This window comes from Vibrio syngnathi, from assembly GCF_002119525.1.
Classification (GTDB): Bacteria; Pseudomonadota; Gammaproteobacteria; order Enterobacterales; family Vibrionaceae; genus Vibrio; species Vibrio syngnathi.
On record NZ_CP017917.1, the window covers coordinates 692,060 to 749,730 of the forward strand.

At 43.5% G+C, this 57,671-nt stretch carries 43 protein-coding genes and 15 pseudogenes (2 of these 58 running past the window's edge); 47 read left to right on the top strand and 11 right to left on the bottom strand.

The annotated features are described in order from the left end of the window. Both K08M4_RS18010 and K08M4_RS18015 read left to right on the top strand, forming a co-directional pair. Positions 1-1,846 carry the 3' portion of a molybdopterin-dependent oxidoreductase gene (locus tag K08M4_RS18010; protein WP_198299350.1) on the top strand. Its footprint begins 917 nt before the window's first position, so the window shows 1,846 of its 2,763 coding nt (coding positions 918-2,763); its start codon lies off the left edge, out of view; the stop codon is at positions 1,844-1,846. 9 nt (positions 1,847-1,855) lie between these two features. Next, positions 1,856-2,299 carry a CopD family protein gene (locus tag K08M4_RS18015; RefSeq protein ID WP_086050884.1) on the top strand — a complete coding sequence of 148 codons (444 nt, stop codon included), beginning with the start codon at positions 1,856-1,858 and terminating at the stop codon, positions 2,297-2,299. 166 nt (positions 2,300-2,465) lie between these two features. Here K08M4_RS18015 and K08M4_RS18020 read toward each other — a convergent pair whose 3' ends face one another. Further along, positions 2,466-2,921, bottom strand: coding sequence for a plastocyanin/azurin family copper-binding protein (locus tag K08M4_RS18020; protein WP_086050885.1), 456 nt, complete (start codon positions 2,919-2,921; stop codon positions 2,466-2,468). 567 nt (positions 2,922-3,488) lie between these two features. Between K08M4_RS18020 and nirB (K08M4_RS18025) the strand changes: the two genes are divergently transcribed. The 4 genes from nirB (K08M4_RS18025) (at position 3,489) to cobA (K08M4_RS18040) (ending at position 8,435) form a co-directional block, all read left to right on the top strand. After that, positions 3,489-6,047, top strand: a complete 2,559-nt coding sequence (gene nirB / locus K08M4_RS18025; protein ID WP_017098594.1) for a nitrite reductase large subunit NirB — start codon at positions 3,489-3,491, stop codon at positions 6,045-6,047. Positions 6,048-6,062: 15 nt separating this feature from the next. After that, entirely contained in the window at positions 6,063-6,386 is a 324-nt protein-coding gene (gene nirD / locus K08M4_RS18030) for a nitrite reductase small subunit NirD (RefSeq protein WP_009845418.1), read from the top strand. 123 nt (positions 6,387-6,509) lie between these two features. Beyond that, positions 6,510-7,325: a formate/nitrite transporter family protein gene (locus K08M4_RS18035; RefSeq protein ID WP_086050886.1), complete on the top strand. Its 816-nt coding sequence runs from the start codon at positions 6,510-6,512 to the stop codon at positions 7,323-7,325. 333 nt (positions 7,326-7,658) lie between these two features. Beyond that, complete coding sequence (cobA, locus tag K08M4_RS18040) at positions 7,659-8,435, top strand: uroporphyrinogen-III C-methyltransferase (RefSeq protein ID WP_086050887.1); 777 nt, start codon at positions 7,659-7,661, stop codon at positions 8,433-8,435. An 89-nt stretch (positions 8,436-8,524) separates the two neighbouring features. Here the strand turns inward: cobA (K08M4_RS18040) and K08M4_RS18045 are convergent, their stop codons facing one another. Then, positions 8,525-9,121, bottom strand: coding sequence for a DUF4174 domain-containing protein (locus K08M4_RS18045; RefSeq protein ID WP_086050888.1), 597 nt, complete (start codon positions 9,119-9,121; stop codon positions 8,525-8,527). 231 nt (positions 9,122-9,352) lie between these two features. On the opposite strand from K08M4_RS18045, the gene K08M4_RS18050 reads away from it, so the two are divergent. The 3 genes from K08M4_RS18050 (at position 9,353) to K08M4_RS18060 (ending at position 11,954) form a co-directional block, all read left to right on the top strand. Continuing rightward, positions 9,353-9,826, top strand: coding sequence for a LabA-like NYN domain-containing protein (locus tag K08M4_RS18050; RefSeq protein ID WP_009845414.1), 474 nt, complete (start codon positions 9,353-9,355; stop codon positions 9,824-9,826). 80 nt (positions 9,827-9,906) lie between these two features. After that, positions 9,907-10,572: a response regulator transcription factor gene (locus K08M4_RS18055; RefSeq protein WP_086050889.1), complete on the top strand. Its 666-nt coding sequence runs from the start codon at positions 9,907-9,909 to the stop codon at positions 10,570-10,572. After that, complete coding sequence (locus K08M4_RS18060) at positions 10,569-11,954, top strand: sensor histidine kinase (protein ID WP_086050890.1); 1,386 nt, start codon at positions 10,569-10,571, stop codon at positions 11,952-11,954. The genes K08M4_RS18055 and K08M4_RS18060 overlap by 4 nt, the downstream gene beginning before the upstream one ends. A gap of 224 nt (positions 11,955-12,178) precedes the next feature. Here the strand turns inward: K08M4_RS18060 and K08M4_RS18065 are convergent, their stop codons facing one another. Then, positions 12,179-13,483, bottom strand: coding sequence for a dicarboxylate/amino acid:cation symporter (locus K08M4_RS18065; protein ID WP_010429854.1), 1,305 nt, complete (start codon positions 13,481-13,483; stop codon positions 12,179-12,181). 559 nt (positions 13,484-14,042) lie between these two features. On the opposite strand from K08M4_RS18065, the gene K08M4_RS18070 reads away from it, so the two are divergent. The 7 genes from K08M4_RS18070 (at position 14,043) to K08M4_RS18100 (ending at position 21,270) form a co-directional block, all read left to right on the top strand. Beyond that, positions 14,043-16,172: a TonB-dependent siderophore receptor gene (locus tag K08M4_RS18070; RefSeq protein ID WP_086050891.1), complete on the top strand. Its 2,130-nt coding sequence runs from the start codon at positions 14,043-14,045 to the stop codon at positions 16,170-16,172. Between the two features lie 178 nt (positions 16,173-16,350). Next, on the top strand, positions 16,351-17,118 hold the full coding sequence (locus K08M4_RS18075; protein WP_086050892.1) for a DUF3450 domain-containing protein: 768 nt from the start codon (positions 16,351-16,353) through the stop codon (positions 17,116-17,118). Continuing rightward, positions 17,118-18,494 carry a MotA/TolQ/ExbB proton channel family protein gene (locus K08M4_RS18080; RefSeq protein ID WP_086050893.1) on the top strand — a complete coding sequence of 459 codons (1,377 nt, stop codon included), beginning with the start codon at positions 17,118-17,120 and terminating at the stop codon, positions 18,492-18,494. Before K08M4_RS18075 ends, K08M4_RS18080 begins: the two co-directional genes overlap by 1 nt. Further along, positions 18,494-19,054, top strand: a complete 561-nt coding sequence (locus K08M4_RS18085) for a MotA/TolQ/ExbB proton channel family protein (protein WP_086050894.1) — start codon at positions 18,494-18,496, stop codon at positions 19,052-19,054. Before K08M4_RS18080 ends, K08M4_RS18085 begins: the two co-directional genes overlap by 1 nt. Next, positions 19,051-19,455, top strand: coding sequence for an ExbD/TolR family protein (locus tag K08M4_RS18090; protein ID WP_004731145.1), 405 nt, complete (start codon positions 19,051-19,053; stop codon positions 19,453-19,455). The genes K08M4_RS18085 and K08M4_RS18090 overlap by 4 nt, the downstream gene beginning before the upstream one ends. A gap of 19 nt (positions 19,456-19,474) precedes the next feature. Further along, complete coding sequence (locus K08M4_RS18095; protein WP_086050895.1) at positions 19,475-20,095, top strand: energy transducer TonB; 621 nt, start codon at positions 19,475-19,477, stop codon at positions 20,093-20,095. Continuing rightward, positions 20,092-21,270, top strand: a complete 1,179-nt coding sequence (locus K08M4_RS18100) for a tetratricopeptide repeat protein (RefSeq protein WP_086050896.1) — start codon at positions 20,092-20,094, stop codon at positions 21,268-21,270. The genes K08M4_RS18095 and K08M4_RS18100 overlap by 4 nt, the downstream gene beginning before the upstream one ends. Positions 21,271-21,437: 167 nt before the next feature. Here K08M4_RS18100 and K08M4_RS18105 read toward each other — a convergent pair. Then, positions 21,438-21,759, bottom strand: a pseudogene (locus K08M4_RS18105) (hypothetical protein). A gap of 336 nt (positions 21,760-22,095) precedes the next feature. Beyond that, positions 22,096-23,019 (bottom strand): hypothetical protein, encoded by a 924-nt coding sequence (locus tag K08M4_RS18110; RefSeq protein ID WP_086050897.1) that lies wholly within the window; start codon positions 23,017-23,019, stop codon positions 22,096-22,098. Between the two features lie 177 nt (positions 23,020-23,196). Between K08M4_RS18110 and K08M4_RS18115 the strand changes: the two are divergent. The 9 genes and pseudogenes from K08M4_RS18115 (at position 23,197) to K08M4_RS18155 (ending at position 30,021) form a co-directional block, all read left to right on the top strand. Continuing rightward, a pseudogene (locus K08M4_RS18115) lies at positions 23,197-23,825 on the top strand (PepSY-associated TM helix domain-containing protein). A gap of 84 nt (positions 23,826-23,909) precedes the next feature. After that, positions 23,910-24,423, top strand: a pseudogene (locus K08M4_RS18120) (DUF2271 domain-containing protein); the annotation flags it as partial. 119 nt (positions 24,424-24,542) lie between these two features. Continuing rightward, a pseudogene (locus K08M4_RS18125) lies at positions 24,543-25,377 on the top strand (DUF4198 domain-containing protein). 115 nt (positions 25,378-25,492) lie between these two features. Further along, positions 25,493-25,828: a hypothetical protein gene (locus tag K08M4_RS18130; RefSeq protein WP_086050898.1), complete on the top strand. Its 336-nt coding sequence runs from the start codon at positions 25,493-25,495 to the stop codon at positions 25,826-25,828. Then, a complete protein-coding gene (locus tag K08M4_RS18135; protein WP_086050899.1) occupies positions 25,825-26,439 on the top strand; it encodes a DUF6162 family protein in 615 nt (204 codons plus the stop codon). Before K08M4_RS18130 ends, K08M4_RS18135 begins: the two co-directional genes overlap by 4 nt. A 124-nt stretch (positions 26,440-26,563) precedes the next feature. After that, positions 26,564-27,494, top strand: a pseudogene (locus K08M4_RS18140) (metal ABC transporter solute-binding protein, Zn/Mn family). Continuing rightward, positions 27,494-28,226 (top strand): annotated as a pseudogene (locus tag K08M4_RS18145) (metal ABC transporter ATP-binding protein). Before K08M4_RS18140 ends, K08M4_RS18145 begins: the two co-directional pseudogenes overlap by 1 nt. A 74-nt stretch (positions 28,227-28,300) precedes the next feature. Beyond that, positions 28,301-29,100 (top strand): annotated as a pseudogene (locus K08M4_RS18150) (metal ABC transporter permease). 2 nt (positions 29,101-29,102) lie between these two features. Continuing rightward, positions 29,103-30,021: pseudogene (locus K08M4_RS18155) on the top strand (ABC transporter substrate-binding protein). A gap of 126 nt (positions 30,022-30,147) precedes the next feature. On the opposite strand, the gene K08M4_RS18160 reads toward K08M4_RS18155, so the two are convergent. Then, positions 30,148-30,378 carry a DUF2986 domain-containing protein gene (locus K08M4_RS18160; RefSeq protein ID WP_086050900.1) on the bottom strand — a complete coding sequence of 77 codons (231 nt, stop codon included), beginning with the start codon at positions 30,376-30,378 and terminating at the stop codon, positions 30,148-30,150. Between the two features lie 104 nt (positions 30,379-30,482). On the opposite strand from K08M4_RS18160, the pseudogene K08M4_RS18165 reads away from it, so the two are divergent. Both K08M4_RS18165 and K08M4_RS18170 read left to right on the top strand, forming a co-directional pair. Next, positions 30,483-32,160 (top strand): annotated as a pseudogene (locus K08M4_RS18165) (molybdopterin oxidoreductase family protein); the annotation flags it as partial. 9 nt (positions 32,161-32,169) lie between these two features. Continuing rightward, entirely contained in the window at positions 32,170-32,613 is a 444-nt protein-coding gene (locus K08M4_RS18170; protein ID WP_086050884.1) for a CopD family protein, read from the top strand. Between the two features lie 166 nt (positions 32,614-32,779). Here K08M4_RS18170 and K08M4_RS18175 read toward each other — a convergent pair. Continuing rightward, positions 32,780-33,234 (bottom strand): annotated as a pseudogene (locus K08M4_RS18175) (plastocyanin/azurin family copper-binding protein). Positions 33,235-33,799: 565 nt separating this feature from the next. Here K08M4_RS18175 and nirB (K08M4_RS18180) point away from each other — a divergent pair. The 4 pseudogenes from nirB (K08M4_RS18180) to cobA (K08M4_RS18195) all read left to right on the top strand — a co-directional run bounded on the left by nirB (K08M4_RS18180) (position 33,800) and on the right by cobA (K08M4_RS18195) (position 38,737). Continuing rightward, positions 33,800-36,352, top strand: a pseudogene (nirB, locus tag K08M4_RS18180) (nitrite reductase large subunit NirB). 15 nt (positions 36,353-36,367) lie between these two features. Continuing rightward, a pseudogene (gene nirD / locus K08M4_RS18185) lies at positions 36,368-36,690 on the top strand (nitrite reductase small subunit NirD). 123 nt (positions 36,691-36,813) lie between these two features. Next, positions 36,814-37,628 (top strand): annotated as a pseudogene (locus K08M4_RS18190) (formate/nitrite transporter family protein). A gap of 332 nt (positions 37,629-37,960) precedes the next feature. Further along, positions 37,961-38,737, top strand: a pseudogene (cobA, locus tag K08M4_RS18195) (uroporphyrinogen-III C-methyltransferase). Between the two features lie 89 nt (positions 38,738-38,826). On the opposite strand, the gene K08M4_RS18200 reads toward cobA (K08M4_RS18195), so the two are convergent. Continuing rightward, positions 38,827-39,423 (bottom strand): DUF4174 domain-containing protein, encoded by a 597-nt coding sequence (locus K08M4_RS18200; RefSeq protein ID WP_086050901.1) that lies wholly within the window; start codon positions 39,421-39,423, stop codon positions 38,827-38,829. Positions 39,424-39,654: 231 nt separating this feature from the next. Between K08M4_RS18200 and K08M4_RS18205 the strand changes: the two are divergent. The 3 genes and pseudogenes from K08M4_RS18205 to K08M4_RS18215 all read left to right on the top strand — a co-directional run bounded on the left by K08M4_RS18205 (position 39,655) and on the right by K08M4_RS18215 (position 42,257). Beyond that, positions 39,655-40,129: pseudogene (locus tag K08M4_RS18205) on the top strand (LabA-like NYN domain-containing protein). An 80-nt stretch (positions 40,130-40,209) separates the two neighbouring features. Next, complete coding sequence (locus K08M4_RS18210; RefSeq protein WP_086050889.1) at positions 40,210-40,875, top strand: response regulator transcription factor; 666 nt, start codon at positions 40,210-40,212, stop codon at positions 40,873-40,875. Next, on the top strand, positions 40,872-42,257 hold the full coding sequence (locus K08M4_RS18215; protein ID WP_086050890.1) for a sensor histidine kinase: 1,386 nt from the start codon (positions 40,872-40,874) through the stop codon (positions 42,255-42,257). Before K08M4_RS18210 ends, K08M4_RS18215 begins: the two co-directional genes overlap by 4 nt. A 224-nt stretch (positions 42,258-42,481) precedes the next feature. Here the strand turns inward: K08M4_RS18215 and K08M4_RS18220 are convergent, their stop codons facing one another. Continuing rightward, the gene (locus K08M4_RS18220) at positions 42,482-43,786 is read right to left on the bottom strand and encodes a dicarboxylate/amino acid:cation symporter (RefSeq protein WP_010429854.1); all 1,305 of its coding nucleotides are present in this window, start codon (positions 43,784-43,786) and stop codon (positions 42,482-42,484) included. Between the two features lie 559 nt (positions 43,787-44,345). Here K08M4_RS18220 and K08M4_RS18225 point away from each other — a divergent pair. The 7 genes from K08M4_RS18225 (at position 44,346) to K08M4_RS18255 (ending at position 51,573) form a co-directional block, all read left to right on the top strand. Further along, positions 44,346-46,475 (top strand): TonB-dependent siderophore receptor, encoded by a 2,130-nt coding sequence (locus K08M4_RS18225; RefSeq protein WP_086050891.1) that lies wholly within the window; start codon positions 44,346-44,348, stop codon positions 46,473-46,475. A 178-nt stretch (positions 46,476-46,653) separates the two neighbouring features. After that, positions 46,654-47,421 (top strand): DUF3450 domain-containing protein, encoded by a 768-nt coding sequence (locus K08M4_RS18230; RefSeq protein WP_086050892.1) that lies wholly within the window; start codon positions 46,654-46,656, stop codon positions 47,419-47,421. Then, positions 47,421-48,797 carry a MotA/TolQ/ExbB proton channel family protein gene (locus tag K08M4_RS18235; protein WP_086050893.1) on the top strand — a complete coding sequence of 459 codons (1,377 nt, stop codon included), beginning with the start codon at positions 47,421-47,423 and terminating at the stop codon, positions 48,795-48,797. Before K08M4_RS18230 ends, K08M4_RS18235 begins: the two co-directional genes overlap by 1 nt. Next, entirely contained in the window at positions 48,797-49,357 is a 561-nt protein-coding gene (locus K08M4_RS18240; RefSeq protein ID WP_086050894.1) for a MotA/TolQ/ExbB proton channel family protein, read from the top strand. Before K08M4_RS18235 ends, K08M4_RS18240 begins: the two co-directional genes overlap by 1 nt. Beyond that, positions 49,354-49,758 (top strand): ExbD/TolR family protein, encoded by a 405-nt coding sequence (locus K08M4_RS18245; RefSeq protein ID WP_004731145.1) that lies wholly within the window; start codon positions 49,354-49,356, stop codon positions 49,756-49,758. The genes K08M4_RS18240 and K08M4_RS18245 overlap by 4 nt, the downstream gene beginning before the upstream one ends. A 19-nt stretch (positions 49,759-49,777) precedes the next feature. Then, positions 49,778-50,398, top strand: coding sequence for an energy transducer TonB (locus K08M4_RS18250; protein WP_086050895.1), 621 nt, complete (start codon positions 49,778-49,780; stop codon positions 50,396-50,398). Next, on the top strand, positions 50,395-51,573 hold the full coding sequence (locus K08M4_RS18255; protein WP_086050896.1) for a tetratricopeptide repeat protein: 1,179 nt from the start codon (positions 50,395-50,397) through the stop codon (positions 51,571-51,573). Before K08M4_RS18250 ends, K08M4_RS18255 begins: the two co-directional genes overlap by 4 nt. Positions 51,574-51,740: 167 nt before the next feature. Here the strand turns inward: K08M4_RS18255 and K08M4_RS18260 are convergent, their stop codons facing one another. Further along, a complete protein-coding gene (locus K08M4_RS18260; RefSeq protein WP_086050902.1) occupies positions 51,741-52,061 on the bottom strand; it encodes a hypothetical protein in 321 nt (106 codons plus the stop codon). 167 nt (positions 52,062-52,228) lie between these two features. Then, a complete protein-coding gene (locus K08M4_RS18265; RefSeq protein ID WP_086050903.1) occupies positions 52,229-53,323 on the bottom strand; it encodes a hypothetical protein in 1,095 nt (364 codons plus the stop codon). 178 nt (positions 53,324-53,501) lie between these two features. On the opposite strand from K08M4_RS18265, the gene K08M4_RS18270 reads away from it, so the two are divergent. The 6 genes from K08M4_RS18270 to K08M4_RS18295 all read left to right on the top strand — a co-directional run. Beyond that, a complete protein-coding gene (locus K08M4_RS18270; protein ID WP_086050904.1) occupies positions 53,502-54,131 on the top strand; it encodes a PepSY-associated TM helix domain-containing protein in 630 nt (209 codons plus the stop codon). An 84-nt stretch (positions 54,132-54,215) separates the two neighbouring features. Further along, positions 54,216-54,734 carry a DUF2271 domain-containing protein gene (locus tag K08M4_RS18275; RefSeq protein WP_065680035.1) on the top strand — a complete coding sequence of 173 codons (519 nt, stop codon included), beginning with the start codon at positions 54,216-54,218 and terminating at the stop codon, positions 54,732-54,734. Between the two features lie 113 nt (positions 54,735-54,847). Next, positions 54,848-55,684 carry a DUF4198 domain-containing protein gene (locus tag K08M4_RS18280; protein WP_086050905.1) on the top strand — a complete coding sequence of 279 codons (837 nt, stop codon included), beginning with the start codon at positions 54,848-54,850 and terminating at the stop codon, positions 55,682-55,684. A gap of 116 nt (positions 55,685-55,800) precedes the next feature. After that, the gene (locus K08M4_RS18285) at positions 55,801-56,136 is read left to right on the top strand and encodes a hypothetical protein (protein ID WP_086050898.1); all 336 of its coding nucleotides are present in this window, start codon (positions 55,801-55,803) and stop codon (positions 56,134-56,136) included. Further along, a complete protein-coding gene (locus K08M4_RS18290) occupies positions 56,133-56,747 on the top strand; it encodes a DUF6162 family protein (protein ID WP_086050899.1) in 615 nt (204 codons plus the stop codon). The genes K08M4_RS18285 and K08M4_RS18290 overlap by 4 nt, the downstream gene beginning before the upstream one ends. Positions 56,748-56,871: 124 nt before the next feature. Further along, positions 56,872-57,671, top strand: the 5' portion of a protein-coding gene (locus K08M4_RS18295; RefSeq protein WP_086050906.1) for a metal ABC transporter solute-binding protein, Zn/Mn family. The gene runs 136 nt beyond the window's last position; the window shows 800 of its 936 coding nt (coding positions 1-800); its start codon is at positions 56,872-56,874; its stop codon lies beyond the right edge, outside the window.

Here is a 57,671-nt window from a genome sequence, read left to right on the forward strand (position 1 = left end):
CGGCAGCGATAATCTTGTGATTGGCGCAATTACGCGGGTGATCTTAGAGCAAGGCTGGCAAGACAATGAGTGGATTGAAAACTGGGTCAATAATAAATGGGAATCGAGCTCAGGTTTTGGTCAGGGTACTCGTAATACGCCATGGCAATGGAGAACCACTTGGGGCAAATTCCAAACGAATGGCTTTGATGATTATAAGCAATGGAATTTGGAGCAGAAAGAGTACGCACCTGAGTATGCCGCATCGATCGCGGGTATTGATGTGGAGAAGATCCACAAAGCCGCTGAGATGTTGGCAATGCCAGTCAACGGTCAACGAGTTAAAGCCTCAATTGGTATCGAGAAGGGCTTTTATTGGTCGAATAATACCGGCAATACCAACGCCATTGCCTCTCTTGCAACGATAATCGGTACTGGTGGCCGAGAAGGGCGTGTGATTGGTCGATTTGGTGGGCATCAACGTGGTGGACTAGCCGGTGGCAAACTACCAAGGAATAAGTCACCTGAAAAAGTAGCAGGTAGGCGCAGGCGCTCAATAGACACCGATAGATATCTCTATTCCGGGCATACCCGTATGGCCCATGTCATTGGTACAACATGGATTCAAGCTATGTGTAGCAGCTATGGGTTGAAAGAGAAATTTACTGACTTAACGACACGTAATCCTCACCAAGCTACGCGACGTGATAAACAGCACATTATAGATACACTCAAAAAGCGTGCAGATTCCGGTGGAATGGTTGTCATCAATCAAGATATTTATTTACGCGATCCTATTGGTAAACAATTCGCTGATATCATCTTTCCGGCCGCGACTTGGGGGGAAGAGGATTTCATGCGCGCTAATGGTGAGCGTCGTCTACGTCTTTACCAAAAGTTCGCTGATGCGCCGGGTCAGGCTAAGCCGGACTGGTGGATTGTTGCTCAAATGGCTTCGCGAATGGGGTACGACGGGTTTGATTGGCAAAACTCAAATGACGTAGCTGAAGAGTCATCACGATTTAGCCGTGGTAGCCGTAAAGATTTCAATATGATTAAAGTCGCAGCACATGCTGAAGGTAAAACGCTTCATCAAAAGCTCGCTGAATTTGGTACTGAAGGGATCCAAGGGCCTGTTTTTTATAACTATGATACCAAAAAGCTGATTGGCACTAAGCGCCTACATGACACTGAAATGAGTTGGGATGATCTGGTCGATAAAGGGCTGCAAGATGGCCCTCAAGGCGCCAATATTATGCGCAAACAGCTCACTCAATTTAATAGTCAGACGGGGAAGGTCAATCTTCAAAAACATCCTTGGGATCTGTTTAGTGATTTTCATCGTTGGCTTACCCCAAAAAAGGACGAGTTATGGTTTTCGAATGGTCGTATTAACGAAATTTGGCAGTCAGGGTTTGATGATACCGAGCGCAGGCCTTACATCACTCATCGCTGGCCTGAAAACTGGATTGAAGTTCACCCAGAAGATGCGGAAAAGCGGGGCATAGAAGCCGGAGATGAAGTGCTTGTGTACTCGGAGCGGGTGGCCAATTTTAAAGATACGATTCTGGGTGTCGAGTCGGACGATTTTCAGTTTAGTAACCTAATGAAAAATGGTCACATTCAACTGGATTACGCGGAGATTAAAGCCGTTGCGATTGTCACCTCAGCCACGAAAAAAGGTGTGTTGTATTGCAATATGATGGACATGAAGAACCCAGCGAATGCTTTAACAACAAGGGTAGTTGACCAAATCAGTGGTAACTACAACTACAAAATGGGCGTCGCCAAAATAAAGAAAATTGGTGAATCAAAATATAAGCGTGAGTTTGAAGGGTTCTCCTTTGCACCACGTAACATTGTGTAAGGGAAGTTTATGTTTGGCGTATTATTGGTTTTGCATGTATTGGCTGCCACCATTTGGACGGGAGGGCACATTATTCTCAGCGTCGTTATCCTTCCTAAAGTCTTGAAACACCGTTCTCCAGAAATGTTATTGGAATTCGAGCAAGGGTACGAAAAAGTGGGAATGCCTGCTTTGGTGATTCAAGTGGTGACCGGGTTGATGCTCGCTTATCATATGTTGCCGGACGTTAGCTTATGGTTTGATATGTCGATTCCATTGGCTCATGGCATTGCTGCTAAGTTGACGTTGCTGTCTCTGACGGTATTGCTAGCCCTAGACGCACGCTTTCGTGTGATTCCAAATCTATCGAAGGACAACTTGGTTGATATGGCACTGCACATTGTTCCTGTGACTATTATTTCAATTTTGTTTGTGGTTGTCGGAGTTTCATTCAGAACGGGGTGGCTAGTTTGATATGTTTGTACGTTTAGTGCGGAACATTTGACCATGTCTAAGTAGATAACAATAAACAGCGCTAATTCGGCGCTGTTTATTGTTACTGACTCCCGAAAACCGTTTTCAGACAGGCATTCCTATCACACATCAACAGAGAGCTGATGCTTCAAGACAGGGACAAAGGTTATTGAATTTTTTGCTCTGCTTGATCGAGCAAGCCTTGCATCTTTTTCTGAGCTCTGCGACTTACACGTTTTTTGGCCGCATTGCGAGCTTCCTCTAAGTTAACACTGGGATCACCGACAACCACAAGTGCCACCATTCCGTGTCGGTGGTGCACTTTACATTTGATTCCGTACACACCTGGCTTATCAAAAGTGACTTCCTGAGCGTTTGAACCGGATATCATAAGAGGCTTTGCGCCATCAGGAAGCATCCCTTGAATGCTATGGGCAGTATGAGAGCCAACAGTCCCTTTAAAAAGCACCTTATCCCCAGGTTCGATTTCTACGTAATCAGGAATGAATTGATACATCTTGTCGATGTTTTCAGAATTCATGTCCATCACTTGTTTGATGACTTTTGTTTCGGCAAACGCAGGAGCTGCAATAATAGATAGGATTAGTAAAAGTACGCGCATCGTATTCACTCTCTTAAATAAGAATTATTTTCAATGATGCTAATTTATTCAGAGTTTGGTTGGAAGTTGATTTTTACATCACGCATATCAATCAAAAGGGTTCTTGTGTTAGATCAAGCAAACTAACCGATGACCAAAGCTATAAACGGAGTTGATCTCGGCATTAAAAGGGCGAAAAGCTTTGTTTACATTCCGAATAGGTAGGAGTGGTTTTCACAATTACACATAGTTTTTCACGCAAACGGTGTTCTACATGTATTTATAGGCATCTATATATATTTATAAGAACCCAAATGAAAATGATTGTCATTTACTTACGTTATTGGTAACCTATTGTGAAACTTTACAACATCCCGCTAAATGCACTAAAGTGTATATAAAACCCCGCTAGACCCTATCTAAACTGTGGTTATTCGTTTGCTTTGCTCGATAATTAAGCATATCTACCTCTTTTGTTCTACCCCTTTAGGGTAGTTTGTTTTCGTAATTGATTTACATCATATTTTCATTTTCTTTCATAATTCATTATTCGCTCAGTTAAGAAATATATAACCTTCAGGAATTCTTATGAGCAAGATGAAGCTAGTCGTAATCGGTAACGGGATGGTCGGTCATCGCTATATCGAAGATTTAGTCGAGAAGACAGATGTTGCAAACATGGACATCACGGTGTTCTGTGAAGAACCACGTGTTGCGTATGACCGTGTGCACCTTTCTTCTTACTTTTCACACCACACTGCAGATGAACTTTCTTTAGTAAAAGAAGGCTTCTACGAGAAACACGGCATCAACATGCTGATCGGTGAACGTGCTATCAACGTTAACCGTGAAAAGAAAACAGTTTACTCAAGCACGGGTCGCGAAATTCAATACGACAAACTTGTTCTTGCTACTGGTTCTTTCCCGTTTGTTCCGCCAATCAAAGGCCACGAAGGTAAAGACTGTTTTGTTTACCGCACAATCGAAGATTTGAAAGCGATTGAAGCAACTGCTAAGAATTCTAAATCTGGTGTTGTAGTCGGTGGTGGTTTACTTGGTCTTGAAGCGGCTGGTGCATTGAAAGCATTAGGTGTGACGACTCACGTTGTAGAGTTTGCTCCCAAGCTTATGGCAGAGCAGCTTGATCTTGCTGGTGGTAATCAACTTCGTCAAAAAATCGAACGTATGGGCGTAAACGTTCATACAAGTAAGAACACGCTTGAAATTGCTCCTGAAGGCACTGAAGCTCGTAACGTAATGCGTTTTGCAGACGGTACAGAGCTAGAAACTGATTTCATCGTATTCTCTGCTGGTATTCGCCCACAAGACAAACTTGCTCGTCAAATGGGCCTAGGTATTGCGCCTCGCGGTGGTATCGAGATTAACGATCACTGTCAAACGACAGACAAAGATATCTACGCTATCGGTGAGTGTGCATCTTGGAACCAAACGTTCTATGGTCTAGTGGCTCCTGGTTACAAAATGGCGACCGTTGCGGTTGACCACGTTGTTGGTAACGAAAGCACATTTGAAGGTGCAGACATGTCTGCGAAGCTTAAGCTTCTTGGCGTGAAAGTAGGTTCTATCGGTGATGCTAACGGCCGCACTCCAGGTTGTAAGAGCTACGTTTACCAAAACGAAGAACAAGAAATTTACAAGCGACTAATCGTTTCTGAAGACAACAAGAAGCTGCTTGGCGCGGTAATGGTCGGTGATACGTCTGACTATGGTGATCTTCTTCAGTTAATGCTGAATGAAATCGACCTGCCAGAGCATCCAGATGCATTGATTCTTCCTGCTCACGCGGGTGCTGAAAAGCCAACACTTGGCGCTGACTCATTACCGGAAACTGCCGTTATCTGTTCTTGTTTCGACGTAACCAAAGGCAAGATCGCTCAAGCGGTCGCTGAAGGTCACCATACCATTGGTGATATCAAAGCAGTCACTGGCGCAGGTACAGGTTGTGGTGGTTGTATTCCACTTGTAACTTCTGTGCTAAACGCTGAACTTGCAAAAGCGGGTGTAGAAGTGAAGAACGACGTATGTGAGCACTTTGCTTACTCTCGCCAAGAGCTTTTCCACTTGATTCGTATCGAAGAAATCAAAACATTCGATGAGTTACTAGAGAAATACGGTAAAGGCTACGGCTGTGAAGTATGTAAGCCTCTAGCGGGTTCTATTCTTGCTTCTTGCTGGGGTGAGCACATCCTTAAGCCTGAGCTAGTGAAACTGCATGATACCAACGATAACTTCCTAGGTAACATCCAAAAAGACGGTACTTACTCTGTTATCCCTCGTATGGCAGGTGGTGAAGTAACGCCTCAAGCACTAAGCGTTCTGGCGGATGTAGCGGCTGAATACAACCTGTACACCAAGATCACAGGTGCACAGCGTATCGGTCTATTCGGTGCTCAAAAAGATGACTTACCAGCAATCTGGAAGAAGTTAGTTGCTGCGGGCTACGAAACAGGTCAAGCGTACGCGAAGGCGCTACGTATGGCTAAGACATGTGTCGGTTCAACTTGGTGTCGTTACGGCGTTCAAGATTCAGTTGGCCTAGGTGTGATGATCGAGAACCGTTACAAAGGCATCCGTACTCCTCATAAGATGAAGTTTGGTGTGTCTGGCTGTACTCGTGAGTGTGCTGAAGCTCAAGGTAAAGATTTAGGTATTATCGCGACTGACGCAGGTTGGAACATGTACGTATGTGGTAACGGTGGTATGAAACCTCGTCACGCAGACTTACTGGCAAGCGACCTAGACCAAGAAACGCTGATCAAATACATCGACCGTTTCATGATGTTCTACATCCGCACGGCTGCGCCACTACAACGTACTTCGGTATGGATGGACAACCTAGAAGGCGGTGTCGATTACCTACGTGAAGTGATTGTAGACAACAAGCTTGGCATCAATGACCAACTTGAAGCGGACGTAGCTGGCCTTGTGGGTAACTTTGCTTGTGAGTGGACTGACACTATCAACGACGAAGCTCAACTTAAGCGCTTCTCACACTTCATCAATGCTGATGACCGTGATGAAAACGTTGTGTTTGTTGACGATGGCCGTGAACAACACCGCCCAGCAACATTCACAGAAAAACACCCAGAAGCGAAGGGCGACATCCTTCACGTTGAACTGGTTTAATTGGGAGACGACATCATGGCATTTACCAAAGTTTGTAAGATCGAAGACATTATTCCAGGTACCGGTGTTTGTGCGTTGGTTGGTGGTGAGCAAGTTGCTATTTTCCGCCCAACTAAAGCCGAAGAAGTGTTCGCTATTAGTAACACTGACCCGTTTTTTCAATCAAACGTTTTATCTCGCGGTTTAACGGTTGAGCACAAAGGTGAGCTTTGGGTGGCAAGCCCACTTAAGAAGCAACGCTTTAACCTAGCAACAGGTGTGTGCATGGAAGACGAGAGCTTCAGTGTAAAAGCGTATAAAGCTCGCGTTACTAAAGGTGCTGTAGAAGTTTCAGCTTAACGGTTTGCTTAAAAAGATCTGATAGATCAAGGGTTCTAGTTATCGACATTGCCTTAATTCGGCAACTAGAACCTTTTCCTATCCGATTTCAACTTTTAATTTTAACTTTTTAAGGACAATCTTATGTCTACTGATTTTAAACCAGCAGAATTCGTTCAAACGATGATCGATGTAGGTGAAGCGAAAACCAAAACGGGTACTCGTGATCTTCTGATTCGAAGCACTATGGCTGGTATCATCCTTTCTCTTGCTGTTGTTGTGGCTATCACTACTATTGTGCAAACAGGTATCGGTATTGTTGGTGCACTTGTGTTCCCTGTGGGCTTCGTCATTTTGAGTGTGATGGGTTACGACCTAGTAACGGGTGTATTTGGTCTTGCTCCGCTTGCGAAATTCGATAACCGCCCAGGCATTACTTGGGGTCGTATCCTACGTTGTTGGGGTCTTGTTGGTCTTGGTAACCTTATCGGTTCTTTAATTGTTGCAGTGTTAGTCGCAATTTCACTTACAGGTAACTTCTCTTTAGAACCAAACGCTGTTGCTCAAAAGTTCATTGCTGTTTCTACAGGTCGTAGCCTAGGGTTTGAAAACATGGGCATGGACGGCTGGATCACATGTTTCGTGCGCGGCATCTTCTGTAACCTAATGGTTTGTCTAGGTGTGATTGGTAACATGACAGCACGTACAGTCTCTGGCCGTGTCGCAATGATGTGGTTCCCAATCTTCATCTTCTTCGCACTTGTATTTGAGCACACAGTGGTAAACATGTTCCTATTCCCACTGGGTATGATTCTTGGCGCTGACTTCGGTATCGCGACATGGTTGAACTTCAACCTTATCCCAACAATCTTAGGTAACATCGTTGGTGGCCTACTGTTAACGTGTGTTCCTCTATACCTGACTCATGCTAAAACAGCTCCTTCTCTAGGCGCGAAGTAATACGGTAAACGTAAGTTAGTATGAGATTGAAAGCCCCAACAACGTGTTTGGGGCTTTTTTAGTTTGAAAGCTGTCAGTGTATTCTCGGGCAGACAAACTCTTAGCTATCACAAACTCTTAGTTATCATAGATGGGTTGTTTGTTATTGAGCAAAGCATCCGCAATAGATTGTTTTGTTATAATTATTTCTATCTTCGTTAGTATTTAGACTGAATATTTATTTCAACACCTGATAGTCTAAGAGGTAAGGATTTTGATAAGTCATTATGAATACAGTGACTTATCACATAGATTGAAGCTTGAGATAAAACAAGCAAACCTTCGGAGCGCAGAATGTCAGAAGTATCGTCATCGAATGTTAAAGAAGTAAGCAATGGATTTGTTTCATTGGTAGGTGCAGGTCCGGGCGACCCAGACCTACTTACACTAAAAGCCGCACGAGTGATTCAACAAGCAGACGTGTTGGTTTATGACCGCTTGGTATCAAAAGATATTTTGGCGATGGCTAACCCAGAAGCAGAAATGCTGTATGTGGGTAAAAAGCTTGATCATCATTGCGTACCACAAGATCAGATCAACCAACTGTTGGTGATCAAAGCACAAGAAAACAAGCACGTTGTGCGTCTAAAAGGTGGTGACTCGTTTATCTTTGGCCGTGGTGGCGAAGAGTGCGAAACGTTGGCCGAGAATGACGTGAGATTTGAAGTGATTCCAGGCATCACAGCAGCTGCAGGCGCAACTGCTTATGCGGGCATTCCGTTGACGCACCGTGATCACGCGCAAAGCGTGCAGTTTATTACAGGTCACTTGAAGAAAGATGGCGAAGATATTGACTGGCGTTCTCTTGCTCAACACAATCACACGATCGTGTTTTACATGGGCTTGAAAGAGAGTCCGAATATTCAAAAGAATTTACTCGATAACGGTATGCGAGAAGACATGCCTGTTGCGATTATCGAAAACGGCACTCGCCAAGATCAGAAAGTGTTTCGAGGTGGGTTGCGTGACCTAGCTGACCTTGCTAGCGCTGCCAAAAGCCCGGCATTGATTGTGGTTGGAAGTGTTGCTCAGCTTCATGAAAAACTGGCTTGGTTTAACAAGCAAGCATAATCGATTGATGATCAAGCTTAGCTTGTTAGCTTGGTTGATCGTTGATCGTTGATGCTTGATGGTTAACCAAAGGCTTAGCTGACTAAGAATCAAATACTGCAGCGGCTACTCTGTCGCTGCATTTCTTGTTGGCGCATGGGCATTTCGTCAATAATATTGGTGATTAAACGCCAATCGGTTTTACCACTCCACCTGTGTTTCTCTTTCCCGTCTTTACCAATCAACACGGCAGTGTGTGAACCTTTGGGTATTCCATAACTGTTAGTCACTGCATCCAAATTAAACTCTTCAACTAACCATGCAGGCACGGTGTAGCCGCTTTCGGCGATGACCATGATAACAACGTCTCGTTCGTCCAATTGACAATTGTTAATCAAGACTTCATTGAGAAACTCTTTTACGATCGAATCTTCTGTTGGTGCGAAATAAATGACACTGCGGTGAGGCAGCGCTTTCGAATGAGAGTAGGCTGGGTAGGCGTGTAACGGGTTGACTGACAGAATCATAAACATAACCGTGCTTGTTATTAGAGCGTTCAGTGGTTTGGAAATTGCGTTTTTTATCGTTGACTTAATTATCGCTGACTTAGTTATGGCAGCGTTAGTTATCGCCGCGCAGCAACGTGTCAATACTGAGTCAAAGGTGTCGCTGCCAAGGCATGATCTGATAATTTGTTGGTACTGCATGTTCCACCTTCCTTGATAAACTCAGACAAGATCATAAGTTAATGACAACTACTTTAAGTTAACAATAGCTACGTTCAGCCAATAATAACTACGTTCAGCCAATAATAACTACGCTAAGCCAATAACAACTACGTTAAGCATAGCTAATGAGTTCATTTTTATTAAAGAAAGCGACTCGCATTTTAGAAGTGAATAGAATAGGGTATACGGAAAATCTAAAGGTATGAATTTATGGAAAACATAGCAATTTTGGTCGACGTTCAGAACGTTTACTATACAACACGCGATAAATACCGTTCTAACTTCGACTATAACCAGTTTTGGTATGTTGCCACGGAAGGACGTAACGTTGTCGAAGCCAATGCTTACGCAATCTCAAGCCAAGATCCTAAACAGCGCCAATTCCACCATATCCTTCGTGGTGTTGGTTTTAATGTGAAGCTAAAACCGTTTATTCAGCGTCGTGATGGTAGCGCCAAAGGGGATTGGGATGTCGGTATCGCGTTAGATGCGATAGAGCTTGCTGAGACGGTTGATACGATTGTTTTGGTATCAGGAGACGGTGATTTTGAAATCTTGGTAGAGCGAATCAAAGAGCGCTTTGGAAAACCTGTTGAAGTGTATGGCGTTCCTGGGTTAACAGCTCAAAATCTTATCGATTCTGCCTCAAAATTTGTACCGATTGAAAAAGATTTCCTTCTATAGATAAAATCTCGCACTTTATAATTGAAATCAATAATAACGATAATTAGAATGCAAACAGTTCTTATTTATCGGTGTGTGAAATGTCACGTGTTTTAGTTGTTGATGATGATATTCAGTTGTGTGAACTACTGGGTGAAGTATTGGAAAATGAGGGGTATCACGTTGATACCGTTCATTGCGGTGAATCCGCTCTAGAGTTTATTCAATCGAATCCTGTTGATTTGGTTTTACTCGATGTGATGCTCCCCAATTTAAGTGGTTTTCAAGTCGCAAGACGTATTTGTCAGCGTTTTGCTACTCCTATCCTTATGCTAACCGCGCTTAATGACGATGCCTCTATGCTAGATGGCTATCAAGCGGGTGCAGATCAGTACATCGCTAAGCCTTTCAATGTACCTGAACTCCTAACTCGAATTAAGGTGATCTTGCGACGAGTTGGGTTTGAGCGCCAAAGACAGTCAATGGCTTCATCAAATCAAGGCTTGTGCGAGCAACTTACCCGTTTACCTTTAACGGGCACTGAAAAAGAGCTGCTTGATTATTTGATCAAAAATGATGGCATCGTTGTTTCAAAATCTGACTTACAAGTACATGTGTTGAAAAAAGAGCTTTGCCCCTTCGATCGTAATTTAGATATGCATATCAGCAATATACGTCGAAAATTGGTGCAGGCTGGCTTATCAAAGCAACATATTAAAACTGTGCGTGGTCAAGGCTACAGCTACCTAGAGTCGGTAGGAGTATGAGTGCCAGGTTGTTACGGTGTCCTGATTTCGTTATCAAGCGTAAGGATGGCTTAACGTTTCAGCTGTTCAGTTGCCTGACCGTGATCTTAGTCAGCATACTCATCCTTCAAGGTGTTGCAGAAAGAGCGCTGATGAAAGCCTTATTGAAGGTTCCTGAGTCCGTAAAAGCTGAAATGTTGGATTTGGCTTATCAAGCTAATGTATTGATCGAAGAAGGGGACATGGATGAGCTTGCCGACTGGGGCAATGCCCAACATTATTATTTATTCATTATCGATGAAAACAACCGACCGATTACCCACCGACACATGCATCCGCATTTCGAATTTAAGTTGCAGTACCTGCGTACATTAGATCATCAACTCAGTGATCGTGTGAGTAAGCCTATCTTCGGCTTGCCACTTGATAACGGCAATACCCTCGTAATTCAACTACCAGGCCAGTTTCATCCAGCAAAGTCCTTTGCACCGTATTCCTATGCGCTGAAAGCTGTGATTGCTTTGATCGTTTTATCGCTGTTTTCCATTATTATGGCGAAAAGCCTGCAGCAGCCACTCGATCGTTTAAGGGAGGCCAGTCGAAGGCTCGCACAAGGGGACTTTTCAGTGAGTGTGGTGTCTGAATTGGATTCAACTACACGTGAATTCAATGAGCTTGCCAATGATTTTGACCATATGACCTTTGAGATTAAGTCTCTGGCTGAAAAGCAGCGTCGTTTGATTCGTGATGTCTCACATGAGCTACGAACACCGTTAGCAAGGCAGAATCTCGCACTGCATTTATTACGCAGCAAAGTCGATGAAAAAAGTATGGGTTTACTCGAACGAATGGAAAGCGAAACGGAAGAGATGAATAAGCTGGTGGGTGAAATTCTTGAATTCAGCCGCCTAGAAACCTCTCGTTATGATTCTAAGTTAACTCCAATGCATTTAGAGCATTATTGCTCGATGCTGATTGCGCAGTTACAAAACGACTTAAAGCCTAATCAAACTCTGATTTGTGATTTGGAAATCGCGACATCAATGGTCAATGTTGATGAGAGACTACTCTTAAGAGTGATAAGCAACATTATTGGAAATGCGATTAAATACGCAGGGGACGATGCGAATATTGTCGTTAAGACCTACGGGCAGGTCAGTGATATACGTTATAGTGTCATTTCTGTGGAGGATGATGGTGAAGGGATTCCAGAGAACAAGCTTGCCGATATTTTTGATCCGTTTACTCGCATCGAGTCAGCTCGAGATAAACAATCTGGTGGTTACGGTCTTGGGCTCGCGATCGTCAAGGAAGCCATGGGAGTGATGAATGGGCATGTTACCGCTGAGAACAGAGAAGGTGGGGGGCTGAGAGTGAATCTTATGTTTCCAATCGTAGGTTAGCTTCCTGCTGTTATCTGTCGTGCTCCATATATAACTATGACTGAAAGCGTGCTGAGAAACATTGCTGAGAAATATAGCTAAGTAATATAGGTTAAAAACATAGCCCAATAAAAAACGCCACTGCATCAGCAGTGGCGTTTTTGTTTTTGCGCTTTGCATTATCAGCTAAGGCACAGCCATTAATTGCGCCTTGGCTTGAAAGTAAGAGCACCAGAGAAGCTAGATTATGCCTGTTGGCGTGCTAGCTTTACTTCTTCTTCTTTCTCACCGGCTGCTGGGTCATTGAAGCGAGCTTCGTCAAAAGAACCTTCAGACTTCGCCACAATGATAGTTACGGCGCTATCACCTGTGATGTTTACTGCGGTACGAATCATATCAAGAAGACGGTCAACACCCATGATTAGAGCGATACCTTCAAGCGGTAGACCAACTTGGTTCAATACCATTGCTAGCATAACAAGACCAACACCAGGAACACCTGCAGTACCAACAGACGCCAATGTCGCTGTTAGGATAACCATCAAGTAGTCACCCATAGTAAGGTCAATGTTGTAGGCTTGGGCGATAAACGCCGTTGCAACTCCCTGCATGATAGCAGTACCGTCCATGTTGACAGTTGCGCCTAGTGGAACTGTGAACGAAGCGACTTTGTTGTCTACGCCCATGCGGTTTTTAGCCGTTTCCATTGTCACTGGAATCGTTGCGTTTGAAGATGCAGTTGAGAATGCAAACATGATTGCATCTTCCATCTTACGTAGGAACGTAATTGGGCTAAGGCCAGTGAATCCTTTAAGCATCGCACTGTAAGTTACCAAACCGTGTAACAGCAGGGTACCAGCAAGCACTAAGAAGTATTCTGCAAGGTTCCAGATAGCGCCCAAGCCAAGGCCTGAGAACAGTTTAGCCATCAAGAAGAACACGCCGTAAGGAGCAAGGTTCATCAGCAGCGCAACCAGCTTCATGATTACTTCGTTCAAATCAGAGAAAACCGCAGCGATACGCTCACCGGGTTTACCTGCAGCACTGATCGCGATACCAAACAATACTGCAAATACGATAACTTGTAGCGTTTTGCCCTCAGCCATCGCCTGAATAGGGTTGGTCGGGAACATATCGATGATGACTTGTCCCAAAGAAGGGGCATCCGCTGATTTGAAAGAACTCGCCGCCGTAAGATCCGCACCAGCCCCTGGTTGGAACAGGTTACCGATAGTCAGTGCTAGAGTGATAGCAACGGCTGTAGTACCGATATAAAGTGCAAGCGTTTTGCCCCCCATACGGCCAAGAGTTGATAAGTCTTTAAGAGAGCTTGTGCCGCACACCAGTGAAACGAAGACGAGTGGCACAACAAGCATTTTTAAACTGGCGACAAAGATCTGTCCGCCTACTTCAAAGAGTCCGTTAACGATGTAGTTGTTAACAAATCCGCTGTCTGCAAAAAGGGATTGAATGGCAAATCCCGTGAATATACCTACGACCATACCGAGGATTACTCGGCCAGTCAGAGACATAGGTTTCTTGGTATTCATTTAGAACACTCCTTATTATTTATAACTTTGATACCTTTCCAAAGTGAGCAGGAGATTAGCAGTCGGTTGATTAAATCAAAAAACAAAAAATGAATTTGGGATTACAGATGTGATCATAATCACTGATAATTGTTCAAATAAAACAAAATAAAACAAAACAATTCACCAATTATTTACATCTATCGAGTGTTTTATACAAAAATCCGTCATTCATAAGGTATTAAATAAGATAAGAAGATTTTGTTATAGATGTCTGCTCATTACATTGATTGTGCAAATGGCGGTGTTTCAAAAAATTTGGCGCAGAGAACCGATTTTTAATTCAAGTGCTCGTTAAATAACTGTATTGAATTGGTTTCTTTTAACTGCAGGTTAACGACTCGTCAGTTCGTCTTTACAAAACTTTACGAATGCAAAGAATGTAAATTTAATGCAAATAGTAATAGTTATCACTTATATTCCCACTCGAAATAATTCAGTGGTACCGGAAACGGTCTAACGGACACATCGAATAAATAACAAAGTGTTCGTCTAAAAGAATAAAAGTGGAGAAAAGGACATGTTTTCAAAAAAGCCATTGGCTTTAATGATCGGCGCAGTATTAGCTTCACCAGCAGTATTGGCAGAAGCAGTAAAAACTGACGAGCATATGGTTGTTGAAGGTCGTGATTACGGTTATAAAGCCGACACGAATACAACAGCAATGCGCATGGAGGCGACTCAATTAGAGACTCCAGGACAAGTTACGATTATCAGTGAGCAAATCATTGATGAGCAACGCGCAAGCACGCTTGGCGAAGTATTAAAAAATGATGCGTCAATTTCAGCGGGTTCTAAATCAACGAACCGTGAGCGCTTCAATCTACGTGGTTTCTCTCTAGGAAGCAGTTCTGGTTACTTGCGCGATGGCGTTCAACACTGGTCTCATTACCGTCAACCGGTAGAGCTACTAGAACGTGTTGAAGTACTAAAAGGCCCTGCAGGTTTGCTCTACGGTAAATCAGCACCTGGTGGCCTTGTTAACATGGTTGCTAAGAAGCCTACGTATGAAACTCAAGTTAGCGTAAGCCAAGACATTGGTTCTGACAGCTACACACGTACTACCGCTGATGTAAGCGGTTCATTGAACGATGATCAAACTCTACGTGCTCGTCTTATTGTTTCACAAGAAAACCAAGACTCTTACCGTACGCGTTTTGACGGCACAGATGTAGAGACTGACCGCTTTGTTGGTGGCCTATTTGTTGATTACGATATCAACGAAGATGTGATGCTATCTGCGCATTACGACCGTACTCAAGAGTTGGGTGATCTAGATAACGGCTCAAAGATTGATACAAAAACAGGTAAAGCGATTACCCCAAATACGGTTAATGACCAACGCTTCGCACAAACAGACAACGACGTAGCAAACTACGGTGTGGCTGTTACAGCAAACTTGAGCGATACATGGGCAGTTAAATCGGGTATCAGTCGTCAGTTTTACGAACGTCGCCGTACTGAATCAGATAACGTTATTGATTCAAAGAAAGACAGAAAAACCAAGAAAACACTAGGTTATGGTTACAAAGTGTCAGACCGTCATGATGAGTGGACGTTTGATACGGCTTACGTGGATTTTACTGGTGATGTTGATGCATTTGGTGTGAATCACCGTCTGTTGGTGGGTGCAAATGGGTTGCACTACGATTACAAGCGCCTGTACGTATCAGACTACGCTTGTTTTAACGCTTCAGAAGCAGACACAATGAAAGAGTGTGGCAAAGGCTTTGATATGCCTGCAGACATTCACTATAACAACGATGATTCAGTATCACACTCGAAGAGCCAACACTACGGTCTATATCTTCAAGATTTAGTGACGTTCAGTGAGCAGTGGCAAGCACTTGCTGGTGTTCGTTTCGCTTACGATGATACGACGAGCAGTTCTGGTAAAGAAGAGAGCTACAATAACATCCTACCTAAGTTCGGTGCGATTTACTCTCCGGCGCCAAACGGTTCTATTTACGCGGTTTACTCTGAAAGTTTTGAACCTGTAAGTGAGATTTCTGATAAAGATGATGTGAACTTCGGCCAGTCTCAAGATGCGAAGAAAGGTACACTTTATGAGCTAGGCTCAAAGTGGGAACTGTTTGATGAGCGTTTATTCGTATCAGGAGCAGTATTCCAGATCACACAAACGAACATGCAAGTTACAGAAGACCTTCCTGCATCTCATGCAAAAGATACTCGTACTACACAGGTGGGTGAGCAAGTTCACACTGGTGTGGAGCTAGCTGCGACGGGCTACGTGACGGATGCGTTCTCTGTAAGTGCATCAACAATGTTCTTAGATGCTGAATATAAGAATGACCCTGCTCTTAATGGTAAAACACCAGCAGACGTTCCTGAATTTACTGCAAGCATCTGGTCTACTTACGCATTCAACAACGGTACTGACGTTAACCTAGGTGTGTATCACGTAGGTGAGCGTTACACTGAAAGTGCTAACACGTTTAAGAAAGACGCTTACACTCGTGTAGATGCAGGTGTTGCACATACTATTAAGTACGATGAGAACTTAGATTTTGTTGCACGCTTTAATGTAGAGAACCTGTTTGATACAGATTACCTAGAAGGCGGCAGCACTCGCGGCGTTGTTGTTGGCGAAGGTCGTAACTACATGGCTACGTTACAGGTAAAATACTAATTTGTTAGTAGGGTACTATTGGTAGCTTAAATATTAAGGGGAAGGTTTCGACTTTCCCCTTTCTTGATTCTGCTATTTAGTAAAAATACCCCTAGCAATGCGAGTGGTTTTTAATGATAATGAGACTGCTTATCAATAAAACTCATTTGTTCTTCTTCTAAAGTAAATGACTACAATTATGAATCTTTTAAAAACTAGCCTAGCACTTGCCATCAGTTTGGTTGCAACGTCATCGATGGCAAACAGCTTGGATCAAGCTCAATCAATTCAAAACAAGACCAATAACGCGTCGGCTTCGAGCCAAAAGGTTATTGATAAAAGCTCACAAGCAACATTATTGCTGCAAGCTGAGGTTGAGCGTCTGCAAGAAGAAGTGAAAAATTTAGAAATCTATCACGACCATCTTGCCGCATTGGTTAAGAGCCAAGATCAAGAAGCGCTGAGTATTGAAGGGCAGATCGACGAAATCAAACTAACACGTCAAGGTGTTGTGCCTTTAATGTACAAGATGATCGATGGTCTCCAGGAAGTTATTGAAAGCGATCTACCTTTCAAGACAAATAGCCGTCTGCGTCGCGTTGAAAAGCTGAAAGCGATGATGACTCGTGCTGATGTCAGTGACGCTGAAAAATATCGCCGTATTTTAGAGGCGTACCAAATTGAAGTGGATTACGGTATTAAGCTCAGTTCTTATTCAAGCCGTGTCGAATTAAGTCAAGATAAAGTGCTTGAAGTTGATGTTTTGCATCTTGGACGTATTTCACTGGTCGCTCGTAACTTGAACGGTACTCAATATTGGTCTTGGGACCAAAACAGCGCTCAATGGCAAGAGTTGGATTCTTCGATGAAATCTGAGTTGGACAAAGCGTACGATATCGCTAATAAGCAAGCATCTCCAAGCTTAATCACTTTACCTGTTTCTTTAACTGTTGCGGAGGTTAAGTAATGAACTTAAAGCCATTAGCAGCATTGCTTTGCATTACGTCAATTTCATTTTCTGCTTTCTCTGCATCAGATACGACGGCTCAGCTTGTTAACAAAGCAAAATCAGAGAGTCGTACGCAAGCGTCTCATAACGTAATTCGTGAAGCTGATTTTAAAAAGACAGAACAACAACTCAAAGCGATCAAAGCACAGCTTGAAGCTAAACGTAGCTCTATTCAAGGTGCGACCGATGTTCTGACTCAGACATTCAGTGATAACGAAAATAAGCTTGCTCGTTTAGAAGAGAAACTGCGTTTAGAAACAGGTAGCTTAGGTGAATTGTTTGGTGTTGTAAGACAAAATGCAAAAGACCTTGAACATGAGCTATCGGATACAGTGACTAACGTAGATCGCTCAGCGTATACAGAAACTGTTTATCAAATCGTAGATGCAAAATCATTACCGTCAATGCCCCAGTTAACAGGCCTTTGGTTGAGCATGATGGAGCAAATTCAAGCAAGTTCAGAGATAAGTAAGTCGACAGTTTCACTTGTTAATAGTGAAGGGGTTACTGAAAAGGCAGAAGCTTATCGACTGGGCTCTATTGGCTTAGTCGCTGAGTCTGGTTACGTATGGTGGGATTCCAAGCACCAAGATGCGATTGTTTATTTGAAGCAGCCATCAAAAGGTCCAACACTGGCGTCACTTTCTACATTAGCTAATGGCGAAGTGTCTAACGTGGTCGTCGATCCCTCTCGTGGGTTCATGTTAGAACAATTAGCTTTGGAACCAAGCCTAGCTGATCGCCTGCAAGCGGGTGGTCTAGTTGGTAAAGTTATTCTTGGCTTGCTGGCAATTGGCTTAATCATCGCATTGGTTCGTGGTATTTCTTTGGCTATCGCTCGTCAGAAGATTCGCGCTCAACTTAAAAAACCTGAACAAGCGGGAGACAATCCTCTAGGTCGCATTCTTGCGGTTTACGACAAAGAACAAAACCAAACCGTTGAAGCATTAGAACTGCGCCTTTTAGAAGCCGTCGTTGATGAACAAACTCACCTAGAGAAAGGTTTATCGATGCTTAAGTTATTGGCGGCACTAGCACCAATGCTTGGCTTGTTGGGTACTGTAACCGGCATGATCGAAACATTCCAAGTGATCACACAGTTTGGTAATGGTGACCCTAAAGTCATGGCGGGCGGTATTTCGATGGCGCTTGTAACAACAGTACTTGGCCTTGTTGCAGCAATGCCGTTGCTATTGGCACACAACATTTTGAGTACTCAGTCAGAGAACATTCGCAATATTCTTGAAAAGCAGGGTATTGGCCTTGTTGCTGAGCAGGCAGAAAAGACAGTTGAATCAAAAGCTGTTGTTTCACCAGTTGGGACTGCCGCGTAATGGATATTTTGTCGGGTTCTCTATTACCAGCGAGTTGGTTAACGAGTAACTGGCTGCTGTCTTTATCAAACTTTATGGAGCAGGGCGGTTTCGTCCTGTGGTGGCTAGCCGCTGTCGTCCTCGTTTTTTGGGTACTTGTGGTAGAACGCGTGCTTTATCTCGCGTTCTACTTTCCAAAGCAGCGTCAAGCTTGGATTAATCAGTGGCATGAAAGAGAAGAACACTCTTCTTGGTATGCTAAAGCCATTCGTGAAGGTTGGTTAGGGCAAGCGAGCATCTTACTTAACCAAAACTTGAACTTTATTAAGCTGTTAGTCGCTATTTGTCCGATGTTGGGTTTGCTCGGTACCGTAACCGGTATGATCTCCGTTTTTGATGTCATGGCGACTCAAGGAAGCAGTGACCCTAAATTGATGGCTTCAGGTATCTCGTTGGCAACACTGCCAACCATGGCGGGTATGGTTGCTGCGTTAGCGGGCATGTTTGTTCATGCTCGTTTAGCGAAAGTCTGTAACCGCTTAGAATTGAAATTAGAAAAATCTTTAAGGAGTCAACGATGAGACTCGGTCGACGTCATTCTAAAAACGAAGAGGCTCAAATAGACCTTACTTCGATGCTTGATATTGTCTTTATCATGCTTATTTTCTTTATTGTGACCAGTTCATTTGTTCGTGAATCAGGGGTTGAAGTCAATCGCCCACAAGCTTCAAACGTAGTGAGCCAAAAGGATGCGGGTATCTTTGTTGCGATTACTTCTGCGAACGACATCTTTATAGATAAACGTGTTGTGGATGTTGAACGTGTTCAAGCGACGTTAGAACACTTATTGCTAGAACAACCTGATGCTTCTTTGGTTATTCAGGCTGACGAGCATGCTTATAACGGTACGGTTGTTAAAGTGATGGACGCTGCCAAAGGTGCGGGTGTTAAAAATATTGCGCTTGCAGCTGAAAAGCGATGATCTTGGAGGATCTTAATCAATGATTCGCCTATTTCTTGCATTACCTTTAGCGGGAGCGTTGGGTTTAGCACTGTTTTCTTTCATGGCTTGGATGGTTGATAATGGACACCAACGTTCGCCAGAAAATAGTGAGACGTTAAGTTTCAACATGGTAATGGTTGAACAAGAACAAGAAGTACAGAGAAGGCAACGTGCAGTCCCGGAACAACCCGAAATGCCAGAGCCGCCACCGCAAGCGCAAACGTCTCAGTCGCAAGCTGAAGTAACGCCTCTGAATTCAATGTCTTCACTGTCTTCACTGGATTTGAATACTTCAATTGAAGGCCTAGCGATTAACGCTCCAACATTTTCTGATTTTGGGTCAAATCAACAGGTAATGCCGCTTTATCGAGTTGAACCTCGTTATCCAGCAAAAGCGCTCAAGCGTGGCGCAGAAGGGTATGTCATTTTGTCTTTTACAATCGATGAAACAGGACGTTCTGTTGATATTCAAGTTACGGATGCAAATCCACGTCGTATGTTTGAACGTGAAGCGATAAGAGCACTTAAAAAATGGAAGTATCAACCCAAAGTCGTCGATGGAAAAGCGGTCACTCAGGTTGGTCAAACCGTGAAACTAGAGTTTAAGTTGGCAAAATGATGAAACAGATATGGATATTAGTGGGCTTGTTGATAATGCCCCTCACATTACCGGCAAAAGAGCTTACCCAATACACCGTTATTCGTGTTCAAAAGGCGAATAAACTTGCTCAAGAGGAGCAGGTTAAACAGGCGATTGAGGTCTTGGCTAGTTTGGAGTTATCTAAAGGCTATGACAAAGCCTATGTCGCTCGCATGCTTGGTGTGTTTTACTGGCAAGATGGTAAAACAGAGACGGCAATCAAGCAGCTTACTTATGCAGTGGATAGTGGCTTATTGGTCGATGAGCAAGCTTGGGTAACGAAACGTATGTTAGCTGATTTACTGCTTAGCGAGCAGCATTTTAAAGCGGCATTACCACACTATTATGAGCTCGTTAAAGCAGCACCGGAAACTGAAAAGAAAGACACGCTTTGGATGCGAATTGCTCAAGCTGAATACCAAATTGAAAACTGGACGAAAGTACTGGCGGCTATAGGTAATCATAACAAGTTCAATTCAAAACCACAGTTGTCGCCTCTCTCGTTAAAACTGGGTGCTCAACTACAGTTAAAACAATGGAAGCAATCAATTCCTACGTTAGAAAGTTTAGTTGAACTTCAACCCGAAAAAGACAACTGGTGGCGCCAACTCGTTGGGATTCAGTTAAGGTTAGAGCGCAGCCGAGATGCGTTAAATACTTTAGCACTTGCCGAGCTACAAGGTGTTGAATTGAATAATTCAGACCGCAGGCTACTTGCTCAACTGTACGCAAAGCGAGGCATCCCTGAGCGCGCTGCGCAAGAAATTAGTAAGTTAGATGATGCAAACAGTGATGTTCAACTTCTCGCTGAGCAAGCAACCTACTGGCAACTCGCAAAAGAGTGGGACAATGCCATTGAAGTGTGGACGTTAGCGTCGAACATGAACACTCGATACCATTGGAATGTTGCTCAATTATTGGTTCAGCAAGGTTACTACAAGCGAGCTCTGGTTGTTTTAGATAAAGTAAAAGACAAAAACAAGCAAGCCGACGTTGCATTGGCGAAAGTACGTTCATGGTATAAGTTGAAGAACTTAGATAATGCTCTCGCTCAAGCTAAGCGGGCGAACAACATTGAACCGTCTCCTGAGGCTAAAGGGTGGATCAAATATTTGACCCAGCTGAGAACGGTAAGCGAAAGTGGAAACGCCTAATCACATATAGTTAGAAGCTAGAAAGCAGATTATCAAGATAAGATAATGAAGGGTGTCATTTGAACGTTCAAATGACACCCTTTTTTGTATTCAATATACTTAAACCTAGGTGCCTGAGCGGTGCGGTTGTTTGACTGAGGTAAGAATAAAGATAAAGAAAATTCAAGTTAAAGGCTGCACATCTCGCCACTGTGTGATCCCGCAATGATCACTCCGCTTTGGTCTACAATCCAGTTAATGGTGCAGTCACGATAGGGGTTTTTGAAAGAATGTTGTATTTTCACCATTCTCGAGTGAGGTTTGAGTTTCTACCCAAGCAAATGTGCGTGACTCCCAAAATGTAACGGCTTGAGAGTGGGGCGTTAAATACAACGCTTGAGCATCTACAATATTGGCACCGATATAACTCTCGATATGTTCGTCAGTACTAACAATCTGGTTAGTGCAAGCGGTGATAAAGATCATAGCAATAGGAATATAAATACGCATTAAAAATCCTTTTTACTGAGTATGACTTGTTCATATATGTAAACATACAATAGCATTATTTAGATTTGTAAATATGTCATTGTCGTTTCTCTATCTTAGCCATGCTTCATGATCACCTTTTTCTGAAAACGTGACTTACCGACGAACAGAAATTTAACTGCCTTGAGTTATCGAAGTGAAGAGTATTTTATCGCGTCTTTTTCAAACTGAACGACTTTCGATCCTACTGATTTCAGTGCTCGTTGATATGCATCAACATCATGGCCGACAATTGATAACGCCGCGTCATAAGGAGATATCGCTTTTCCAGTTGTTCTATTTTATAACCAAGTTGGTCTAATAGATAATCACCGATGCGCCGGTATTATAAAAGACACTAAACCCAAAGTGCCACTTTACCTCTTTTTGAGTCTTGAGGTTCAAGACGGTTCCTCTTCCCTTGTCAAAGCTCAAGCTATCATTTTTATATACCTCTCTAGCGCGCAGCACCGTGATGTATTCTGCTGAGCCTTCGATACGCTCTTGTGACAGAGCCATGTTCTCAACCAGCGAAGTATTGTCATTGAGCATTTGTCTATGTCGAATGGCGACATACTGTTTCAATAGCTCACGAGCTTCCACCTTAGTCAATTTTCTAGGTAGTCCATCAAACAGCTCGGTGAGTATTAACTCGTCTTGGATAATGCTTTTGGTTGTAGGGTAATTGTCAACGTCCTGTCGCCAATTGCTTTTGTTCGCCCAAGAGGTTTGGTAAATGTGGAACACCTCATGAGGCGCAAATAAAAGATCATTGGTAAATGGGTGTTGGTTCTTAGCGACTGCATCGGTGTATTTTTGTGCGTAGTACTTGTGACCATCAATCAGTAAGTCGAAGGTATACAGGTTGTTCGAACCGTTGTTTATCTTAGTTACCGCATCATACATTCCCTTTTTGTATTCATAGATACTCATACCACCAGATTCTGCTGAACCAATCTTGGTCGCACCTTTTAGAACTGACTGAGGATTAATGATGAATGCATTTATAGGCTGATCCTTAGCATTGACACGAATGAGGTAGTGGGGTCTTTTGGCGTAATTATATCCATCCCAGTAATTCAATTTCATGTACTCTCCGACCTGTTTGATCATGGCTTTGTCAGCGACATTTTCAACGCTAGCAACTGCCGTCGATGTCGTGGGTTTAGGTGAACTCGAGCTCGAATTTGAATTACAAGCAGACAGTAGAAGAATACTTACCCCTAACAATAAACTTTTCATGATGACCCTTTATCTAAGCAAATATTGGTTAATACATTAACGGTATTCTCAGGTTCGTTCTGTAATAACTTGTAACTCGGTTACTTACATTAGGAGAACGTAAATAATGTAAATTGAATGCCAATACGAATGATTATCAACTAAATTGTCGCCATAAAATTATAGGTACTGGTTTGTATGTCGTTAAAAAGTAGGGCGGTTCAATCATGGGCTCGTCGACTTCATGTTTATATTTCAATGGCACTCTTGTTTGTTGTTCTCTTCTTTTCAGTGACAGGCATTACCCTTAATCGCCCTGAGTTATTTGAATCCAGCCAACCCAATATCCAACGCTCTACGCTAACGCTTCCCGCGAGTTTGTTTACGCTCCAAGACGGTCGACTGAAAGCCGACGAGTCTGCTTTTGAAAAGTTTTTATTTGAAGAAGCAAACCTATCTGGCGTTCTTCGGGGTTAGACATCTACGCAGAAGTTGAAGACGGTGAGTTGCTCATCGGTGAAGTGTCTATGGACTTCAAAGGACCTGGCTACAACGCTTCTGTGTTTGTCGATGTGACTTCTGAAATGGTGGAAGTCGAAACAACGAATTATGGCGTTATTGCATTGTTGAATGACCTACACAAAGGGCGTAATAGCGGTGAAGTGTGGAAGTGGTTTATCGATATCACTGCGCTGCTGATGATCTTCTTTGTACTGACTGGCGTGTGCTTACTGTTACCTAAGAAAAAGACACTCAATACTTCCATCAAATGGACGGTGTTTGGGTCTGCAATCTCACTTGCTATCTATTTTGTTGCCGTGCCTTAACCCTCCATTAGGTTGATGAGTCTGCTTGATGAATCAGCTCGAAGAACGAACTAAAGGTTAAACGGATTTAAAAGGTTGTTAAACATGAAAAAAATGAATTGGAGTAAGGCTCTTTTGGCTTTGTCTCTTTCTACCTAGCCTTGGAATGGCACAAGCGATTCCTGATACGGCGAAATTGGATGTGAATTTAGAGTTGCCCAAGATTGATACCTCTATGTATGCGCGTCCTTACGTGGCGGTGTGGGTAGAAAACAGTGAACGAAAGTCAGTGAAAACCATTGAGCTTTGGGTCGGTAAAGACGAATGGCTAAAAGACTTACGCAGTTGGTGGAGAAAAGTTGGCCGTTACGATCGTGAACTTGTTGATGCTGTGACTTCTGCAACACGCCCAGCTGGTCAATATCGTTTCGTTTGGGATGGCAAGAGCGACAGCGGTGAAACCCTTGAACAAGGTGAGTACACGGTGCATGTCGAAGTCGTGCGTGAACACGGTGGCCGTAACTACCTTCGCCAAAAAGTATCCCTGACAGATTCAAACGCCTCTTATGAATTAAAAGCAACGGAAGAGACGGGGAAAATTATCTTGAGCTACATTGCAAATAAATTAGCACATCGGATAACACAAGCTGTGCTTTACAAGCGACAGAAAAATCAAAGGTTGGAATCGTAGGCGCCATTGAGCGACACGGTTAAAGATTACAAATAATGGAATTGAACATGATGAAACAGACAAAAATAAAGGCGCTTGCACTTGCAGGTGTAATGGCGTTCGGTCTAGCAGCAACGACGACAGCACAAGCTCACCCTCGTTGGGTTTTGCCTTCTCATTTCACCGTTTCTAAACGGTGGTGACTGGTTAACATTTGATGTGACGGCATCCCACGGTACGTTTGTTTTTGATAAGCCAGCAGGAAGTGATAAAGCATTCGTTATCATGCCTGATGGCCGTAACGAGCGTCCTAACTTCGTTGTAAAAGGCAAGCGTCGCTCAATGTTTGATTTCTATTTTGAGGAAGAAGGTACACACAAAGTAGCAATCAACAACGAACCAACGTACTGGACACAGTACAAAGCGGGTCGTCGTGACACAGTAAAGTGGATTAAAGCGACTAAAGCTGAGCGTGATGCATTATTACCTGAAAAATCACGTGACGTGGTAACTCAAGTCGGTTTCACTCGCGCAGAAAGTTACATCACAGTAGGCAAGCCAACGGATTCAGTTTTCAAAATTGAAGGTAAGCTTCTTGAAATGAAGCCGGTTACACATCCTTCAGACATCGTTGAAGGCGAACCAGTGACATTCCAATTCTTCTACAACGGTGAAATCCAGAAAGACGTGAAAGCGGAAATTACTCGTGAAGGTACGCTTTACCGCAATCACCAAGAGCAGATTGATGTAGTGAGCGATGAAAACGGTGAAATCACGTTTACTCCAGACGTAGCGGGTCGTTACGTAATGAAAGCGAACTACAAAGGTGAGTTGGTTGACAACCCACTGGCAGACAAAGCAAGTACGAATGTGCATCTGACGTTCGAAGCATTGCTTCAATAGTCGGTTTTATCGGGAGAAAGCTCCTGATTATTAGATAAAAAAAGACAAGGGCTCATTAGAGCCCTTTAACGGTCAGTATACCACTAAAATTTGTAACGTGGCGAGGGTACGAACGATGAAAATAACAATAAAAGCAAACACCATAATTGCCCCGTGCTTGGCTCTGGGGCTTGGTTTTGCGGCATTACCTGCGCAAGCACACTTCCCATTGATGAGCTGTTGGTTTGAAGGCAAAACGGTTGCCTGTGAGGCGGGTTACTCTGATGGTAGTAAAGCGATAGATTACGCAGTCGCGATGTACGACTACGAAGATAACTTGATAGCGAAAGAGATGACGGATAAACGCTCTATTGTCGAATTTCCAAACCCAAATTCTGAGTTTTACCTTGTGTTTGATTCAGGTCACGAGTTTCCTGTTGAAGTCGACGTTGTAGAGATCAAAGAAAAATGATGATTCAAAGTGTACGCGCTGACACAGGCGGAAGAGAGGGCAAGTGGGTTGGCCTAATCATTATATTCATCCTTTGTTTTGCGACGGTTGCTATTCCGTTTAATCAAGCAGAATCTCATATCGAAGTGACCCTTGATCACCAAGTCTTAGTGACTGATGTTGAACAAGAAAACTTGGCGATGCTGTCAGAACTCCGTTTAGCTCATGAAGAGATTCGTGATCTTCGCATGGACTTAGACGGCGAATGGCCAAGTGTTGTGTCACTTAAAGATGAATGGGTTGCGCCATTTGTTGAAGACCAGAGTTGGAAGCGCAAAGGTTCGCATGCTTGGCTATTGGACGAGCGTGGTTATTACTTTTCTACGCCAAGTGAATATGCGACACCAAGTGAAGATACTGCACCAAGTGAACAAGCTACGCCAAACACTCATGGCTTCGCGGACTCCTTTATTTTGAACGCGAACAGTGTTTCTCCGGAAATCTGGATTTTCTTTGGTGGTGTCGCAAGCCAACCTACTCAATTTGATGAAAATACATTGGAATCTGCAGGCTGGAAACTGGTGGTGAACGAGTCAGAAGTATCTGAACAACATGACGCTGCTTCTCATTAAGCAATGTTTCAAACCTTAGGTTCTCATCAGCAATATGTTCAAAAAGAAGATGTTCACAAAATCAAAAAGCTTACGGACTAATCAGCTCATTGACCATAAGTTCACAAATAATAAGAGATTTACTATGCGATTCATGACTCTATTGATGTCGTTAATGGCGGTGCTATCGACACCCAATGCATTGGCAAAAGAATACACAGTCGACAGCGACAAGTTGACGATAGGTATTACCCTACAGCCTTACTATAGCTACGTAAAAGCTGTGGTAGGTGACAAAGTGAACATCCTTCCTTTGGTTGATGCTGGCTTTAACCCGCATAACTACTTACCACAACCGAATGACTTGAAGAGATTGAGCCAGATGGATGCAATCGTGGTAAACGGTATTGGCCACGATGACTTCGCATTAAAAGTCATTTCAGCTGCGCAACGTGATGATTTAATGGTTATTGAAGCGAACAAAGAAGTACCTCTACTTCCTGCATTAGGCCAGTCTGTTGGCCAAGGCGCGGTGAACCCACATACGTTTGTTGGACTTTCTACAACAATCCAAAAGGTGTACACCATTGCGAGTGAAGTCTCTAAGCTCGACCCAGACAACGCCACGTTTTATCGCAAGAACGCACGTAAGTACGCCAAGCAATTTCGATTTATGAAACGTGATGCGATGTTGTCATTAGGTGAACTCGATACATCAGGTATGAAAGTGGCGACCACGCACAATGCTTATGGTTATATCCTTCAAGAGTTTGGTGTGGATGTCGCGGCGGTGATTGAGCACACACGGTGTTGAACCAAGTGCGAGCCAACTAAGATACGAGAGAAAAATCCGCGCATCGGGCATTGATGTTCTGTTCTAAGAGCTAAACATGCCAAATCGCTTTGTTGACACGATTGAAGCAGAAACAGGCGTTCAGCTTTACCGGTTCTCTCACATGACGCACGGTGAGTATCAAGACGATAAGGTAGAAGTTGAGATGAAGAAGAACTTAGAAACGTTAATCGAAGCCATGAAATTTGCTGCGGCTAACCTGACTAAAAGCGGGAAGGCGTAATGCAAGGTCCATCGATTTCAATCAACCAACTCGGTCTGCAATACGACAACAACGTGATTCTTGACGATATCACGCTAGATCTTAAAGCGGGTGAGTGCCATGTGATCATGGGGCCAAAACGGCGGTGGCAAAACCTCTTTGCTGCGTTCAGTTCTTGGTTTGACGCCTTTTTCTGGTCAAATCAATATTCATTGGCCAGAAAAGCCAAGCATTGGTTACGTTCCTCAAAAAGCGACCTTCGAATCGAGCTTACCTCTGACGGTAATGGATTTCGTCCTGCTTAACCAAACTCGAATTCCGCTGTTTTGGCGTCGTAAGTCCAAGCAATTGGATCTTGCATTAGCACAACTCGATCGTGTTGGTATGGCGACTCGTAGCGACCGCCGTATGGGACAGCTATCGGGTGTGAGCAGCAACGTGTGTTGTTTGCACAAGCGTTATTGGATAACCCAAGCTTACTAGTGTTGGACGAACCGACTACTGGTATGGATGAGCAGGGCGTTCGTTATCTTGAATCTCTAATTCGTGAATGTGTTGATGAAGGCCGCACGATTTTGCTGTTCACCACGATGTCACCGCAGTGCGTCGCCTTGAAGCCAATGTACATGTGTGAATCGATTCTTGGTTGATAGTGGTCCACATGAACAAGTACTGCATCCAAGTAAAATTGAAAGCTTATTCCAGCATTACAGTAGTGGTGCAGCCATCGCTAAATCGAAGGAGGTTGCGTAATGGAATGGTTACGACAACTTGCCATTAGTGGCGTTGAAGCGGGTTGGTTATCTGACAGTTTCATGTATGCGTTCATGGTGAATGCGCTGGTTGCTGCATTGTTACTGGGGCCGTTACTAGGTGGCCTGGGTACTTTGGTGATTGCCAAGCGTCTGGCTTTCTTTTCTGAAGCCGTCGGCCACGCGGCTTTAACTGGTATCGCTATCGGTGTTCTGCTTGGTGAGCCACCAGAAAACCCAATTATTGGCTTGTTTAGCTTCTGTATGATCTTTGCTTTGCTTCTTCACTTCGTAAGAAACAGAACCAACGTACATACGATACCTTAGTCGGCGTTTTCCTTGCGCTTGCGTTAGCGGTTGGCGCGGCATTGTTGATGTACGTGGCACGTAAGATCAATATCCACATGCTTGAGAACGTGTTGTTTGGTTCGATTCTTACGGTAACAGACCAAGATTTAGCAATTCTCGCAGGCAGTTGCGCGATCATCATTTTACTCTTGATACCGACGTTCAACCGCATTCTTCTGACTTGTATCAGCCCTGATATTGCCAAGGTGCGTGGCTATAACACCAGCTTCTACGACTACCTGTTTGTCATGATGATCACTCTAGTGACGATTGCAGCGGTGAAAATAGTGGGTGCGGTTCTGGTTGGCGCGTTATTGCTGATCCCTGGTGCTACGGCGCGATTGCTAACTAAGCGCATGGGCAGCTTTGTTTTACTGTCCGCGTTACTGGCAACCATCGCGTGTTTGGTTGGGACTGTGTTGCCTATGGAATTAAAACTTCCAGTGCCATCAGGCGCTTCAATCATCATCGTTTCTGCAACGTTTTTCTTAGCGGCAACGCTATACCGAATTGTAAGAAAGGCATAATCATGACTTCTTTAATGAATCGTATTTCAAGTTCACTAAAAGCAACGGCTCAAGTGAGTGCAGTCAGTATGTTGTTAGGTGCTTCAATGGTGTCTTTCAACGTAAATGCAGAGGATATCCTAACCAGTACACCTGTGACTTATGCTTTGGCGACAGAGCTAACCAAAGGCACCGACATTACGACCGAATACCTACCACCAAAACGCTACGGTATAGATCGCCTACCTAACTGGTTTGGCACTAAGGGTGAAAGCAAGGTACTTAAGTCAGGAGAGAAGGCGACCGTTGCGTTAACGCTGTCATCCATTTGGCAAGCGGATCCTACATTTGTATACGCAAGGCAAGGCAACATCCGTTTGGTTGAGGTGGATGCCGCTCAAGCGATTACACCGCGCGCGCAAGGTGTTGCCGCGTTGACGCTATCGAGTGGTGATGTGTCTAAGTTCGCGTGGTTAAACCCAACTAACTTAACGCGCATGGCGGCAATCGTGGCTGACGACTTTAAGTTATTGTGGCCAGCGCAAGCAGAGACGATTGATAGCAACCTACAACGTGTGATGTTGGATGTGCGTGAACTGATTAACAAGCAACAAGCGGTATTATTGGATAACGACGTAGATTCAGTATTGTTGCTTTCAGAAAGCTTGGAAGATTTTGCTTCTGGTAGCCAACTGTTTGTTGAAGCACGTATGTTCAAAGCTGAACTGGAATGGACAGAACAAGACAAGGCCAAACTCAAAGCGATGTTTTGAAGATGACGCGCTATGGTTAGTTACAGCGAAAAAGCCAAGTAACTTGATTAAATCATTGGTACCGAATGAGCGTATCTTAGTGGTGGATTCTGTTGACCGTTGGGGTAGAGCAGGGATTAATGCAAAAGCGCCGTTCGCACGTTGGGAAGTTAAACCATTCAAAGGTTAATTGAATAGCTAAGTCGCTAGGTTAATACGGTAGGATCAAAAAAGCAGCCCAAATAGAGGCTGCTTTTTTGTTCTTGTTCGTTGCCTCTGGTCAGAGTGCCTGGCAAGAATACTGCGAGTTTAAAACTTACTCTGCAGCTTTTTTTTCTTTAGTTTCGACACCAGCTTCTTCGGCTTCAACCGTTGCTTCTACTGAACCTTCAGCTTGCTCTAGAGCGGCTTTCGCTTGTTCTTCAGCTTCCATTTTTGCGCGATCAGCTTTAGAAATATAGCGAGGCTTGTTGCTACCATGCAGTTTAGAATTCGCCTGTTTCTGTCTTTTCTTTAGAATTTGATTGATTTTTTTCTTACGGTTCATTGCTGCATAGCCTTGTATTTAGTTTATGCGGTGGAGGATAATCATTTTAGATCTAGAACTCAACCTGTACGGTCTCTCATTAGGTAATTAATCATGTTCCAACATTCCAAACGAATGGCTTTGATGATTATAAGCAATGGAATTTGGAGCAGAAAGAGTACGCACCTGAGTATGCCGCATCGATCGCGGGTATTGATGTGGAGAAGATCCACAAAGCCGCTGAGATGTTGGCAATGCCAGTCAACGGTCAACGAGTTAAAGCCTCAATTGGTATCGAGAAGGGCTTTTATTGGTCGAATAATACCGGCAATACCAACGCCATTGCCTCTCTTGCAACGATAATCGGTACTGGTGGCCGAGAAGGGCGTGTGATTGGTCGATTTGGTGGGCATCAACGTGGTGGACTAGCCGGTGGCAAACTACCAAGGAATAAGTCACCTGAAAAAGTAGCAGGTAGGCGCAGGCGCTCAATAGACACCGATAGATATCTCTATTCCGGGCATACCCGTATGGCCCATGTCATTGGTACAACATGGATTCAAGCTATGTGTAGCAGCTATGGGTTGAAAGAGAAATTTACTGACTTAACGACACGTAATCCTCACCAAGCTACGCGACGTGATAAACAGCACATTATAGATACACTCAAAAAGCGTGCAGATTCCGGTGGAATGGTTGTCATCAATCAAGATATTTATTTACGCGATCCTATTGGTAAACAATTCGCTGATATCATCTTTCCGGCCGCGACTTGGGGGAAGAGGATTTCATGCGCGCTAATGGTGAGCGTCGTCTACGTCTTTACCAAAAGTTCGCTGATGCGCCGGGTCAGGCTAAGCCGGACTGGTGGATTGTTGCTCAAATGGCTTCGCGAATGGGGTACGACGGGTTTGATTGGCAAAACTCAAATGACGTAGCTGAAGAGTCATCACGATTTAGCCGTGGTAGCCGTAAAGATTTCAATATGATTAAAGTCGCAGCACATGCTGAAGGTAAAACGCTTCATCAAAAGCTCGCTGAATTTGGTACTGAAGGGATCCAAGGGCCTGTTTTTTATAACTATGATACCAAAAAGCTGATTGGCACTAAGCGCCTACATGACACTGAAATGAGTTGGGATGATCTGGTCGATAAAGGGCTGCAAGATGGCCCTCAAGGCGCCAATATTATGCGCAAACAGCTCACTCAATTTAATAGTCAGACGGGGAAGGTCAATCTTCAAAAAACATCCTTGGGATCTGTTTAGTGATTTTCATCGTTGGCTTACCCCAAAAAAGGACGAGTTATGGTTTTCGAATGGTCGTATTAACGAAATTTGGCAGTCAGGGTTTGATGATACCGAGCGCAGGCCTTACATCACTCATCGCTGGCCTGAAAACTGGATTGAAGTTCACCCAGAAGATGCGGAAAAGCGGGGCATAGAAGCCGGAGATGAAGTGCTTGTGTACTCGGAGCGGGTGGCCAATTTTAAAGATACGATTCTGGGTGTCGAGTCGGACGATTTTCAGTTTAGTAACCTAATGAAAAATGGTCACATTCAACTGGATTACGCGGAGATTAAAGCCGTTGCGATTGTCACCTCAGCCACGAAAAAAGGTGTGTTGTATTGCAATATGATGGACATGAAGAACCCAGCGAATGCTTTAACAACAAGGGTAGTTGACCAAATCAGTGGTAACTACAACTACAAAATGGGCGTCGCCAAAAATAAAGAAAATTGGTGAATCAAAATATAAGCGTGAGTTTGAAGGGTTCTCCTTTGCACCACGTAACATTGTGTAAGGGAAGTTTATGTTTGGCGTATTATTGGTTTTGCATGTATTGGCTGCCACCATTTGGACGGGAGGGCACATTATTCTCAGCGTCGTTATCCTTCCTAAAGTCTTGAAACACCGTTCTCCAGAAATGTTATTGGAATTCGAGCAAGGGTACGAAAAAGTGGGAATGCCTGCTTTGGTGATTCAAGTGGTGACCGGGTTGATGCTCGCTTATCATATGTTGCCGGACGTTAGCTTATGGTTTGATATGTCGATTCCATTGGCTCATGGCATTGCTGCTAAGTTGACGTTGCTGTCTCTGACGGTATTGCTAGCCCTAGACGCACGCTTTCGTGTGATTCCAAATCTATCGAAGGACAACTTGGTTGATATGGCACTGCACATTGTTCCTGTGACTATTATTTCAATTTTGTTTGTGGTTGTCGGAGTTTCATTCAGAACGGGGTGGCTAGTTTGATATGTTTGTACGTTTAGTGCGGAACATTTGACCATGTCTAAGTAGATAACAATAAACAGCGCTAATTCGGCGCTGTTTATTGTTACTGACTCCCGAAAACCGTTTTCAGACAGGCATTCCTATCACACATCAACAGAGAGCTGATGCTTCAAGACAGGGACAAAGGTTATTGAATTTTTTGCTCTGCTTGATCGAGCAAGCCTTGCATCTTTTTCTGAGCTCTGCGACTTACACGTTTTTTGGCCGCATTGCGAGCTTCCTCTAAGTTAACACTGGGATCACCGACAACCACAAGTGCCACCATTCCGTGTCGGTGGTGCACTTTACATTTGATTCCGTACACACCTGGCTTATCAAAAGTGACTTCCTGAGCGTTTGAACCGGATTCATAAGAGGCTTTGCGCCATCAGGAAGCATCCCTTGAATGCTATGGGCAGTATGAGAGCCAACAGTCCCTTTAAAAAGCACCTTATCCCCAGGTTCGATTTCTACGTAATCAGGAATGAATTGATACATCTTGTCGATGTTTTCAGAATTCATGTCCATCACTTGTTTGATGACTTTTGTTTCGGCAAACGCAGGAGCTGCAATAATAGATAGGATTAGTAAAAGTACGCGCATCGTATTCACTCTCTTAAATAAGAATTATTTTCAATGATGCTAATTTATTCAGAGTTTGGTTGGAAGTTGATTTTTACATCACGCATATCATCAAAAGGGTTCTTGTGTTAGATCAAGCAAACTAACCGATGACCAAAGCTATAAACGGAGTTGATCTCGGCATTAAAAGGGCGAAAAGCTTTGTTTACATTCCGAATAGGTAGGAGTGGTTTTCACAATTACACATAGTTTTTCACGCAAACGGTGTTCTACATGTATTTATAGGCATCTATATATATTTATAAGAACCCAAATGAAAATGATTGTCATTTACTTACGTTATTGGTAACCTATTGTGAAACTTTACAACATCCCGCTAAATGCACTAAAGTGTATATAAACCCCGCTAGACCCTATCTAAACTGTGGTTATTCGTTTGCTTTGCTCGATAATTAAGCATATCTACCTCTTTTGTTCTACCCCTTTAGGGTAGTTTGTTTTCGTAATTGATTTACATCATATTTTCATTTTCTTTCATAATTCATTATTCGCTCAGTTAAGAAATATATAACCTTCAGGAATTCTTATGAGCAAGATGAAGCTAGTCGTAATCGGTAACGGGATGGTCGGTCATCGCTATATCGAAGATTTAGTCGAGAAGACAGATGTTGCAAACATGGACATCACGGTGTTCTGTGAAGAACCACGTGTTGCGTATGACCGTGTGCACCTTTCTTCTTACTTTTCACACCACACTGCAGATGAACTTTCTTTAGTAAAAGAAGGCTTCTACGAGAAACACGGCATCAACATGCTGATCGGTGAACGTGCTATCAACGTTAACCGTGAAAAGAAAACAGTTTACTCAAGCACGGGTCGCGAAATTCAATACGACAAACTTGTTCTTGCTACTGGTCTTTCCCGTTTGTTCCGCCAATCAAAGGCCACGAAGGTAAAGACTGTTTTGTTTACCGCACAATCGAAGATTTGAAAGCGATTGAAGCAACTGCTAAGAATTCTAAATCTGGTGTTGTAGTCGGTGGTGGTTTACTTGGTCTTGAAGCGGCTGGTGCATTGAAAGCATTAGGTGTGACGACTCACGTTGTAGAGTTTGCTCCCAAGCTTATGGCAGAGCAGCTTGATCTTGCTGGTAATCAACTTCGTCAAAAAATCGAACGTATGGGCGTAAACGTTCATACAAGTAAGAACACGCTTGAAATTGCTCCTGAAGGCACTGAAGCTCGTAACGTAATGCGTTTTGCAGACGGTACAGAGCTAGAAACTGATTTCATCGTATTCTCTGCTGGTATTCGCCCACAAGACAAACTTGCTCGTCAAATGGGCCTAGGTATTGCGCCTCGCGGTGGTATCGAGATTAACGATCACTGTCAAACGACAGACAAAGATATCTACGCTATCGGTGAGTGTGCATCTTGGAACCAAACGTTCTATGGTCTAGTGGCTCCTGGTTACAAAATGGCGACCGTTGCGGTTGACCACGTTGTTGGTAACGAAAGCACATTTGAAGGTGCAGACATGTCTGCGAAGCTTAAGCTTCTTGGCGTGAAAGTAGGTTCTATCGGTGATGCTAACGGCCGCACTCCAGGTTGTAAGAGCTACGTTTACCAAAACGAAGAACAAGAAATTTACAAGCGACTAATCGTTTCTGAAGACAACAAGAAGCTGCTTGGCGCGGTAATGGTCGGTGATACGTCTGACTATGGTGATCTTCTTCAGTTAATGCTGAATGAAATCGACCTGCCAGAGCATCCAGATGCATTGATTCTTCCTGCTCACGCGGGTGCTGAAAAGCCAACACTTGGCGCTGACTCATTACCGGAAACTGCCGTTATCTGTTCTTGTTTCGACGTAACCAAAGGCAAGATCGCTCAAGCGGTCGCTGAAGGTCACCATACCATTGGTGATATCAAAGCAGTCACTGGCGCAGGTACAGGTTGTGGTGGTTGTATTCCACTTGTAACTTCTGTGCTAAACGCTGAACTTGCAAAAGCGGGTGTAGAAGTGAAGAACGACGTATGTGAGCACTTTGCTTACTCTCGCCAAGAGCTTTTCCACTTGATTCGTATCGAAGAAATCAAAACATTCGATGAGTTACTAGAGAAATACGGTAAAGGCTACGGCTGTGAAGTATGTAAGCCTCTAGCGGGTTCTATTCTTGCTTCTTGCTGGGGTGAGCACATCCTTAAGCCTGAGCTAGTGAAACTGCATGACCAACGATAACTTCCTAGGTAACATCCAAAAAGACGGTACTTACTCTGTTATCCCTCGTATGGCAGGTGGTGAAGTAACGCCTCAAGCACTAAGCGTTCTGGCGGATGTAGCGGCTGAATACAACCTGTACACCAAGATCACAGGTGCACAGCGTATCGGTCTATTCGGTGCTCAAAAAGATGACTTACCAGCAATCTGGAAGAAGTTAGTTGCTGCGGGCTACGAAACAGGTCAAGCGTACGCGAAGGCGCTACGTATGGCTAAGACATGTGTCGGTTCAACTTGGTGTCGTTACGGCGTTCAAGATTCAGTTGGCCTAGGTGTGATGATCGAGAACCGTTACAAAGGCATCCGTACTCCTCATAAGATGAAGTTTGGTGTGTCTGGCTGTACTCGTGAGTGTGCTGAAGCTCAAGGTAAAGATTTAGGTATTATCGCGACTGACGCAGGTTGGAACATGTACGTATGTGGTAACGGTGGTATGAAACCTCGTCACGCAGACTTACTGGCAAGCGACCTAGACCAAGAAACGCTGATCAAATACATCGACCGTTTCATGATGTTCTACATCCGCACGGCTGCGCCACTACAACGTACTTCGGTATGGATGGACAACCTAGAAGGCGGTGTCGATTACCTACGTGAAGTGATTGTAGACAACAAGCTTGGCATCAATGACCAACTTGAAGCGGACGTAGCTGGCCTTGTGGGTAACTTTGCTTGTGAGTGGACTGACACTATCAACGACGAAGCTCAACTTAAGCGCTTCTCACACTTCATCAATGCTGATGACCGTGATGAAAACGTTGTGTTTGTTGACGATGGCCGTGAACAACACCGCCCAGCAACATTCACAGAAAAACACCCAGAAGCGAAGGGCGACATCCTTCACGTTGAACTGGTTTAATTGGGAGACGACATCATGGCATTTACCAAAGTTTGTAAGATCGAAGACATTATTCCAGGTACCGGTGTTTGTGCGTTGGTTGGTGGTGAGCAAGTTGCTATTTTCCGCCCAACTAAAGCCGAAGAAGTGTTCGCTATTAGTAACACTGACCCGTTTTTTCAATCAAACGTTTTATCTCGCGGTTTAACGGTTGAGCACAAAGGTGAGCTTTGGGGGCAAGCCCACTTAAGAAGCAACGCTTTAACCTAGCAACAGGTGTGTGCATGGAAGACGAGAGCTTCAGTGTAAAAGCGTATAAAGCTCGCGTTACTAAAGGTGCTGTAGAAGTTTCAGCTTAACGGTTTGCTTAAAAAGATCTGATAGATCAAGGGTTCTAGTTATCGACATTGCCTTAATTCGGCAACTAGAACCTTTTCCTATCCGATTTCAACTTTTAATTTTAACTTTTTAAGGACAATCTTATGTCTACTGATTTTAAACCAGCAGAATTCGTTCAAACGATGATCGATGTAGGTGAAGCGAAAACCAAAACGGGTACTCGTGATCTTCTGATTCGAAGCACTATGGCTGGTATCATCCTTTCTCTTGCTGTTGTTGTGGCTATCACTACTATTGTGCAAACAGGTATCGGTATTGTTGGTGCACTTGTGTTCCCTGTGGGCTTCGTCATTTTGAGTGTGATGGGTTACGACCTAGTAACGGGTGTATTTGGTCTTGCTCCGCTTGCGAAATTCGATAACCGCCCAGGCATTACTTGGGGTCGTATCCTACGTGTTGGGGTCTTGTTGGTCTTGGTAACCTTATCGGTTCTTTAATTGTTGCAGTGTTAGTCGCAATTTCACTTACAGGTAACTTCTCTTTAGAACCAAACGCTGTTGCTCAAAAGTTCATTGCTGTTTCTACAGGTCGTAGCCTAGGGTTTGAAAACATGGGCATGGACGGCTGGATCACATGTTTCGTGCGCGGCATCTTCTGTAACCTAATGGTTTGTCTAGGTGTGATTGGTAACATGACAGCACGTACAGTCTCTGGCCGTGTCGCAATGATGTGGTTCCCAATCTTCATCTTCTTCGCACTTGTATTTGAGCACACAGTGGTAAACATGTTCCTATTCCCACTGGGTATGATTCTTGGCGCTGACTTCGGTATCGCGACATGGTTGAACTTCAACCTTATCCCAACAATCTTAGGTAACATCGTTGGTGGCCTACTGTTAACGTGTGTTCCTCTATACCTGACTCATGCTAAAACAGCTCCTTCTCTAGGCGCGAAGTAATACGGTAAACGTAAGTTAGTATGAGATTGAAAGCCCCAACAACGTGTTTGGGGCTTTTTTAGTTTGAAAGCTGTCAGTGTATTCTCGGGCAGACAAACTCTTAGCTATCACAAACTCTTAGTTATCATAGATGGGTTGTTTGTTATTGAGCAAAGCATCCGCAATAGATTGTTTTGTTATAATTATTTCTATCTTCGTTAGTATTTAGACTGAATATTTATTTCAACACCTGATAGTCTAAGAGGTAAGGATTTTGATAAGTCATATGAATACAGTGACTTATCACATAGATTGAAGCTTGAGATAAAACAAGCAAACCTTCGGAGCGCAGAATGTCAGAAGTATCGTCATCGAATGTTAAAGAAGTAAGCAATGGATTTGTTTCATTGGTAGGTGCAGGTCCGGGCGACCCAGACCTACTTACACTAAAAGCCGCACGAGTGATTCAACAAGCAGACGTGTTGGTTTATGACCGCTTGGTATCAAAAGATATTTTGGCGATGGCTAACCCAGAAGCAGAAATGCTGTATGTGGGTAAAAAGCTTGATCATCATTGCGTACCACAAGATCAGATCAACCAACTGTTGGTGATCAAAGCACAAGAAAACAAGCACGTTGTGCGTCTAAAAGGTGGTGACTCGTTTATCTTTGGCCGTGGTGGCGAAGAGTGCGAAACGTTGGCCGAGAATGACGTGAGATTTGAAGTGATTCCAGGCATCACAGCAGCTGCAGCGCAACTGCTTATGCGGGCATTCCGTTGACGCACCGTGATCACGCGCAAAGCGTGCAGTTTATTACAGGTCACTTGAAGAAAGATGGCGAAGATATTGACTGGCGTTCTCTTGCTCAACACAATCACACGATCGTGTTTTACATGGGCTTGAAAGAGAGTCCGAATATTCAAAAGAATTTACTCGATAACGGTATGCGAGAAGACATGCCTGTTGCGATTATCGAAAACGGCACTCGCCAAGATCAGAAAGTGTTTCGAGGTGGGTTGCGTGACCTAGCTGACCTTGCTAGCGCTGCCAAAAGCCCGGCATTTATTGTGGTTGGAAGTGTTGCTCAGCTTCATGAAAAAACTGGCTTGGTTTAACAAGCAAGCATAATCGATTGATGATCAAGCTTAGCTTGTTAGCTTGGTTGATCGTTGATCGTTGATGCTTGATGGTTAACCAAAGGCTTAGCTGACTAAGAATCAAATACTGCAGCGGCTACTCTGTCGCTGCATTTCTTGTTGGGCCATGGGCATTTCGTCAATAATATTGGTGATTAAACGCCAATCGGTTTTACCACTCCACCTGTGTTTCTCTTTCCCGTCTTTACCAATCAACACGGCAGTGTGTGAACCTTTGGGTATTCCATAACTGTTAGTCACTGCATCCAAATTAAACTCTTCAACTAACCATGCAGGCACGGTGTAGCCGCTTTCGGCGATGACCATGATAACAACGTCTCGTTCGTCCAATTGACAATTGTTAATCAAGACTTCATTGAGAAACTCTTTTACGATCGAATCTTCTGTTGGTGCGAAATAAATGACACTGCGGTGAGGCAGCGCTTTCGAATGAGAGTAGGCTGGGTAGGCGTGTAACGGGTTGACTGACAGAATCATAAACATAACCGTGCTTGTTATTAGAGCGTTCAGTGGTTTGGAAATTGCGTTTTTTATCGTTGACTTAATTATCGCTGACTTAGTTATGGCAGCGTTAGTTATCGCCGCGCAGCAACGTGTCAATACTGAGTCAAAGGTGTCGCTGCCAAGGCATGATCTGATAATTTGTTGGTACTGCATGTTCCACCTTCCTTGATAAACTCAGACAAGATCATAAGTTAATGACAACTACTTTAAGTTAACAATAGCTACGTTCAGCCAATAATAACTACGTTCAGCCAATAATAACTACGCTAAGCCAATAACAACTACGTTAAGCATAGCTAATGAGTTCATTTTTATTAAAGAAAGCGACTCGCATTTTAGAAGTGAATAGAATAGGGTATACGGAAAATCTAAAGGTATGAATTTATGGAAAACATAGCAATTTTGGTCGACGTTCAGAACGTTTACTATACAACACGCGATAAATACCGTTCTAACTTCGACTATAACCAGTTTTGGTATGTTGCCACGGAAGGACGTAACGTTGTCGAAGCCAATGCTTACGCAATCTCAAGCCAAGATCCTAAACAGCGCCAATTCCACCATATCCTTCGTGGTGTTGGTTTTAATGTGAAGCTAAAACCGTTTATTCAGCGTCGTGATGGTAGCGCCAAAGGGGATTGGGGATGTCGGTATCGCGTTAGATGCGATAGAGCTTGCTGAGACGGTTGATACGATTGTTTTGGTATCAGGAGACGGTGATTTTGAAATCTTGGTAGAGCGAATCAAAGAGCGCTTTGGAAAACCTGTTGAAGTGTATGGCGTTCCTGGGTTAACAGCTCAAAATCTTATCGATTCTGCCTCAAAATTTGTACCGATTGAAAAAGATTTCCTTCTATAGATAAAATCTCGCACTTTATAATTGAAATCAATAATAACGATAATTAGAATGCAAACAGTTCTTATTTATCGGTGTGTGAAATGTCACGTGTTTTAGTTGTTGATGATGATATTCAGTTGTGTGAACTACTGGGTGAAGTATTGGAAAATGAGGGGTATCACGTTGATACCGTTCATTGCGGTGAATCCGCTCTAGAGTTTATTCAATCGAATCCTGTTGATTTGGTTTTACTCGATGTGATGCTCCCCAATTTAAGTGGTTTTCAAGTCGCAAGACGTATTTGTCAGCGTTTTGCTACTCCTATCCTTATGCTAACCGCGCTTAATGACGATGCCTCTATGCTAGATGGCTATCAAGCGGGTGCAGATCAGTACATCGCTAAGCCTTTCAATGTACCTGAACTCCTAACTCGAATTAAGGTGATCTTGCGACGAGTTGGGTTTGAGCGCCAAAGACAGTCAATGGCTTCATCAAATCAAGGCTTGTGCGAGCAACTTACCCGTTTACCTTTAACGGGCACTGAAAAAGAGCTGCTTGATTATTTGATCAAAAATGATGGCATCGTTGTTTCAAAATCTGACTTACAAGTACATGTGTTGAAAAAAGAGCTTTGCCCCTTCGATCGTAATTTAGATATGCATATCAGCAATATACGTCGAAAATTGGTGCAGGCTGGCTTATCAAAGCAACATATTAAAACTGTGCGTGGTCAAGGCTACAGCTACCTAGAGTCGGTAGGAGTATGAGTGCCAGGTTGTTACGGTGTCCTGATTTCGTTATCAAGCGTAAGGATGGCTTAACGTTTCAGCTGTTCAGTTGCCTGACCGTGATCTTAGTCAGCATACTCATCCTTCAAGGTGTTGCAGAAAGAGCGCTGATGAAAGCCTTATTGAAGGTTCCTGAGTCCGTAAAAGCTGAAATGTTGGATTTGGCTTATCAAGCTAATGTATTGATCGAAGAAGGGGACATGGATGAGCTTGCCGACTGGGGCAATGCCCAACATTATTATTTATTCATTATCGATGAAAACAACCGACCGATTACCCACCGACACATGCATCCGCATTTCGAATTTAAGTTGCAGTACCTGCGTACATTAGATCATCAACTCAGTGATCGTGTGAGTAAGCCTATCTTCGGCTTGCCACTTGATAACGGCAATACCCTCGTAATTCAACTACCAGGCCAGTTTCATCCAGCAAAGTCCTTTGCACCGTATTCCTATGCGCTGAAAGCTGTGATTGCTTTGATCGTTTTATCGCTGTTTTCCATTATTATGGCGAAAAGCCTGCAGCAGCCACTCGATCGTTTAAGGGAGGCCAGTCGAAGGCTCGCACAAGGGGACTTTTCAGTGAGTGTGGTGTCTGAATTGGATTCAACTACACGTGAATTCAATGAGCTTGCCAATGATTTTGACCATATGACCTTTGAGATTAAGTCTCTGGCTGAAAAGCAGCGTCGTTTGATTCGTGATGTCTCACATGAGCTACGAACACCGTTAGCAAGGCAGAATCTCGCACTGCATTTATTACGCAGCAAAGTCGATGAAAAAAGTATGGGTTTACTCGAACGAATGGAAAGCGAAACGGAAGAGATGAATAAGCTGGTGGGTGAAATTCTTGAATTCAGCCGCCTAGAAACCTCTCGTTATGATTCTAAGTTAACTCCAATGCATTTAGAGCATTATTGCTCGATGCTGATTGCGCAGTTACAAAACGACTTAAAGCCTAATCAAACTCTGATTTGTGATTTGGAAATCGCGACATCAATGGTCAATGTTGATGAGAGACTACTCTTAAGAGTGATAAGCAACATTATTGGAAATGCGATTAAATACGCAGGGGACGATGCGAATATTGTCGTTAAGACCTACGGGCAGGTCAGTGATATACGTTATAGTGTCATTTCTGTGGAGGATGATGGTGAAGGGATTCCAGAGAACAAGCTTGCCGATATTTTTGATCCGTTTACTCGCATCGAGTCAGCTCGAGATAAACAATCTGGTGGTTACGGTCTTGGGCTCGCGATCGTCAAGGAAGCCATGGGAGTGATGAATGGGCATGTTACCGCTGAGAACAGAGAAGGTGGGGGGCTGAGAGTGAATCTTATGTTTCCAATCGTAGGTTAGCTTCCTGCTGTTATCTGTCGTGCTCCATATATAACTATGACTGAAAGCGTGCTGAGAAACATTGCTGAGAAATATAGCTAAGTAATATAGGTTAAAAACATAGCCCAATAAAAAACGCCACTGCATCAGCAGTGGCGTTTTTGTTTTTGCGCTTTGCATTATCAGCTAAGGCACAGCCATTAATTGCGCCTTGGCTTGAAAGTAAGAGCACCAGAGAAGCTAGATTATGCCTGTTGGCGTGCTAGCTTTACTTCTTCTTCTTTCTCACCGGCTGCTGGGTCATTGAAGCGAGCTTCGTCAAAAGAACCTTCAGACTTCGCCACAATGATAGTTACGGCGCTATCACCTGTGATGTTTACTGCGGTACGAATCATATCAAGAAGACGGTCAACACCCATGATTAGAGCGATACCTTCAAGCGGTAGACCAACTTGGTTCAATACCATTGCTAGCATAACAAGACCAACACCAGGAACACCTGCAGTACCAACAGACGCCAATGTCGCTGTTAGGATAACCATCAAGTAGTCACCCATAGTAAGGTCAATGTTGTAGGCTTGGGCGATAAACGCCGTTGCAACTCCCTGCATGATAGCAGTACCGTCCATGTTGACAGTTGCGCCTAGTGGAACTGTGAACGAAGCGACTTTGTTGTCTACGCCCATGCGGTTTTTAGCCGTTTCCATTGTCACTGGAATCGTTGCGTTTGAAGATGCAGTTGAGAATGCAAACATGATTGCATCTTCCATCTTACGTAGGAACGTAATTGGGCTAAGGCCAGTGAATCCTTTAAGCATCGCACTGTAAGTTACCAAACCGTGTAACAGCAGGGTACCAGCAAGCACTAAGAAGTATTCTGCAAGGTTCCAGATAGCGCCCAAGCCAAGGCCTGAGAACAGTTTAGCCATCAAGAAGAACACGCCGTAAGGAGCAAGGTTCATCAGCAGCGCAACCAGCTTCATGATTACTTCGTTCAAATCAGAGAAAACCGCAGCGATACGCTCACCGGGTTTACCTGCAGCACTGATCGCGATACCAAACAATACTGCAAATACGATAACTTGTAGCGTTTTGCCCTCAGCCATCGCCTGAATAGGGTTGGTCGGGAACATATCGATGATGACTTGTCCCAAAGAAGGGGCATCCGCTGATTTGAAAGAACTCGCCGCCGTAAGATCCGCACCAGCCCCTGGTTGGAACAGGTTACCGATAGTCAGTGCTAGAGTGATAGCAACGGCTGTAGTACCGATATAAAGTGCAAGCGTTTTGCCCCCCATACGGCCAAGAGTTGATAAGTCTTTAAGAGAGCTTGTGCCGCACACCAGTGAAACGAAGACGAGTGGCACAACAAGCATTTTTAAACTGGCGACAAAGATCTGTCCGCCTACTTCAAAGAGTCCGTTAACGATGTAGTTGTTAACAAATCCGCTGTCTGCAAAAAGGGATTGAATGGCAAATCCCGTGAATATACCTACGACCATACCGAGGATTACTCGGCCAGTCAGAGACATAGGTTTCTTGGTATTCATTTAGAACACTCCTTATTATTTATAACTTTGATACCTTTCCAAAGTGAGCAGGAGATTAGCAGTCGGTTGATTAAATCAAAAAACAAAAAATGAATTTGGGATTACAGATGTGATCATAATCACTGATAATTGTTCAAATAAAACAAAATAAAACAAAACAATTCACCAATTATTTACATCTATCGAGTGTTTTATACAAAAATCCGTCATTCATAAGGTATTAAATAAGATAAGAAGATTTTGTTATAGATGTCTGCTCATTACATTGATTGTGCAAATGGCGGTGTTTCAAAAAATTTGGCGCAGAGAACCGATTTTTAATTCAAGTGCTCGTTAAATAACTGTATTGAATTGGTTTCTTTTAACTGCAGGTTAACGACTCGTCAGTTCGTCTTTACAAAACTTTACGAATGCAAAGAATGTAAATTTAATGCAAATAGTAATAGTTATCACTTATATTCCCACTCGAAATAATTCAGTGGTACCGGAAACGGTCTAACGGACACATCGAATAAATAACAAAGTGTTCGTCTAAAAGAATAAAAGTGGAGAAAAGGACATGTTTTCAAAAAAGCCATTGGCTTTAATGATCGGCGCAGTATTAGCTTCACCAGCAGTATTGGCAGAAGCAGTAAAAACTGACGAGCATATGGTTGTTGAAGGTCGTGATTACGGTTATAAAGCCGACACGAATACAACAGCAATGCGCATGGAGGCGACTCAATTAGAGACTCCAGGACAAGTTACGATTATCAGTGAGCAAATCATTGATGAGCAACGCGCAAGCACGCTTGGCGAAGTATTAAAAAATGATGCGTCAATTTCAGCGGGTTCTAAATCAACGAACCGTGAGCGCTTCAATCTACGTGGTTTCTCTCTAGGAAGCAGTTCTGGTTACTTGCGCGATGGCGTTCAACACTGGTCTCATTACCGTCAACCGGTAGAGCTACTAGAACGTGTTGAAGTACTAAAAGGCCCTGCAGGTTTGCTCTACGGTAAATCAGCACCTGGTGGCCTTGTTAACATGGTTGCTAAGAAGCCTACGTATGAAACTCAAGTTAGCGTAAGCCAAGACATTGGTTCTGACAGCTACACACGTACTACCGCTGATGTAAGCGGTTCATTGAACGATGATCAAACTCTACGTGCTCGTCTTATTGTTTCACAAGAAAACCAAGACTCTTACCGTACGCGTTTTGACGGCACAGATGTAGAGACTGACCGCTTTGTTGGTGGCCTATTTGTTGATTACGATATCAACGAAGATGTGATGCTATCTGCGCATTACGACCGTACTCAAGAGTTGGGTGATCTAGATAACGGCTCAAAGATTGATACAAAAACAGGTAAAGCGATTACCCCAAATACGGTTAATGACCAACGCTTCGCACAAACAGACAACGACGTAGCAAACTACGGTGTGGCTGTTACAGCAAACTTGAGCGATACATGGGCAGTTAAATCGGGTATCAGTCGTCAGTTTTACGAACGTCGCCGTACTGAATCAGATAACGTTATTGATTCAAAGAAAGACAGAAAAACCAAGAAAACACTAGGTTATGGTTACAAAGTGTCAGACCGTCATGATGAGTGGACGTTTGATACGGCTTACGTGGATTTTACTGGTGATGTTGATGCATTTGGTGTGAATCACCGTCTGTTGGTGGGTGCAAATGGGTTGCACTACGATTACAAGCGCCTGTACGTATCAGACTACGCTTGTTTTAACGCTTCAGAAGCAGACACAATGAAAGAGTGTGGCAAAGGCTTTGATATGCCTGCAGACATTCACTATAACAACGATGATTCAGTATCACACTCGAAGAGCCAACACTACGGTCTATATCTTCAAGATTTAGTGACGTTCAGTGAGCAGTGGCAAGCACTTGCTGGTGTTCGTTTCGCTTACGATGATACGACGAGCAGTTCTGGTAAAGAAGAGAGCTACAATAACATCCTACCTAAGTTCGGTGCGATTTACTCTCCGGCGCCAAACGGTTCTATTTACGCGGTTTACTCTGAAAGTTTTGAACCTGTAAGTGAGATTTCTGATAAAGATGATGTGAACTTCGGCCAGTCTCAAGATGCGAAGAAAGGTACACTTTATGAGCTAGGCTCAAAGTGGGAACTGTTTGATGAGCGTTTATTCGTATCAGGAGCAGTATTCCAGATCACACAAACGAACATGCAAGTTACAGAAGACCTTCCTGCATCTCATGCAAAAGATACTCGTACTACACAGGTGGGTGAGCAAGTTCACACTGGTGTGGAGCTAGCTGCGACGGGCTACGTGACGGATGCGTTCTCTGTAAGTGCATCAACAATGTTCTTAGATGCTGAATATAAGAATGACCCTGCTCTTAATGGTAAAACACCAGCAGACGTTCCTGAATTTACTGCAAGCATCTGGTCTACTTACGCATTCAACAACGGTACTGACGTTAACCTAGGTGTGTATCACGTAGGTGAGCGTTACACTGAAAGTGCTAACACGTTTAAGAAAGACGCTTACACTCGTGTAGATGCAGGTGTTGCACATACTATTAAGTACGATGAGAACTTAGATTTTGTTGCACGCTTTAATGTAGAGAACCTGTTTGATACAGATTACCTAGAAGGCGGCAGCACTCGCGGCGTTGTTGTTGGCGAAGGTCGTAACTACATGGCTACGTTACAGGTAAAATACTAATTTGTTAGTAGGGTACTATTGGTAGCTTAAATATTAAGGGGAAGGTTTCGACTTTCCCCTTTCTTGATTCTGCTATTTAGTAAAAATACCCCTAGCAATGCGAGTGGTTTTTAATGATAATGAGACTGCTTATCAATAAAACTCATTTGTTCTTCTTCTAAAGTAAATGACTACAATTATGAATCTTTTAAAAACTAGCCTAGCACTTGCCATCAGTTTGGTTGCAACGTCATCGATGGCAAACAGCTTGGATCAAGCTCAATCAATTCAAAACAAGACCAATAACGCGTCGGCTTCGAGCCAAAAGGTTATTGATAAAAGCTCACAAGCAACATTATTGCTGCAAGCTGAGGTTGAGCGTCTGCAAGAAGAAGTGAAAAATTTAGAAATCTATCACGACCATCTTGCCGCATTGGTTAAGAGCCAAGATCAAGAAGCGCTGAGTATTGAAGGGCAGATCGACGAAATCAAACTAACACGTCAAGGTGTTGTGCCTTTAATGTACAAGATGATCGATGGTCTCCAGGAAGTTATTGAAAGCGATCTACCTTTCAAGACAAATAGCCGTCTGCGTCGCGTTGAAAAGCTGAAAGCGATGATGACTCGTGCTGATGTCAGTGACGCTGAAAAATATCGCCGTATTTTAGAGGCGTACCAAATTGAAGTGGATTACGGTATTAAGCTCAGTTCTTATTCAAGCCGTGTCGAATTAAGTCAAGATAAAGTGCTTGAAGTTGATGTTTTGCATCTTGGACGTATTTCACTGGTCGCTCGTAACTTGAACGGTACTCAATATTGGTCTTGGGACCAAAACAGCGCTCAATGGCAAGAGTTGGATTCTTCGATGAAATCTGAGTTGGACAAAGCGTACGATATCGCTAATAAGCAAGCATCTCCAAGCTTAATCACTTTACCTGTTTCTTTAACTGTTGCGGAGGTTAAGTAATGAACTTAAAGCCATTAGCAGCATTGCTTTGCATTACGTCAATTTCATTTTCTGCTTTCTCTGCATCAGATACGACGGCTCAGCTTGTTAACAAAGCAAAATCAGAGAGTCGTACGCAAGCGTCTCATAACGTAATTCGTGAAGCTGATTTTAAAAAGACAGAACAACAACTCAAAGCGATCAAAGCACAGCTTGAAGCTAAACGTAGCTCTATTCAAGGTGCGACCGATGTTCTGACTCAGACATTCAGTGATAACGAAAATAAGCTTGCTCGTTTAGAAGAGAAACTGCGTTTAGAAACAGGTAGCTTAGGTGAATTGTTTGGTGTTGTAAGACAAAATGCAAAAGACCTTGAACATGAGCTATCGGATACAGTGACTAACGTAGATCGCTCAGCGTATACAGAAACTGTTTATCAAATCGTAGATGCAAAATCATTACCGTCAATGCCCCAGTTAACAGGCCTTTGGTTGAGCATGATGGAGCAAATTCAAGCAAGTTCAGAGATAAGTAAGTCGACAGTTTCACTTGTTAATAGTGAAGGGGTTACTGAAAAGGCAGAAGCTTATCGACTGGGCTCTATTGGCTTAGTCGCTGAGTCTGGTTACGTATGGTGGGATTCCAAGCACCAAGATGCGATTGTTTATTTGAAGCAGCCATCAAAAGGTCCAACACTGGCGTCACTTTCTACATTAGCTAATGGCGAAGTGTCTAACGTGGTCGTCGATCCCTCTCGTGGGTTCATGTTAGAACAATTAGCTTTGGAACCAAGCCTAGCTGATCGCCTGCAAGCGGGTGGTCTAGTTGGTAAAGTTATTCTTGGCTTGCTGGCAATTGGCTTAATCATCGCATTGGTTCGTGGTATTTCTTTGGCTATCGCTCGTCAGAAGATTCGCGCTCAACTTAAAAAACCTGAACAAGCGGGAGACAATCCTCTAGGTCGCATTCTTGCGGTTTACGACAAAGAACAAAACCAAACCGTTGAAGCATTAGAACTGCGCCTTTTAGAAGCCGTCGTTGATGAACAAACTCACCTAGAGAAAGGTTTATCGATGCTTAAGTTATTGGCGGCACTAGCACCAATGCTTGGCTTGTTGGGTACTGTAACCGGCATGATCGAAACATTCCAAGTGATCACACAGTTTGGTAATGGTGACCCTAAAGTCATGGCGGGCGGTATTTCGATGGCGCTTGTAACAACAGTACTTGGCCTTGTTGCAGCAATGCCGTTGCTATTGGCACACAACATTTTGAGTACTCAGTCAGAGAACATTCGCAATATTCTTGAAAAGCAGGGTATTGGCCTTGTTGCTGAGCAGGCAGAAAAGACAGTTGAATCAAAAGCTGTTGTTTCACCAGTTGGGACTGCCGCGTAATGGATATTTTGTCGGGTTCTCTATTACCAGCGAGTTGGTTAACGAGTAACTGGCTGCTGTCTTTATCAAACTTTATGGAGCAGGGCGGTTTCGTCCTGTGGTGGCTAGCCGCTGTCGTCCTCGTTTTTTGGGTACTTGTGGTAGAACGCGTGCTTTATCTCGCGTTCTACTTTCCAAAGCAGCGTCAAGCTTGGATTAATCAGTGGCATGAAAGAGAAGAACACTCTTCTTGGTATGCTAAAGCCATTCGTGAAGGTTGGTTAGGGCAAGCGAGCATCTTACTTAACCAAAACTTGAACTTTATTAAGCTGTTAGTCGCTATTTGTCCGATGTTGGGTTTGCTCGGTACCGTAACCGGTATGATCTCCGTTTTTGATGTCATGGCGACTCAAGGAAGCAGTGACCCTAAATTGATGGCTTCAGGTATCTCGTTGGCAACACTGCCAACCATGGCGGGTATGGTTGCTGCGTTAGCGGGCATGTTTGTTCATGCTCGTTTAGCGAAAGTCTGTAACCGCTTAGAATTGAAATTAGAAAAATCTTTAAGGAGTCAACGATGAGACTCGGTCGACGTCATTCTAAAAACGAAGAGGCTCAAATAGACCTTACTTCGATGCTTGATATTGTCTTTATCATGCTTATTTTCTTTATTGTGACCAGTTCATTTGTTCGTGAATCAGGGGTTGAAGTCAATCGCCCACAAGCTTCAAACGTAGTGAGCCAAAAGGATGCGGGTATCTTTGTTGCGATTACTTCTGCGAACGACATCTTTATAGATAAACGTGTTGTGGATGTTGAACGTGTTCAAGCGACGTTAGAACACTTATTGCTAGAACAACCTGATGCTTCTTTGGTTATTCAGGCTGACGAGCATGCTTATAACGGTACGGTTGTTAAAGTGATGGACGCTGCCAAAGGTGCGGGTGTTAAAAATATTGCGCTTGCAGCTGAAAAGCGATGATCTTGGAGGATCTTAATCAATGATTCGCCTATTTCTTGCATTACCTTTAGCGGGAGCGTTGGGTTTAGCACTGTTTTCTTTCATGGCTTGGATGGTTGATAATGGACACCAACGTTCGCCAGAAAATAGTGAGACGTTAAGTTTCAACATGGTAATGGTTGAACAAGAACAAGAAGTACAGAGAAGGCAACGTGCAGTCCCGGAACAACCCGAAATGCCAGAGCCGCCACCGCAAGCGCAAACGTCTCAGTCGCAAGCTGAAGTAACGCCTCTGAATTCAATGTCTTCACTGTCTTCACTGGATTTGAATACTTCAATTGAAGGCCTAGCGATTAACGCTCCAACATTTTCTGATTTTGGGTCAAATCAACAGGTAATGCCGCTTTATCGAGTTGAACCTCGTTATCCAGCAAAAGCGCTCAAGCGTGGCGCAGAAGGGTATGTCATTTTGTCTTTTACAATCGATGAAACAGGACGTTCTGTTGATATTCAAGTTACGGATGCAAATCCACGTCGTATGTTTGAACGTGAAGCGATAAGAGCACTTAAAAAATGGAAGTATCAACCCAAAGTCGTCGATGGAAAAGCGGTCACTCAGGTTGGTCAAACCGTGAAACTAGAGTTTAAGTTGGCAAAATGATGAAACAGATATGGATATTAGTGGGCTTGTTGATAATGCCCCTCACATTACCGGCAAAAGAGCTTACCCAATACACCGTTATTCGTGTTCAAAAGGCGAATAAACTTGCTCAAGAGGAGCAGGTTAAACAGGCGATTGAGGTCTTGGCTAGTTTGGAGTTATCTAAAGGCTATGACAAAGCCTATGTCGCTCGCATGCTTGGTGTGTTTTACTGGCAAGATGGTAAAACAGAGACGGCAATCAAGCAGCTTACTTATGCAGTGGATAGTGGCTTATTGGTCGATGAGCAAGCTTGGGTAACGAAACGTATGTTAGCTGATTTACTGCTTAGCGAGCAGCATTTTAAAGCGGCATTACCACACTATTATGAGCTCGTTAAAGCAGCACCGGAAACTGAAAAGAAAGACACGCTTTGGATGCGAATTGCTCAAGCTGAATACCAAATTGAAAACTGGACGAAAGTACTGGCGGCTATAGGTAATCATAACAAGTTCAATTCAAAACCACAGTTGTCGCCTCTCTCGTTAAAACTGGGTGCTCAACTACAGTTAAAACAATGGAAGCAATCAATTCCTACGTTAGAAAGTTTAGTTGAACTTCAACCCGAAAAAGACAACTGGTGGCGCCAACTCGTTGGGATTCAGTTAAGGTTAGAGCGCAGCCGAGATGCGTTAAATACTTTAGCACTTGCCGAGCTACAAGGTGTTGAATTGAATAATTCAGACCGCAGGCTACTTGCTCAACTGTACGCAAAGCGAGGCATCCCTGAGCGCGCTGCGCAAGAAATTAGTAAGTTAGATGATGCAAACAGTGATGTTCAACTTCTCGCTGAGCAAGCAACCTACTGGCAACTCGCAAAAGAGTGGGACAATGCCATTGAAGTGTGGACGTTAGCGTCGAACATGAACACTCGATACCATTGGAATGTTGCTCAATTATTGGTTCAGCAAGGTTACTACAAGCGAGCTCTGGTTGTTTTAGATAAAGTAAAAGACAAAAACAAGCAAGCCGACGTTGCATTGGCGAAAGTACGTTCATGGTATAAGTTGAAGAACTTAGATAATGCTCTCGCTCAAGCTAAGCGGGCGAACAACATTGAACCGTCTCCTGAGGCTAAAGGGTGGATCAAATATTTGACCCAGCTGAGAACGGTAAGCGAAAGTGGAAACGCCTAATCACATATAGTTAGAAGCTAGAAAGCAGATTATCAAGATAAGATAATGAAGGGTGTCATTTGAACGTTCAAATGACACCCTTTTTTGTATTCAATATACTTAAACCTAGGTGCCTGAGCGGTGCGGTTGTTTGACTGAGGTAAGAATAAAGATAAAGAAAATTCAAGTTAAAGGCTGCACATCTCGCCACTGTGTGATCCCGCAATGATCACTCCGCTTTGGTCTACAATCCAGTTAATGGTGCAGTCACGATAGGGGTTTTTGAAAGAATGTTGTATTTCACCATTCTCGAGTGAGGTTTGAGTTTCTACCCAAGCAAATGTGCGTGACTCCCAAAATGTAACGGCTTGAGAGTGGGGCGTTAAATACAACGCTTGAGCATCTACAATATTGGCACCGATATAACTCTCGATATGTTCGTCAGTACTAACAATCTGGTTAGTGCAAGCGGTGATAAAGATCATAGCAATAGGAATATAAATACGCATTAAAAATCCTTTTTACTGAGTATGACTTGTTCATATATGTAAACATACAATAGCATTATTTAGATTTGTAAATATGTCATTGTCGTTTCTCTATCTTAGCCATGCTTCATGATCACCTTTTTCTGAAAACGTGACTTACCGACGAACAGAAATTTAACTGCCTTGAGTTATCGAAGTGAAGAGTATTTTATCGCGTCTTTTTCAAACTGAACGACTTTCGATCCTACTGATTTCAGTGCTCGTTGATATGCATCAACATCATGGCCGACAATTGATAACGCCGCGTCATAAGGAGATATCGCTTTTTCCAGTTGTTCTATTTTATAACCAAGTTGGTCTAATAGATAAATCACCGATGCGCCGGTATTATAAAAGACACTAAACCCAAAGTGCCACTTTACCTCTTTTTGAGTCTTGAGGTTCAAGACGGTTCCTCTTCCCTTGTCAAAGCTCAAGCTATCATTTTTATATACCTCTCTAGCGCGCAGCACCGTGATGTATTCTGCTGAGCCTTCGATACGCTCTTGTGACAGAGCCATGTTCTCAACCAGCGAAGTATTGTCATTGAGCATTTGTCTATGTCGAATGGCGACATACTGTTTCAATAGCTCACGAGCTTCCACCTTAGTCAATTTTCTAGGTAGTCCATCAAACAGCTCGGTGAGTATTAACTCGTCTTGGATAATGCTTTTGGTTGTAGGGTAATTGTCAACGTCCTGTCGCCAATTGCTTTTGTTCGCCCAAGAGGTTTGGTAAATGTGGAACACCTCATGAGGCGCAAATAAAAGATCATTGGTAAATGGGTGTTGGTTCTTAGCGACTGCATCGGTGTATTTTTGTGCGTAGTACTTGTGACCATCAATCAGTAAGTCGAAGGTATACAGGTTGTTCGAACCGTTGTTTATCTTAGTTACCGCATCATACATTCCCTTTTTGTATTCATAGATACTCATACCACCAGATTCTGCTGAACCAATCTTGGTCGCACCTTTTAGAACTGACTGAGGATTAATGATGAATGCATTTATAGGCTGATCCTTAGCATTGACACGAATGAGGTAGTGGGGTCTTTTGGCGTAATTATATCCATCCCAGTAATTCAATTTCATGTACTCTCCGACCTGTTTGATCATGGCTTTGTCAGCGACATTTTCAACGCTAGCAACTGCCGTCGATGTCGTGGGTTTAGGTGAACTCGAGCTCGAATTTGAATTACAAGCAGACAGTAGAAGAATACTTACCCCTAACAATAAACTTTTCATGATGACCCTTTATCTAAGCAAATATTGGTTAATACATTAACGGTATTCTCAGGTTCGTTCTGTAATAACTTGTAACTCGGTTACTTACATTAGGAGAACGTAAATAATGTAAATTGAATGCCAATACGAATGATTATCAACTAAATTGTCGCCATAAAATCTATAGGTACTGGTTTGTATGTCGTTAAAAAGTAGGGCGGTTCAATCATGGGCTCGTCGACTTCATGTTTATATTTCAATGGCACTCTTGTTTGTTGTTCTCTTCTTTTCAGTGACAGGCATTACCCTTAATCGCCCTGAGTTATTTGAATCCAGCCAACCCAATATCCAACGCTCTACGCTAACGCTTCCCGCGAGTTTGTTTACGCTCCAAGACGGTCGACTGAAAGCCGACGAGTCTGCTTTTGAAAAGTTTTTATTTGAAGAAGCAAACCTATCTGGCGTTCCTTCGGGGTTAGACATCTACGCAGAAGTTGAAGACGGTGAGTTGCTCATCGGTGAAGTGTCTATGGACTTCAAAGGACCTGGCTACAACGCTTCTGTGTTTGTCGATGTGACTTCTGAAATGGTGGAAGTCGAAACAACGAATTATGGCGTTATTGCATTGTTGAATGACCTACACAAAGGGCGTAATAGCGGTGAAGTGTGGAAGTGGTTTATCGATATCACTGCGCTGCTGATGATCTTCTTTGTACTGACTGGCGTGTGCTTACTGTTACCTAAGAAAAAGACACTCAATACTTCCATCAAATGGACGGTGTTTGGGTCTGCAATCTCACTTGCTATCTATTTTGTTGCCGTGCCTTAACCCTCCATTAGGTTGATGAGTCTGCTTGATGAATCAGCTCGAAGAACGAACTAAAGGTTAAACGGATTTAAAAGGTTGTTAAACATGAAAAAAATGAATTGGAGTAAGGCTCTTTTGGCTTTGTCTCTTCTACCTAGCCTTGGAATGGCACAAGCGATTCCTGATACGGCGAAATTGGATGTGAATTTAGAGTTGCCCAAGATTGATACCTCTATGTATGCGCGTCCTTACGTGGCGGTGTGGGTAGAAAACAGTGAACGAAAGTCAGTGAAAACCATTGAGCTTTGGGTCGGTAAAGACGAATGGCTAAAAGACTTACGCAGTTGGTGGAGAAAAGTTGGCCGTTACGATCGTGAACTTGTTGATGCTGTGACTTCTGCAACACGCCCAGCTGGTCAATATCGTTTCGTTTGGGATGGCAAGAGCGACAGCGGTGAAACCCTTGAACAAGGTGAGTACACGGTGCATGTCGAAGTCGTGCGTGAACACGGTGGCCGTAACTACCTTCGCCAAAAAGTATCCCTGACAGATTCAAACGCCTCTTATGAATTAAAAGCAACGGAAGAGACGGGGAAAATTATCTTGAGCTACATTGCAAAATAATTAGCACATCGGATAACACAAGCTGTGCTTTACAAGCGACAGAAAAATCAAAGGTTGGAATCGTAGGCGCCATTGAGCGACACGGTTAAAGATTACAAATAATGGAATTGAACATGATGAAACAGACAAAAATAAAGGCGCTTGCACTTGCAGGTGTAATGGCGTTCGGTCTAGCAGCAACGACGACAGCACAAGCTCACCCTCGTTGGGTTTTGCCTTCTCATTTCACCGTTTCTAAAGACGGTGGTGACTGGTTAACATTTGATGTGACGGCATCCCACGGTACGTTTGTTTTTGATAAGCCAGCAGGAAGTGATAAAGCATTCGTTATCATGCCTGATGGCCGTAACGAGCGTCCTAACTTCGTTGTAAAAGGCAAGCGTCGCTCAATGTTTGATTTCTATTTTGAGGAAGAAGGTACACACAAAGTAGCAATCAACAACGAACCAACGTACTGGACACAGTACAAAGCGGGTCGTCGTGACACAGTAAAGTGGATTAAAGCGACTAAAGCTGAGCGTGATGCATTATTACCTGAAAAATCACGTGACGTGGTAACTCAAGTCGGTTTCACTCGCGCAGAAAGTTACATCACAGTAGGCAAGCCAACGGATTCAGTTTTCAAAATTGAAGGTAAGCTTCTTGAAATGAAGCCGGTTACACATCCTTCAGACATCGTTGAAGGCGAACCAGTGACATTCCAATTCTTCTACAACGGTGAAATCCAGAAAGACGTGAAAGCGGAAATTACTCGTGAAGGTACGCTTTACCGCAATCACCAAGAGCAGATTGATGTAGTGAGCGATGAAAACGGTGAAATCACGTTTACTCCAGACGTAGCGGGTCGTTACGTAATGAAAGCGAACTACAAAGGTGAGTTGGTTGACAACCCACTGGCAGACAAAGCAAGTACGAATGTGCATCTGACGTTCGAAGCATTGCTTCAATAGTCGGTTTTATCGGGAGAAAGCTCCTGATTATTAGATAAAAAAAGACAAGGGCTCATTAGAGCCCTTTAACGGTCAGTATACCACTAAAAATTTGTAACGTGGCGAGGGTACGAACGATGAAAATAACAATAAAAGCAAACACCATAATTGCCCCGTGCTTGGCTCTGGGGCTTGGTTTTGCGGCATTACCTGCGCAAGCACACTTCCCATTGATGAGCTGTTGGTTTGAAGGCAAAACGGTTGCCTGTGAGGCGGGTTACTCTGATGGTAGTAAAGCGATAGATTACGCAGTCGCGATGTACGACTACGAAGATAACTTGATAGCGAAAGAGATGACGGATAAACGCTCTATTGTCGAATTTCCAAACCCAAATTCTGAGTTTTACCTTGTGTTTGATTCAGGTCACGAGTTTCCTGTTGAAGTCGACGTTGTAGAGATCAAAGAAAAATGATGATTCAAAGTGTACGCGCTGACACAGGCGGAAGAGAGGGCAAGTGGGTTGGCCTAATCATTATATTCATCCTTTGTTTTGCGACGGTTGCTATTCCGTTTAATCAAGCAGAATCTCATATCGAAGTGACCCTTGATCACCAAGTCTTAGTGACTGATGTTGAACAAGAAAACTTGGCGATGCTGTCAGAACTCCGTTTAGCTCATGAAGAGATTCGTGATCTTCGCATGGACTTAGACGGCGAATGGCCAAGTGTTGTGTCACTTAAAGATGAATGGGTTGCGCCATTTGTTGAAGACCAGAGTTGGAAGCGCAAAGGTTCGCATGCTTGGCTATTGGACGAGCGTGGTTATTACTTTTCTACGCCAAGTGAATATGCGACACCAAGTGAAGATACTGCACCAAGTGAACAAGCTACGCCAAACACTCATGGCTTCGCGGACTCCTTTATTTTGAACGCGAACAGTGTTTCTCCGGAAATCTGGATTTTCTTTGGTGGTGTCGCAAGCCAACCTACTCAATTTGATGAAAATACATTGGAATCTGCAGGCTGGAAACTGGTGGTGAACGAGTCAGAAGTATCTGAACAACATGACGCTGCTTCTCATTAAGCAATGTTTCAAACCTTAGGTTCTCATCAGCAATATGTTCAAAAAGAAGATGTTCACAAAATCAAAAAGCTTACGGACTAATCAGCTCATTGACCATAAGTTCACAAATAATAAGAGATTTACTATGCGATTCATGACTCTATTGATGTCGTTAATGGCGGTGCTATCGACACCCAATGCATTGGCAAAAGAATACACAGTCGACAGCGACAAGTTGACGATAGGTATTACCCTACAGCCTTACTATAGCTACGTAAAAGCTGTGGTAGGTGACAAAGTGAACATCCTTCCTTTGGTTGATGCTGGCTTTAACCCGCATAACTACTTACCACAACCGAATGACTTGAAGAGATTGAGCCAGATGGATGCAATCGTGGTAAACGGTATTGGCCACGATGACTTCGCATTAAAAGTCATTTCAGCTGCGCAACGTGATGATTTAATGGTTATTGAAGCGAACAAAGAAGTACCTCTACTTCCTGCATTAGGCCAGTCTGTTGGCCAAGGCGCGGTGAACCCACATACGTTTGTTGGACTTTCTACAACAATCCAAAAGGTGTACACCATTGCGAGTGAAGTCTCTAAGCTCGACCCAGACAACGCCACGTTTTATCGCAAGAACGCACGTAAGTACGCCAAGCAATTTCGATTTATGAAACGTGATGCGATGTTGTCATTAGGTGAACTCGATACATCAGGTATGAAAGTGGCGACCACGCACAATGCTTATGGTTATATCCTTCAAGAGTTTGGTGTGGATGTCGCGGCGGTGATTGAGCCTGCACACGGTGTTGAACCAAGTGCGAGCCAACTGCAAGATACGATCGAGAAAATCCGCGCATCGGGCATTGATGTTCTGTTCTACGAGCTAAACATGCCAAATCGCTTTGTTGACACGATTGAAGCAGAAACAGGCGTTCAGCT

Bases quoted from the DNA above. Each gene is read 5' to 3' on its own strand.
- K08M4_RS18275 (WP_065680035.1), top strand. From the start codon at position 54,216: ATGAAAAAAATGAATTGGAGTAAGGCTCTTTTGGCTTTGTCTCTTCTA.
- K08M4_RS18210 (WP_086050889.1), top strand. From the start codon at position 40,210: ATGTCACGTGTTTTAGTTGTTGATGATGATATTCAGTTGTGTGAACTA.
- K08M4_RS18215 (WP_086050890.1), top strand. From the start codon at position 40,872: ATGAGTGCCAGGTTGTTACGGTGTCCTGATTTCGTTATCAAGCGTAAG.
- K08M4_RS18100 (WP_086050896.1), top strand. From the start codon at position 20,092: ATGATGAAACAGATATGGATATTAGTGGGCTTGTTGATAATGCCCCTC.
- nirB (WP_017098594.1), top strand. From the start codon at position 3,489: ATGAGCAAGATGAAGCTAGTCGTAATCGGTAACGGGATGGTCGGTCAT.
- K08M4_RS18130 (WP_086050898.1), top strand. From the start codon at position 25,493: ATGAAAATAACAATAAAAGCAAACACCATAATTGCCCCGTGCTTGGCT.
- K08M4_RS18035 (WP_086050886.1), top strand. From the start codon at position 6,510: ATGTCTACTGATTTTAAACCAGCAGAATTCGTTCAAACGATGATCGAT.
- K08M4_RS18085 (WP_086050894.1), top strand. From the start codon at position 18,494: ATGGATATTTTGTCGGGTTCTCTATTACCAGCGAGTTGGTTAACGAGT.
- nirD (WP_009845418.1), top strand. From the start codon at position 6,063: ATGGCATTTACCAAAGTTTGTAAGATCGAAGACATTATTCCAGGTACC.
- K08M4_RS18280 (WP_086050905.1), top strand. From the start codon at position 54,848: ATGATGAAACAGACAAAAATAAAGGCGCTTGCACTTGCAGGTGTAATG.
- K08M4_RS18265 (WP_086050903.1), bottom strand. From the start codon at position 53,323: ATGAAAAGTTTATTGTTAGGGGTAAGTATTCTTCTACTGTCTGCTTGT.
- K08M4_RS18080 (WP_086050893.1), top strand. From the start codon at position 17,118: ATGAACTTAAAGCCATTAGCAGCATTGCTTTGCATTACGTCAATTTCA.
- K08M4_RS18270 (WP_086050904.1), top strand. From the start codon at position 53,502: ATGTCGTTAAAAAGTAGGGCGGTTCAATCATGGGCTCGTCGACTTCAT.
- K08M4_RS18200 (WP_086050901.1), bottom strand. From the start codon at position 39,423: ATGCAGTACCAACAAATTATCAGATCATGCCTTGGCAGCGACACCTTT.
- K08M4_RS18240 (WP_086050894.1), top strand. From the start codon at position 48,797: ATGGATATTTTGTCGGGTTCTCTATTACCAGCGAGTTGGTTAACGAGT.
- K08M4_RS18285 (WP_086050898.1), top strand. From the start codon at position 55,801: ATGAAAATAACAATAAAAGCAAACACCATAATTGCCCCGTGCTTGGCT.
- K08M4_RS18230 (WP_086050892.1), top strand. From the start codon at position 46,654: ATGAATCTTTTAAAAACTAGCCTAGCACTTGCCATCAGTTTGGTTGCA.
- K08M4_RS18250 (WP_086050895.1), top strand. From the start codon at position 49,778: ATGATTCGCCTATTTCTTGCATTACCTTTAGCGGGAGCGTTGGGTTTA.
- K08M4_RS18055 (WP_086050889.1), top strand. From the start codon at position 9,907: ATGTCACGTGTTTTAGTTGTTGATGATGATATTCAGTTGTGTGAACTA.
- cobA (WP_086050887.1), top strand. From the start codon at position 7,659: ATGTCAGAAGTATCGTCATCGAATGTTAAAGAAGTAAGCAATGGATTT.
- K08M4_RS18045 (WP_086050888.1), bottom strand. From the start codon at position 9,121: ATGCAGTACCAACAAATTATCAGATCATGCCTTGGCAGCGACACCTTT.
- K08M4_RS18020 (WP_086050885.1), bottom strand. From the start codon at position 2,921: ATGCGCGTACTTTTACTAATCCTATCTATTATTGCAGCTCCTGCGTTT.
- K08M4_RS18075 (WP_086050892.1), top strand. From the start codon at position 16,351: ATGAATCTTTTAAAAACTAGCCTAGCACTTGCCATCAGTTTGGTTGCA.
- K08M4_RS18095 (WP_086050895.1), top strand. From the start codon at position 19,475: ATGATTCGCCTATTTCTTGCATTACCTTTAGCGGGAGCGTTGGGTTTA.
- K08M4_RS18255 (WP_086050896.1), top strand. From the start codon at position 50,395: ATGATGAAACAGATATGGATATTAGTGGGCTTGTTGATAATGCCCCTC.
- K08M4_RS18060 (WP_086050890.1), top strand. From the start codon at position 10,569: ATGAGTGCCAGGTTGTTACGGTGTCCTGATTTCGTTATCAAGCGTAAG.
- K08M4_RS18225 (WP_086050891.1), top strand. From the start codon at position 44,346: ATGTTTTCAAAAAAGCCATTGGCTTTAATGATCGGCGCAGTATTAGCT.
- K08M4_RS18170 (WP_086050884.1), top strand. From the start codon at position 32,170: ATGTTTGGCGTATTATTGGTTTTGCATGTATTGGCTGCCACCATTTGG.
- K08M4_RS18015 (WP_086050884.1), top strand. From the start codon at position 1,856: ATGTTTGGCGTATTATTGGTTTTGCATGTATTGGCTGCCACCATTTGG.
- K08M4_RS18070 (WP_086050891.1), top strand. From the start codon at position 14,043: ATGTTTTCAAAAAAGCCATTGGCTTTAATGATCGGCGCAGTATTAGCT.
- K08M4_RS18290 (WP_086050899.1), top strand. From the start codon at position 56,133: ATGATGATTCAAAGTGTACGCGCTGACACAGGCGGAAGAGAGGGCAAG.
- K08M4_RS18135 (WP_086050899.1), top strand. From the start codon at position 25,825: ATGATGATTCAAAGTGTACGCGCTGACACAGGCGGAAGAGAGGGCAAG.
- K08M4_RS18065 (WP_010429854.1), bottom strand. From the start codon at position 13,483: ATGAATACCAAGAAACCTATGTCTCTGACTGGCCGAGTAATCCTCGGT.
- K08M4_RS18245 (WP_004731145.1), top strand. From the start codon at position 49,354: ATGAGACTCGGTCGACGTCATTCTAAAAACGAAGAGGCTCAAATAGAC.
- K08M4_RS18160 (WP_086050900.1), bottom strand. From the start codon at position 30,378: ATGAACCGTAAGAAAAAAATCAATCAAATTCTAAAGAAAAGACAGAAA.
- K08M4_RS18110 (WP_086050897.1), bottom strand. From the start codon at position 23,019: ATGAAAAGTTTATTGTTAGGGGTAAGTATTCTTCTACTGTCTGCTTGT.
- K08M4_RS18220 (WP_010429854.1), bottom strand. From the start codon at position 43,786: ATGAATACCAAGAAACCTATGTCTCTGACTGGCCGAGTAATCCTCGGT.
- K08M4_RS18050 (WP_009845414.1), top strand. From the start codon at position 9,353: ATGGAAAACATAGCAATTTTGGTCGACGTTCAGAACGTTTACTATACA.
- K08M4_RS18235 (WP_086050893.1), top strand. From the start codon at position 47,421: ATGAACTTAAAGCCATTAGCAGCATTGCTTTGCATTACGTCAATTTCA.
- K08M4_RS18260 (WP_086050902.1), bottom strand. From the start codon at position 52,061: ATGCGTATTTATATTCCTATTGCTATGATCTTTATCACCGCTTGCACT.
- K08M4_RS18090 (WP_004731145.1), top strand. From the start codon at position 19,051: ATGAGACTCGGTCGACGTCATTCTAAAAACGAAGAGGCTCAAATAGAC.